The 53,206-nt window shown below is 51.8% G+C and carries 45 protein-coding genes, 12 tRNA genes and 1 other annotated feature (1 of these 58 only partly in view); of the genes, 11 read left to right on the top strand and 46 right to left on the bottom strand.

Going from position 1 to position 53,206, the window contains the following annotated elements:
* Window positions 1-317: 317 nt before the first annotated feature.
* The 3 genes from clpB to rluD all read right to left on the bottom strand — a co-directional run bounded on the left by clpB (window position 318) and on the right by rluD (window position 4,731).
* Window positions 318-2,891, bottom strand: a complete 2,574-nt coding sequence (gene clpB, locus L6J37_RS07845; protein ID WP_192015692.1) for an ATP-dependent chaperone ClpB — start codon at window positions 2,889-2,891, stop codon at window positions 318-320.
* Between the two features lie 135 nt (window positions 2,892-3,026).
* Entirely contained in the window at window positions 3,027-3,755 is a 729-nt protein-coding gene (gene pgeF / locus L6J37_RS07840; RefSeq protein WP_192015693.1) for a peptidoglycan editing factor PgeF, read from the bottom strand.
* Between the two features lies 1 nt (window position 3,756).
* On the bottom strand, window positions 3,757-4,731 hold the full coding sequence (rluD, locus tag L6J37_RS07835) for a 23S rRNA pseudouridine(1911/1915/1917) synthase RluD (protein WP_161443993.1): 975 nt from the start codon (window positions 4,729-4,731) through the stop codon (window positions 3,757-3,759).
* 140 nt (window positions 4,732-4,871) lie between these two features.
* Between rluD and bamD the strand changes: the two genes are divergently transcribed.
* The 3 genes from bamD (at window position 4,872) to pheA (ending at window position 7,780) form a co-directional block, all read left to right on the top strand.
* Window positions 4,872-5,597, top strand: a complete 726-nt coding sequence (gene bamD / locus L6J37_RS07830) for an outer membrane protein assembly factor BamD (protein WP_027253524.1) — start codon at window positions 4,872-4,874, stop codon at window positions 5,595-5,597.
* Window positions 5,598-5,960: 363 nt separating this feature from the next.
* Window positions 5,961-6,320 carry a ribosome hibernation-promoting factor, HPF/YfiA family gene (gene hpf / locus L6J37_RS07825; protein ID WP_192015694.1) on the top strand — a complete coding sequence of 120 codons (360 nt, stop codon included), beginning with the start codon at window positions 5,961-5,963 and terminating at the stop codon, window positions 6,318-6,320.
* Window positions 6,321-6,442: 122 nt separating this feature from the next.
* Window positions 6,443-6,563, top strand: a sequence feature (Phe leader region).
* 38 nt (window positions 6,564-6,601) lie between these two features.
* On the top strand, window positions 6,602-7,780 hold the full coding sequence (gene pheA, locus L6J37_RS07820) for a prephenate dehydratase (protein WP_192015695.1): 1,179 nt from the start codon (window positions 6,602-6,604) through the stop codon (window positions 7,778-7,780).
* A 75-nt stretch (window positions 7,781-7,855) separates the two neighbouring features.
* Here pheA and tyrA read toward each other — a convergent pair whose 3' ends face one another.
* Both tyrA and L6J37_RS07810 read right to left on the bottom strand, forming a co-directional pair.
* Window positions 7,856-8,983, bottom strand: a complete 1,128-nt coding sequence (gene tyrA, locus L6J37_RS07815) for a bifunctional chorismate mutase/prephenate dehydrogenase (RefSeq protein ID WP_192015696.1) — start codon at window positions 8,981-8,983, stop codon at window positions 7,856-7,858.
* 15 nt (window positions 8,984-8,998) lie between these two features.
* Entirely contained in the window at window positions 8,999-10,069 is a 1,071-nt protein-coding gene (locus tag L6J37_RS07810; protein ID WP_218384204.1) for a 3-deoxy-7-phosphoheptulonate synthase, read from the bottom strand.
* 217 nt (window positions 10,070-10,286) lie between these two features.
* Here L6J37_RS07810 and L6J37_RS07805 point away from each other — a divergent pair, with 217 nt between their 5' ends.
* The 4 genes from L6J37_RS07805 to L6J37_RS07790 all read left to right on the top strand — a co-directional run bounded on the left by L6J37_RS07805 (window position 10,287) and on the right by L6J37_RS07790 (window position 14,987).
* A complete protein-coding gene (locus L6J37_RS07805; RefSeq protein ID WP_161456091.1) occupies window positions 10,287-11,966 on the top strand; it encodes a sensor histidine kinase in 1,680 nt (559 codons plus the stop codon).
* Window positions 11,963-12,676 carry a two-component system response regulator BtsR gene (btsR, locus tag L6J37_RS07800; RefSeq protein WP_218384206.1) on the top strand — a complete coding sequence of 238 codons (714 nt, stop codon included), beginning with the start codon at window positions 11,963-11,965 and terminating at the stop codon, window positions 12,674-12,676. The genes L6J37_RS07805 and btsR overlap by 4 nt, the downstream gene beginning before the upstream one ends.
* Before the next feature lie 268 nt (window positions 12,677-12,944).
* Complete coding sequence (locus tag L6J37_RS07795) at window positions 12,945-14,432, top strand: carbon starvation CstA family protein (protein ID WP_237794707.1); 1,488 nt, start codon at window positions 12,945-12,947, stop codon at window positions 14,430-14,432.
* Between the two features lie 132 nt (window positions 14,433-14,564).
* The gene (locus L6J37_RS07790) at window positions 14,565-14,987 is read left to right on the top strand and encodes a DUF1801 domain-containing protein (RefSeq protein WP_237794705.1); all 423 of its coding nucleotides are present in this window, start codon (window positions 14,565-14,567) and stop codon (window positions 14,985-14,987) included.
* 108 nt (window positions 14,988-15,095) lie between these two features.
* Here the strand turns inward: L6J37_RS07790 and rplS are convergent, their stop codons facing one another.
* The 5 genes from rplS to ffh all read right to left on the bottom strand — a co-directional run bounded on the left by rplS (window position 15,096) and on the right by ffh (window position 18,607).
* Complete coding sequence (gene rplS, locus L6J37_RS07785) at window positions 15,096-15,449, bottom strand: 50S ribosomal protein L19 (protein WP_120513257.1); 354 nt, start codon at window positions 15,447-15,449, stop codon at window positions 15,096-15,098.
* A gap of 32 nt (window positions 15,450-15,481) precedes the next feature.
* A complete protein-coding gene (gene trmD / locus L6J37_RS07780) occupies window positions 15,482-16,231 on the bottom strand; it encodes a tRNA (guanosine(37)-N1)-methyltransferase TrmD (RefSeq protein WP_192015701.1) in 750 nt (249 codons plus the stop codon).
* A 25-nt stretch (window positions 16,232-16,256) separates the two neighbouring features.
* The gene (gene rimM / locus L6J37_RS07775; protein WP_027253535.1) at window positions 16,257-16,790 is read right to left on the bottom strand and encodes a ribosome maturation factor RimM; all 534 of its coding nucleotides are present in this window, start codon (window positions 16,788-16,790) and stop codon (window positions 16,257-16,259) included.
* Between the two features lie 27 nt (window positions 16,791-16,817).
* Window positions 16,818-17,069 (bottom strand): 30S ribosomal protein S16, encoded by a 252-nt coding sequence (gene rpsP, locus L6J37_RS07770; RefSeq protein ID WP_027253536.1) that lies wholly within the window; start codon window positions 17,067-17,069, stop codon window positions 16,818-16,820.
* Window positions 17,070-17,239: 170 nt separating this feature from the next.
* Window positions 17,240-18,607, bottom strand: a complete 1,368-nt coding sequence (gene ffh, locus L6J37_RS07765) for a signal recognition particle protein (RefSeq protein ID WP_027253537.1) — start codon at window positions 18,605-18,607, stop codon at window positions 17,240-17,242.
* 256 nt (window positions 18,608-18,863) lie between these two features.
* On the opposite strand from ffh, the gene L6J37_RS07760 reads away from it, so the two are divergent.
* A complete protein-coding gene (locus L6J37_RS07760) occupies window positions 18,864-19,658 on the top strand; it encodes a cytochrome C assembly family protein (protein WP_237794703.1) in 795 nt (264 codons plus the stop codon).
* Between the two features lie 140 nt (window positions 19,659-19,798).
* Window positions 19,799-21,076, top strand: coding sequence for an HlyC/CorC family transporter (locus L6J37_RS07755; RefSeq protein WP_218384215.1), 1,278 nt, complete (start codon window positions 19,799-19,801; stop codon window positions 21,074-21,076).
* Between the two features lie 108 nt (window positions 21,077-21,184).
* Here L6J37_RS07755 and luxS read toward each other — a convergent pair whose 3' ends face one another.
* The 23 genes from luxS to pncC form a co-directional block, all read right to left on the bottom strand.
* Complete coding sequence (luxS, locus tag L6J37_RS07750) at window positions 21,185-21,703, bottom strand: S-ribosylhomocysteine lyase (protein WP_237794702.1); 519 nt, start codon at window positions 21,701-21,703, stop codon at window positions 21,185-21,187.
* Between the two features lie 50 nt (window positions 21,704-21,753).
* Complete coding sequence (locus L6J37_RS07745; RefSeq protein WP_218384218.1) at window positions 21,754-22,368, bottom strand: transglycosylase SLT domain-containing protein; 615 nt, start codon at window positions 22,366-22,368, stop codon at window positions 21,754-21,756.
* 137 nt (window positions 22,369-22,505) lie between these two features.
* Window positions 22,506-24,095 (bottom strand): glutamate--cysteine ligase, encoded by a 1,590-nt coding sequence (gene gshA, locus L6J37_RS07740; RefSeq protein WP_237794714.1) that lies wholly within the window; start codon window positions 24,093-24,095, stop codon window positions 22,506-22,508.
* A 192-nt stretch (window positions 24,096-24,287) separates the two neighbouring features.
* Window positions 24,288-27,140 (bottom strand): M16 family metallopeptidase, encoded by a 2,853-nt coding sequence (locus tag L6J37_RS07735; protein ID WP_237794700.1) that lies wholly within the window; start codon window positions 27,138-27,140, stop codon window positions 24,288-24,290.
* A gap of 35 nt (window positions 27,141-27,175) precedes the next feature.
* Window positions 27,176-27,598: a YqaA family protein gene (locus tag L6J37_RS07730; protein WP_237794698.1), complete on the bottom strand. Its 423-nt coding sequence runs from the start codon at window positions 27,596-27,598 to the stop codon at window positions 27,176-27,178.
* A gap of 3 nt (window positions 27,599-27,601) precedes the next feature.
* On the bottom strand, window positions 27,602-28,552 hold the full coding sequence (locus L6J37_RS07725) for an NADP-dependent oxidoreductase (protein ID WP_237794696.1): 951 nt from the start codon (window positions 28,550-28,552) through the stop codon (window positions 27,602-27,604).
* A 165-nt stretch (window positions 28,553-28,717) separates the two neighbouring features.
* Window positions 28,718-28,794 (bottom strand) — tRNA-Arg (locus L6J37_RS07720).
* A 37-nt stretch (window positions 28,795-28,831) separates the two neighbouring features.
* Window positions 28,832-28,908 (bottom strand) — tRNA-Arg (locus L6J37_RS07715).
* Between the two features lie 46 nt (window positions 28,909-28,954).
* Window positions 28,955-29,031: transfer RNA gene (locus L6J37_RS07710), tRNA-Arg, on the bottom strand.
* 38 nt (window positions 29,032-29,069) lie between these two features.
* Window positions 29,070-29,146: transfer RNA gene (locus L6J37_RS07705), tRNA-Arg, on the bottom strand.
* Between the two features lie 47 nt (window positions 29,147-29,193).
* Window positions 29,194-29,270 (bottom strand) — tRNA-Arg (locus tag L6J37_RS07700).
* Window positions 29,271-29,317: 47 nt separating this feature from the next.
* Window positions 29,318-29,409: transfer RNA gene (locus L6J37_RS07695), tRNA-Ser, on the bottom strand.
* 10 nt (window positions 29,410-29,419) lie between these two features.
* Window positions 29,420-29,496 (bottom strand) — tRNA-Arg (locus tag L6J37_RS07690).
* Between the two features lie 46 nt (window positions 29,497-29,542).
* A tRNA-Arg gene (locus tag L6J37_RS07685) sits at window positions 29,543-29,619 on the bottom strand.
* Window positions 29,620-29,663: 44 nt separating this feature from the next.
* A tRNA-Ser gene (locus tag L6J37_RS07680) sits at window positions 29,664-29,755 on the bottom strand.
* An 11-nt stretch (window positions 29,756-29,766) separates the two neighbouring features.
* Window positions 29,767-29,843, bottom strand: a tRNA-Arg gene (locus L6J37_RS07675).
* 47 nt (window positions 29,844-29,890) lie between these two features.
* Window positions 29,891-29,967: transfer RNA gene (locus tag L6J37_RS07670), tRNA-Arg, on the bottom strand.
* 41 nt (window positions 29,968-30,008) lie between these two features.
* A tRNA-Ser gene (locus L6J37_RS07665) sits at window positions 30,009-30,100 on the bottom strand.
* A gap of 218 nt (window positions 30,101-30,318) precedes the next feature.
* Window positions 30,319-30,516: a carbon storage regulator CsrA gene (gene csrA, locus L6J37_RS07660; RefSeq protein ID WP_237794694.1), complete on the bottom strand. Its 198-nt coding sequence runs from the start codon at window positions 30,514-30,516 to the stop codon at window positions 30,319-30,321.
* Window positions 30,517-30,845: 329 nt separating this feature from the next.
* Window positions 30,846-33,470, bottom strand: coding sequence for an alanine--tRNA ligase (alaS, locus tag L6J37_RS07655; protein ID WP_237794692.1), 2,625 nt, complete (start codon window positions 33,468-33,470; stop codon window positions 30,846-30,848).
* Window positions 33,471-33,657: 187 nt separating this feature from the next.
* Window positions 33,658-34,119 (bottom strand): recombination regulator RecX, encoded by a 462-nt coding sequence (gene recX, locus L6J37_RS07650; protein ID WP_192015710.1) that lies wholly within the window; start codon window positions 34,117-34,119, stop codon window positions 33,658-33,660.
* A gap of 186 nt (window positions 34,120-34,305) precedes the next feature.
* Complete coding sequence (gene recA, locus L6J37_RS07645; protein ID WP_192015711.1) at window positions 34,306-35,370, bottom strand: recombinase RecA; 1,065 nt, start codon at window positions 35,368-35,370, stop codon at window positions 34,306-34,308.
* A gap of 128 nt (window positions 35,371-35,498) precedes the next feature.
* Window positions 35,499-35,987 carry a nicotinamide-nucleotide amidase gene (gene pncC, locus L6J37_RS07640; protein ID WP_192015712.1) on the bottom strand — a complete coding sequence of 163 codons (489 nt, stop codon included), beginning with the start codon at window positions 35,985-35,987 and terminating at the stop codon, window positions 35,499-35,501.
* A 162-nt stretch (window positions 35,988-36,149) separates the two neighbouring features.
* Between pncC and mutS the strand changes: the two genes are divergently transcribed.
* A complete protein-coding gene (gene mutS / locus L6J37_RS07635) occupies window positions 36,150-38,720 on the top strand; it encodes a DNA mismatch repair protein MutS (RefSeq protein WP_192015713.1) in 2,571 nt (856 codons plus the stop codon).
* A 144-nt stretch (window positions 38,721-38,864) separates the two neighbouring features.
* On the opposite strand, the gene rpoS is transcribed toward mutS, so the two are convergent.
* The 13 genes from rpoS to rlmD all read right to left on the bottom strand — a co-directional run bounded on the left by rpoS (window position 38,865) and on the right by rlmD (window position 52,847).
* Complete coding sequence (gene rpoS / locus L6J37_RS07630; protein ID WP_192015714.1) at window positions 38,865-39,872, bottom strand: RNA polymerase sigma factor RpoS; 1,008 nt, start codon at window positions 39,870-39,872, stop codon at window positions 38,865-38,867.
* Window positions 39,873-39,926: 54 nt separating this feature from the next.
* A complete protein-coding gene (locus L6J37_RS07625) occupies window positions 39,927-40,844 on the bottom strand; it encodes a peptidoglycan DD-metalloendopeptidase family protein (RefSeq protein ID WP_442957003.1) in 918 nt (305 codons plus the stop codon).
* A 147-nt stretch (window positions 40,845-40,991) separates the two neighbouring features.
* Window positions 40,992-41,621, bottom strand: a complete 630-nt coding sequence (locus L6J37_RS07620) for a protein-L-isoaspartate(D-aspartate) O-methyltransferase (RefSeq protein WP_192015716.1) — start codon at window positions 41,619-41,621, stop codon at window positions 40,992-40,994.
* A gap of 2 nt (window positions 41,622-41,623) precedes the next feature.
* Complete coding sequence (surE, locus tag L6J37_RS07615; RefSeq protein ID WP_192015717.1) at window positions 41,624-42,373, bottom strand: 5'/3'-nucleotidase SurE; 750 nt, start codon at window positions 42,371-42,373, stop codon at window positions 41,624-41,626.
* A complete protein-coding gene (gene truD, locus L6J37_RS07610; protein ID WP_237794688.1) occupies window positions 42,354-43,418 on the bottom strand; it encodes a tRNA pseudouridine(13) synthase TruD in 1,065 nt (354 codons plus the stop codon). The genes surE and truD overlap by 20 nt, the downstream gene beginning before the upstream one ends.
* A 30-nt stretch (window positions 43,419-43,448) precedes the next feature.
* Window positions 43,449-43,922, bottom strand: a complete 474-nt coding sequence (gene ispF / locus L6J37_RS07605; RefSeq protein WP_192015719.1) for a 2-C-methyl-D-erythritol 2,4-cyclodiphosphate synthase — start codon at window positions 43,920-43,922, stop codon at window positions 43,449-43,451.
* On the bottom strand, window positions 43,922-44,617 hold the full coding sequence (gene ispD, locus L6J37_RS07600) for a 2-C-methyl-D-erythritol 4-phosphate cytidylyltransferase (RefSeq protein ID WP_237794686.1): 696 nt from the start codon (window positions 44,615-44,617) through the stop codon (window positions 43,922-43,924). Before ispD ends, ispF begins: the two co-directional genes overlap by 1 nt.
* A 37-nt stretch (window positions 44,618-44,654) precedes the next feature.
* On the bottom strand, window positions 44,655-44,936 hold the full coding sequence (ftsB, locus tag L6J37_RS07595; protein WP_192015721.1) for a cell division protein FtsB: 282 nt from the start codon (window positions 44,934-44,936) through the stop codon (window positions 44,655-44,657).
* Window positions 44,937-45,123: 187 nt separating this feature from the next.
* Window positions 45,124-46,425, bottom strand: coding sequence for a phosphopyruvate hydratase (eno, locus tag L6J37_RS07590; protein ID WP_192015722.1), 1,302 nt, complete (start codon window positions 46,423-46,425; stop codon window positions 45,124-45,126).
* Between the two features lie 83 nt (window positions 46,426-46,508).
* The gene (locus L6J37_RS07585) at window positions 46,509-48,149 is read right to left on the bottom strand and encodes a CTP synthase (protein WP_192015723.1); all 1,641 of its coding nucleotides are present in this window, start codon (window positions 48,147-48,149) and stop codon (window positions 46,509-46,511) included.
* Between the two features lie 169 nt (window positions 48,150-48,318).
* Window positions 48,319-49,131 (bottom strand): nucleoside triphosphate pyrophosphohydrolase, encoded by an 813-nt coding sequence (gene mazG, locus L6J37_RS07580; RefSeq protein ID WP_237794684.1) that lies wholly within the window; start codon window positions 49,129-49,131, stop codon window positions 48,319-48,321.
* 78 nt (window positions 49,132-49,209) lie between these two features.
* Window positions 49,210-51,435: a GTP diphosphokinase gene (gene relA, locus L6J37_RS07575; RefSeq protein WP_192015725.1), complete on the bottom strand. Its 2,226-nt coding sequence runs from the start codon at window positions 51,433-51,435 to the stop codon at window positions 49,210-49,212.
* A 74-nt stretch (window positions 51,436-51,509) separates the two neighbouring features.
* Window positions 51,510-52,847 (bottom strand): 23S rRNA (uracil(1939)-C(5))-methyltransferase RlmD, encoded by a 1,338-nt coding sequence (gene rlmD / locus L6J37_RS07570; protein ID WP_237794713.1) that lies wholly within the window; start codon window positions 52,845-52,847, stop codon window positions 51,510-51,512.
* A gap of 156 nt (window positions 52,848-53,003) precedes the next feature.
* Between rlmD and barA the strand changes: the two genes are divergently transcribed.
* Window positions 53,004-53,206, top strand: partial view of a two-component sensor histidine kinase BarA gene (gene barA, locus L6J37_RS07565; RefSeq protein WP_218384241.1) — the 5' portion only. It continues 2,566 nt past the right edge of the window; only the first 203 of its 2,769 coding nucleotides appear in the window; its start codon is at window positions 53,004-53,006; its stop codon lies beyond the right edge, outside the window.

Raw genomic sequence — 53,206 nt, 5'->3', positions numbered from 1 at the left:
GGGTGTTACCAATTGGTCACTCAGTTCACTGATAAATCTTTTATGACTGTATCATTGTCGAGTGCCCACACAGATTGCATGGTCAAATTGTTAAAGAGCGTCTGACATGGTCTTGGCTGTAAGCGCCGTTCTCCGTGTCAGTGAGGCGGCATTATAGAGAGTTCGCGCACCTTGGCAAGCATAAAATCACAAATAAATTTCAACAGGTCATATTTCGAACAAACCCTGCACTTAAGAGCAAAAAACAGCCAACACAAGCCAAAAAATACAGAAAAGCCTGCAATCGAGCAGGCTTTTCTTACTTTAGTCTCACGATTTTATTGGCTGGCAGAGATATGCTCATCCTTGGCGGCCAGCACAATTGGCTTATCAACCGTTAATTGCCCGGAAAGGATATCCTGCGCCAATGGGTTTTCAATGTATTGCTGGATTGCTCGTTTCAGCGGGCGAGCACCATATACAGGATCGAAACCTGCGCTTGCAATCAAATCCAACGCAGAATCTTCTACTTTCAGTTCAAAGCCTTTTTCTTCCAGTCGATCACTCAGGCGACCAATCTGAATTCGGGCGATATCTTTGATGTGCTTATCACCCAGAGGATGGAACACAACGGTTTCATCGACACGGTTAATGAACTCAGGGCGGAAGTGATGGCCCACGACGTCCATAACCAGATGTTTGATACCGGCATAATCAAGCTCACCAAAATGCTCCTGAATACGATCAGAACCCAGATTCGATGTCATGATGATGACGCTGTTACGGAAGTCGACCGTTCTGCCCTGCCCATCAGTTAGGCGACCATCATCGAGCACTTGCAGCAGAATGTTAAACACGTCCGGATGCGCCTTTTCTACTTCATCCAGCAGAATGACGGAATAAGGACGCCGGCGAACCGCTTCAGTCAGGTATCCGCCCTCTTCATAGCCAACATAACCCGGAGGTGCTCCAACAAGCCGGGCGACGGAGTGTTTCTCCATGAACTCTGACATATCAATACGCACCATGGCGTCATCACTGTCAAACATGAAGTTGGCCAGCGCTTTGCACAGTTCTGTTTTACCGACCCCTGTCGGGCCCAGGAACAGGAATGAACCGATAGGCCGGTTGGGATCAGATAAACCTGCCCGGCTGCGACGAATAGCATTCGCCACTGAATTAACAGCTTCGTCCTGGCCTATGACCCGCTGATGCAGCGCTTCTTCCATCCGCAGCAGCTTATCGCGTTCGCCTTCCAGCATCCGGGATACCGGAATACCGGTCTGACGTGACAGCACTTCGGCAATCTCAGCATCTGTGACGCGGTTTTTCAGCAGACTCATTTCCTGCATTTCTGCCTGGGCAGCCAGATCCAGTTGTTTCTCCAGTTCAGGTATCTTGCCGTATTGCAGCTCAGACATACGATTCAGATCCCCCGCACGCCGGGCAATCTCCATGTCGGTTCTCGCCTGTTCCAGCTCCGCTTTAATATGCTGAGTGCCAGACAACGCTGCTTTTTCTGCTTTCCAGACTTCTTCCAGTTCAGCGTACTCGTTCTCTTTGCCTTCCAGCTCTTCACTTAACACGGCCAGACGTTTCTGGCTGGCGTCGTCACTTTCTTTCGACAGCGCCTGTTGCTCAATTTTCAGCTGAATGATTCGGCGCTCAAGGCGATCCAGAGATTCCGGCTTCGAATCAATTTGCATACGGATACTGGAAGCAGCCTCATCGATAAGGTCAATCGCCTTATCTGGCAACTGGCGATCAGAGATATACCGGTGCGACAAGCTAGCCGCCGCGACAATCGCCGGATCCGTAATTTCTACATGATGATGCAGCGCATAACGCTCTTTCAGGCCACGTAAAATCGCGATGGTATCTTCAACGTTCGGCTCTTCCACCAGCACTTTCTGGAAACGGCGCTCCAGCGCAGCATCCTTTTCTATAAACTGACGGTACTCGTCCAGTGTTGTTGCCCCGACACAATGAAGTTCACCGCGGGCCAACGCAGGTTTAAGCATGTTACCCGCATCCATGGCACCTTCACCTTTACCGGCACCAACCATGGTATGCAGCTCATCAATAAAGAGGATGACACTGCCCTCTTCCTGAGCCAGTTCGTTCAATACTGCTTTGAGGCGCTCTTCAAACTCGCCACGGTATTTAGCACCAGCAATCAATGCGCCCATATCCAAGGACAGCACACGCTTATTGCGCAGCCCTTCAGGCACTTCACCATTGACAATACGCTGGGCAAGACCTTCGACAATCGCCGTTTTACCCACCCCCGGCTCACCGATAAGGACCGGATTGTTCTTTGTGCGGCGCTGCAAGACCTGAATAGTACGGCGGATTTCTTCATCGCGACCGATCACGGGATCCAGCTTGCCTTGCTCAGCGCGCTCGGTCAGATCTATGGTGAACTTTTCCAGCGCCTGACGATTTTCTTCGGCATTGGGATCATCGACTTTCTGACCACCGCGGATTTTCTCAATCGCCTGTTCAACTTTTTCAGCACTCAAACCAAACTTACGCAATAGCTCGCCCAGCGGGCCTTTGTCGTCCACCGCAGCCAGAATAAACAGCTCGGAAGAGATGTATTTATCTTTGCGTTTCTGAGCCAGCTTATCGCACATGTTAAACAGCACGCCCATACCATGGGACAACTGCACATCGCCGCCGATACCGCTGACTTTGGGTAAACGGTCGAGCTGTTCAGACAAACTGGAACGCAATTGGGTAATATCTACATTCAGTAGAGTCAGCAGCGGCCGCGTGGTACTGCTGTCCTGATTCATCAGTGCCATCATCAAATGCACAGGTTCGATATACTGATGGTCTCGTCCTAAAGCCAGCGACTGAGCATCAGAAATCGCTAATTGAAATTTGCTTGTAAACCGGTCAAGACGCATAAGTCCTCCACTCTAGATATGACCTTGTCATTATCTTGGTATATGGTTGCGCGCCTTGTGCTTTTCAAGCATAAATTGTGGGGATATCAGCAAGCGGCTCAAGGCCGCTGCATTGAAAGAGAGTAAGACAGAGGTTTATTTTTCCAGCCAGATTAAACTGGCCTGACGTCCGGTTACACCATCCCGGCGATAAGAAAAGAAACGGGAAGCGTCGCTGACAGTACACTCACTGCCACCGAAAACCTGAGTCACGCCCTGACGATGTAAACGCAATCGGGCCAACTGATAGATATCCGCCAGCCATTTTTCACCTTTTGGCTGGAATGCAGATTCCGCCGCCGGATCATCGGCCAGAAATTGCTCCCTGACTTCCCCGCCGACCTCAAAGGCTTGCGGCCCAATGGCCGGTCCCAGCCAGGCCAGTAATTGATCCGGTGCTTGAGCAAAACAAGTCACCGTTTGTTCAATAATACCGTCAGCCAAACCTCGCCATCCGGCATGCACGGCTCCCACTTGAGTGCCCTGACGATCGCACAGCAATACAGGTAAGCAATCTGCTGTCATCACAGTACAGGCTAATCCCAGCTGCCGGGTAATACTGGCATCCGCATGGGGAATACCCACTAGCGGCTCATGCAGTGCCTGTACTATTGTGCTGTGGGTCTGCGACAACCAGGCAGGCGCATGCACCAAACCCAGTTGTTGCTGCAGCCACTGACGATTATGTGACACAGCCGCCGGCGTATCGCCCACATGGCCCCCCAGATTGAGGCCAGCATAGACCCCCTGACTGATACCCCCGAACCGGGTGGTACTGATGGCTTTGACATTCGCAGGCGCTGGCCAGTCTGGGGTAATCCACATATCAGTAATCATCCTCTGGATGGTCAAGCTTGTCCTGACGCAGAGTCTCGACTAAAGCCACCATATCTTTCGGTGTCTCAGCATGCCATTCCATCAACTCACCGGTAATCGGGTGATCAAGCCGCAGCATACGAGCATGCAGAGCCTGACGATCAAAGGCACGAAGCGCGAGAATCACCTCCTGAGAGGCATTGCGTGGCGGGCGTGGGCGACCACCGTACAGAGTATCCCCCACCAAAGGGTGCGAAAGATACGCCATGTGAACACGAATCTGGTGGGTACGCCCTGTTTCCAGACGCAGCACCAGACTGGTGTGCTCACGAAAGTGCTCAGCGACACGATAATGTGTGATAGCCGGTTTGCCCAACTCATGTACCGCCATTGAAGTGCGCTTGGTAGAGTGACGGCCAATCGGCTTTTCAACCACACCACCACCGGTCATTTTGCCCATAGCAACCGCTTCATATTCACGAGTGATTTTGCGTTTTTGCAGCGCGCGAACCAGTCGGGTCTGAGCCTGAATCGTTTTCGCCACTACCATCAGACCCGTCGTGTCTTTATCAAGACGGTGCACAATACCGGCTCGCGGCACTTCGGCAAGAGACGGGCAGTGATGTAACAGTGCATTGAGCACAGTACCGTCCGGCGTGCCTGCACCCGGGTGAACCACAAAATCACGTGGCTTGTTAATCACCAGCAGATGCTCGTCTTCATAAACAATGTTGAGCGGAATGTCTTGCGCAATCCAGCGCTCCTCATCTTCAATCTCAGCCACAACTGTGAGCTTTTCACCGCCCATCATTTTAAGACGGGGTTTAGTCACCACTGCGCCATTGACGCAGACGCTGCCATTGAGAATCCAGTCTTTAATCCGCGAACGGGAATAATCGGAAAACAGTTCAGCCAGAGCCTGATCAAGACGTTGACCAAGCTGGCTATCGTTTACTATGTTGCTTAACTCTATTTGCTGTGCCATAAAGAACTTTTTCAAAAAGCGTGAGACTAAAGCCTAAACGCTGCGTAAAATGACAGATATTAGTTGTCATTGTATCTGTTAACGGCGCTGACCGTAATGGATCACAGAAATAAATTATGACCAAGGAAACTGACGCCGCAATGAAACGCCTGATAATCACGACATTTCTTGCCGCCGCTATTGTGTCTGGTTGCTCCAGTACAGAGGAAGTGGTACCGGATATTCCGCCTTCTGAGCTGTACGGCAGTGCTCAGCAAGCCTTACAAAGTGGTAGCTGGGTAACAGCCATTGAACGATTAGAAGCACTGGATTCACGTTATCCGTTCGGCGCTTATTCGGAGCAGGTGCAGCTTGATCTGATTTACGCTTATTACAAGAACGATGATTTGGCCCTCGGCGAAGCAACCATAGACCGCTTTACCCGATTGAACCCGACCCATGAAAAAGCAGACTGGGTGCTCTATATGCGTGGCCTGACGCACATGGCCCAGGATCGTTCTTTCATGCACGATGTGTTTGATATTGATCGCCACGACAGGGATCCGGAACCGGCTCGCCAGGCCTTTCGTGACTTTAAGCGCCTGCTGGATCGCTACCCGGCCAGCCAGTATGCCGCAGATGCCAAAGCAAGACTGGTTTACCTGAAAAACCGTCTGGCCAATTATGAGTTAGCCGCTGCCGACTTTTATATCCGCCGTGAAGCCTGGGTGGCCGCTGTGAACCGCTGCCAGCAAATTCAGCGTCTGTATCCGGATACTGAAGCAGCCCGTCAATCGCTGCCGCTGATGCAAACCGCGTATGAAAAACTTGGCCTGGAAACGCCAGCCGAACATGCTCAGCGACTGATTGATCTCAATCCGGTTTGATCCTAAGACAGATAAAACGACAAACGGCAGCCATCTGGCTGCCGTTTTTTATTCTCGCAGATGACTGCACTCAATCTAATTTCAGTGGGTCCTGATCATTCATGGCGAAACGCTCAGCTTCAGGCCGAAAAACACCCCTGAGCAGCACTGGCCGCCAGTCATCAACTCACTCCATACTGCCGCATTCATAATGCCCTCGACAAGGGGTTTTTAGTCATTTTCTTGTCACAAAGCAGAACAAGTCACAGAAATAAATTGGTGAATTATTTTACTTATCAAAGTTGATCCAGATCACTTTATTCACGCTTGAGAAGAGTAATCTGAAGTTAACCCACCAAGGGGTAGCAAAACAGGAGAGAGACTATGCAAGTAGAAGTCACAGGCAAAAACATTGATGTCACCCCTGCTATCCGTGAGCGCATTGAAGAGAAATTCAGTAAGTTAGAGCGCTTTCAAGTCCCGCTGATCGGCAAACATGCTGTTATCAGCCAAGAACCTAACCGGCACTTCAAGGTGGAAGCAACAGCCGGCATTCCAGGGGGGAACATTGTGGCATCCTCTGAACAGGAAAACATGTACGCCGCCATTAAAGACATGTATCAGAAACTGGAGCGACAGCTGAGCAAGCAATCACACAAATCGGAAGCCCGTCGAGCCAGTCACAGCCAGAAGCCTGTATTGACTGAAGCCGAAATCGCAGAAGAAGAAGACTTCGAAGCCTGAACCCTTCCTATCAAGCCCTGCCGCATGGCGGGGCTTTTTATTCTTGACAAGATCACCGACTCGCCATAGGGTGATTCCTAGACAATATTTAGCCAGCATATTCACGAGACTGACTGACACATGATTCAATACGCACTGTTTTTCTTTCACTTCTTTTTTCGCTCACCTTAAGTGGGGGCTATCGTTACGCAAGAAAGCAGCGAAAGACGAACAGCAAGCCTCCCAATCGGGGGGCTTTTTTGTAAGCATAACTATAAAATACGCACAGACAGGAAACCAGAATGACCAAAAGCTATCACTCACTGGACGAGATCCGAACCCATGTCACTCGGATAGACAATGAAATTCTGGCACTACTGGCAGAACGGCGTCAGCTGAGCCTGGAAGTCGCCAAAAGCAAAATCAAAACCACCAAACCTGTCAGGGATCAGGAAAGAGAGCAAGCATTGTTACTGAGACTGATTGATCAAGGCAACCAACACCAACTGGATGCCAACTATGTCACTCAGATCTTTCATACCATTATTGAAGACTCAGTGCTTTTCCAGCAGGCTTATCTGCAAAAACTAACCAATCCTGACAGCCTTCAGCCTGTGGTTCGCGTGTCTTTTCTGGGTGCCAAAGGATCGTATTCCAACCTGGCCAGCCGTCAGTACTTCAGCCGAAAGCAAACCAAACTGGTTGAGATGAGCTGTTCCAATTTCCGTGATGTGGTCAATGTGGTAGAAACCGGTCAGGCTGACTACGGCGTCCTGCCGATTGAAAACACCAGCTCAGGTTCGATTAACGAAGTTTACGATTTGCTGCAGCACACCAGTCTGTCGATTGTGGGCGAAATTACCCAGCCGATTGAACACTGTCTGCTGACAGCCGTTCCGACCTCGCTGGATAAAATTGATACCCTGTATTCCCATCCGCAACCCCACCAGCAATGCAGTGAGTACCTTCGCACTATGGGTGACATCAGGCAGGAATATACATCCAGCACTGCCGATGCCATGCAGCAGGTCGCCGAACTCAAACAGCCGAATGTCGCCGCCATTGGCAATGCGTCCAGCGGTGAGCTGTATGGCTTAACCCCGCTGAAAACCGGTATTGCCAACCAGCAGGAAAACTTTACCCGTTTTATTGTCGTTGCCCGGAAAGCTGTCGATGTCACGCCGCTGATCCCGGCCAAGACCACACTCATCATGTCGACCGGCCAGAAACCCGGCTCACTGGTTGAATGCCTGCTGGTTCTGCGCAACCTCAACATCAATATGGCGAAACTGGAGTCACGACCCGTGATCGGCAATCCATGGGAAGAAATGTTCTATGTCGATGTTGAAACGAATTTGAAGTCCGAGGCCATGCAGCAAGCTCTCGAAGAACTGACACGACTGACAAAATTTATCAAGGTGTTAGGCTGTTATCCCAGCGAAAACGTCAAACCGACCGAAGTCGATTACCTGGAAGAATAAACACAGCAAGGCCAGCAAAAGCTGGCCTTCTTTTTATATTAACAGCAACGATTATGCAGACAAAAACGAAGCGAATTAACCTCTGTGAGTCGCATCGTTCGCCTGCCGTAACAACGACTGGCTTTCTTTCAAAAAGCGTCCGGCGTAGTCACCAAACCAGCTTTCCACCTGATCAAATGCCTGCTTGAACGCGGCTTTATCTTTGTTTTCCAGAATAGCGATAGCATCACCAAAGCGCTGGTGAAAACGCTTAATCATGGCCAGATTTTGTGGCGAAGACATGATGATATCCGCATAGAGCTGCCCGTCCTGTGCAAACAGCCGCCCGACCATCGCCAATTCCAGGCGGTAAATCGGTGAGCTGAGCGACAACAGCTGATCAAGACGCGGATCTTCTTCAGCCAGGTGAACACCATACACAAACGACGTGAAATGCCGCAGTGCCTGAATCAGGGTCATCCCCTGATCATGTTCGATGGCACTGATCCGGTTCAGGCTTGCTCCCCAGATCTGGATCTGCTCCAGCAGCCACTGGTAGCTTTCCGGGTTACGGCCGTCACAGTAAACCACCACTTGTTTAGCCAGGCTGCTGATATCCGGTCCGAACATGGGATGCAGCCCCACTACAGGTCCCTGATGCGCTTCCAGCATTGTCTGAACAGGTCCGCTCTTAATCGAAGTCAGATCAGCCAGAATGCAATCATCCGGCAGCTTAGGCAGACGGCGGATCACCTGTTCGGTCAGATGAATCGGTACGGTCACCACAACCATGCCGGCATCTTTTAGCAATTCATCCGCTTTGTCCCAATCCTGACTACCCAGGGTACGTACCTGATAACCCGACAGCTCAAACAGACGACAGAACAGACGGCCCAACTGACCATGACCACCAACGACAACGATCGGACGCAATTCAGGCTTCAGACATTTAAAACCTGAATCATTTTCACTGGCATAAGATTCACGCATGGTGCGGCGCAGAATATCTTCAATCAGATCGGGCGGTACGCCCTGATCTGCCGCTTCCTGTCGCCGTGATGCCAGCATGGCAGCTTCACGATCCGGGGCATAAATCGGCAGACCGTGCTGGCTTTTTACATGGCCGACTTCTTCGACCAAAGCCAGACGGCGCGCCAACAGCGCAACCATCTGCTTATCGACTTCATCAATTTGATCTCGTAGTGTGCTCAGTTCCGCAACCATTCGACTCTTATTCCATTATTTAATACGTTGTTGTAGGAAAGGGGTTAATTCCTGACGAGCGCGGCGCAGCAGGCTTTCGGTATCTTCCCAGTTAATACAGGCGTCTGTGATAGAGACGCCGTACGCCATTTCGCTGCGATCCAGATCAGCACTCTGATTGCCGCCGTTGAGATGGCTTTCCAGCATCAGGCCAATGACGGAATGATTCCCTTCCCGGATCTGATGGATCACATCTTCGGCAACCAGTGGCTGACGGCGGTAATCCTTGCGAGAGTTGGCATGGGAACAGTCTACCATTAAGGCCGGGTTGAGACCCGCCGACTCCATCTCAGTTTCGCATTCGGAAACCGACACTGAATCGTAGTTGGTCTGCTTACCACCACGAAGAATAACATGGCCATCCGGGTTGCCCTGAGTGTTCAGCAAAGCCACCTGACCTTCCCGGTTAATCCCCATGAAACGGTGGCCGGAAGCGGCCGCCTGCATGGCATTGATGGCTGTTCCCAGGCTGCCATCGGTGCCATTTTTGAAACCAACCGGCATAGAAAGACCGCTGGCCATTTCACGGTGGGTCTGTGACTCAGTGGTGCGCGCGCCAATGGCTGCCCAGCTGAACAAATCGCCTATGTATTGCGGGCTGATAGGATCCAGCGCTTCTGTTGCCAGAGGAATACCCATTTCCACCAGATCGATCAGTAACTGGCGTGCTATATGTAACCCTTCTTCAATCTCGAAAGTGCCATCCAGATGCGGGTCGTTAATCAAGCCCTTCCAACCGACAGTCGTCCGCGGTTTTTCAAAGTACACTCGCATGACAAGGTACAGCTGATCGTCAACTTCAGCAGCCAGTTCTTTAAATCGGCGGGCATAATCTTTTGCCGCTTCGACGTCATGAATAGAACAAGGGCCGCAGACAACCAGTAAACGGTGATCCCGCTTATGGATAATGTCGGCTACGGTTTTACGCGATTGTTCGATGAAAGACAGCGCTGATTCACTGACAGGCAATTTATCTTTTAACTGTTGCGGCGTAATAAGGACTTGTTCATCCTGAATATGGACATTATTCAACACATCTTTCTGCATAGGGCCATCCTGATCTTGCCACACCTGGGCGTAAAGTTTTAGTTACAACAGGATTTCCCCTGTCAATACACAGACAATAACAACTGGATTTTTATGGGGCAATAGCCTGTAAAGAAAAAATACCACTCGTAAATAATTATTTACATTCACGTATATTATTGCCTTTCATGCAAAGACAGCTACCATAAACATCCATTTAGCTTATTCCGATACCGCCATGGAACTCATCCTGTCTCTGCTGCAACAGCTTAGTGTTTACCTGGTTTTGGCTTACCTGTTAAGCAAGACACCGCTGTTTATGCCTATTACTACGGTATCTGGCCGTTTATCACAACGTTTTGCCTGCTATGTGCTGTTTTCTCTTTTCTGTATTTTAGGCACTTATTTTGGACTCCACATAGAAGATGCCATTGCCAATACCCGGGCAATCGGTGCTGTCATGGGAGGGCTGCTGGGCGGCCCGGTGGTCGGCTTTGCCGTAGGTTTGACCGGCGGTATGCACCGCTACAGCATGGGCGGATTTACTGATGTCGCCTGTGCCATCTCCACCACGGTTGAAGGGCTGATCGGCGGCATCATGCACAGCTATTTTGTCCGCCGCAGTAACTTTGATGCGATTTTCCGGCCGCTGACAGTGTTCGCCATTACCCTGGTTGCGGAGATCCTGCAGATGCTGATCATCCTGGCGGTGGCCGAGCCTTTTGATAAAGCCTACAGCCTGGTCAGTGCCATTGCCCTGCCTATGGTCATCGCCAACTCAGTGGGCGCCGCCCTGTTCATGAGCATTATCCGCGATAAAAAAACCATTTATGAAAAATACTCCGCCGCGTTTTCCAGCCGGGCACTGAAAATAGCCCAGCGATCTGTGGGAATACTCAGCCAGGGGTTTAATCAGGAAAACTCCAAACAGATCGCCCGTATCGTTTACGAAGAAACCGGGGTCGGTGCGGTTTCGATTACAGACAGAGACAAGATTCTTGCCTTCATTGGTATCGGAGATGATCACCATCTGCCTGGCACTCCGATTTCATCCAAGCATACTAAGCAGGCCATAGATAACTGCGAGCTGGTCTATGCCGACGGTTATGAAGTGCCCTACTGCTGCTCACTCTACGACAAGTGCAAATTAGGCTCTGCGCTGGTGATCCCCTTAATTGGCGGCAACCATGAGGTGATAGGTACCATTAAACTCTATGAGCCCAAGCATAAGCTGTTTTCCACCATCAATCTGACGCTGGGAGAAGGCATTGCCAAGCTCTTGTCGAACCAGATCCTGACAGGGCGCTATAACCGCCAGCAAACCCTGCTGACTCAGGCAGAGCTGCGCCTGTTGCAGGCACAGGTGAATCCGCACTTTCTGTTCAATGCGCTGAACACTATCAATGCGGTTATCCGCCGTGATCCTGATAAAGCCAGACAGCTGATTCAGCATTTGTCACAGTTTTTCCGGCGCAATCTGAAACAGAATATAGAAACTGTCACCCTGGAAGAAGAATTGCAGCACGTGCATGCCTATCTGGAAATTGAACGTGCCCGGTTTGCCGACCGGCTGCAGGTTGAAGTCAACATTGATGATGCATTATTGAATATCACTATTCCGACGTTTACGCTGCAGCCATTGGTGGAAAATGCCATCAAGCATGGTACGTCTAATTTGCTGGCAAGCGGTAAACTGACGATCAACGCGTGTCAGAATGATGAGCGTATTGTGTTAGAAGTCCGCGATAATGCAGGCTTGTATCAGCCCGTTGGCGAAGAGAGCGGTCTGGGCATGAAAATTGTCGATAAACGATTGAAAAACCGCTATGGCAAAGAATACGGCCTGCAGATGAGCTGGGAAGCCAATCAATGGACACTGGCCACCATTACGCTGCCAAAGGAGAACGGACAACCATGATCAAGGCGCTTGTCATAGACGATGAACCCTATGCCCGTGAGGAGCTGATTGAGCTGCTGCATGACAGCGGCGACATCGAAATCATAGGCAGCGGTGCCAACGCTATCGAAGGGTTGAAGATGATTAATCTGCTCAAGCCCGAAGTGGTGTTTCTGGATATCCAGATGCCGCAAATCACAGGAATCGAACTGCTGAGCATGCTGGATCCGGACACTATGCCCAAAATTGTTTTTGTGACGGCATATGACGACTACGCCATCAAAGCGTTTGAAGATAATGCCTTTGATTACCTGTTAAAACCGGTTGAACCCGCAAGGCTCGACAAAACCCTGGCCAAGCTGAAGCGTGAGCTGCGCCAGCCTGATTACACCCCTTTGATCAGCGAAATGCTCGAACTTATTCCGTGCAGTGGTCATAACCGCATCTTGCTGCTCAGCCCGGCAGATATCGAACTGGCGCATTCTGATTTATCGGGTGTGCACATAGTCACCAAAGACACTAAGGCAACCACACAACTGACCCTTAAAGTGCTGGAAGAAAAAACCCCGCTCATCCGCTGCCATCGCCAGTATCTGGTCCACCCGCAGGCGATTCGTGAGATCAAACTGCTGGATAACGGACTGGCAGAAATCACAACCCAGCATGGTCAGCAGGTTCCGGTCAGCCGGCGTTACCTGAAAGAAATCAAAGATCGCTACGGGCTGAGCTGACCAATAATCAGGGGCAGTTGCATTTCGCTCTGCCTGCTCCTCGCTTTATCCGCTCAACAATGACCACTTTAGCGCCTGACCACTCAGGTTCACAGACAACCGCTCAGTCCCAGTTGCCGCCACTCAACCTCTTTATCGACCACTCAATAACGTCATACCGCCACTCAGCCTTTTAGGCCGTGTGTCTTTGCCGCAACCGGTTAAGATGCAAGCCTTGATAAAAGATTTAATAACCCTACAACCTACCTACACTGAGAGAGGCACAGATATGGCCTGGTTTCTGATTTGCGTGGCTGCTTTGATTGGCGGTTACTTTATTTACGGTACCTTTATTGAAAAACTTTTCGGCATTAACGAAAAGCGCCAGACACCCGCCTACACCATGCAGGACGGCGTTGACTATGTGCCGATGTCCAAGAAAAAAGTGTACCTGGTACAACTGCTGAACATTGCCGGTGTTGGCCCTATTTTTGGTCCTATCATGGGCGCACTTTACGGTCCGGCGGCCATGCTGTGGATTGTCCTGGGCTGTATCTTTGCCGGTGCCGTGCACGACTATTTCTCAGGCATGCTATCGGTGCGTAATGGCGGCGCCTCAGTACCGACGCTGTCCGGTCGTTATCTGGGCAATGGCGCCAAACACTTTATGAATATCTTTGCCATTGTGCTGCTGCTGCTGGTCGGCGTGGTCTTTGTTTCTGCCCCGGCAGGTATGATCACCAACCTGGTCAACGAGCAAACCGACATGACGGTCTCTATGGGATCCATGGTCGCTATCATCTTTGCTTACTACATCATCGCCACCATAGTACCGGTTGATAAGATCATCGGCCGCTTCTATCCGCTGTTCGGCTTCCTGCTGATCTTCATGTCGGTTGGCCTGATCACTGCTATTGCTGTTTCCAGCGAATACACCCTGCTGGGCGACTATGAAGTCAGCCAGATGTTCACCAACATGAACCCGAATGACCTGCCATTGTGGCCAGCCCTGTTCATCACCATTGCCTGTGGCGCTATCTCTGGCTTCCACGCGACTCAGTCGCCACTGATGGCGCGTTGCATGGAAAATGAGAAAAACGGCCGCTTCATTTTCTACGGCGCCATGATAGGTGAAGGCGTGATTGCTTTGATCTGGTGTGCGCTGGCACTGTCTTTCTTCGGCTCGGTGGAAAACCTGTCTGATGCAGTGGCCAACGGTGGCCCGGGTAACGTGGTTTACAGCGCATCCTTTGGCTTGCTGGGCGTTGTCGGCGGTGTGGTCGCCTTCCTGGGTGTCGTGATTCTGCCAATTACCTCCGGTGATACAGCGTTCCGTTCAAGCCGTCTGATTCTGGCTGAATACTTCAATATGGAGCAAAAGAGTCTGCGTAACCGCCTGATGATGGCTGTTCCTCTGTTTGTTATCGGTGGCATTTTGACTCAGGTCGACTTCGGGATTATCTGGCGTTACTTCGGATTTGCTAACCAGACCACAGCTGTCATGATGCTGTGGACAGCTTCCGCTTACCTGCTGCGCCACAACAAGCTGCATTGGGTAACCACAGTACCGGCTATTTTCATGACCACAGTCGTGATCACCTTTATTCTGAACAACAGTACACTGGGCTTCGGTCTGCCAATGATGATCTCGACTGTCATCGGCCTGATTGCGACACTTGGCATCACTGTGTATGTCATTGTGAAGTCAAAAGGTAAAGGCGATATCGATCTGGATGAAAAAGAGAACGAAGGCAAAGGCAAGCTGGAAACGGCTTAATCTTGTGCTTCGGTGAAAACCAGCCTCCGGGCTGGTTTTTTTTTATCCCCCTCTCCCGTTCACGCTTTTTTCTTCAGTTCCCTTCCTCTGCCTGTATATACTCGACACACAACCCGGTTCAGGAGTCATACAGTGAGTATCCTCAAAACCCGTCCTACCCAAGCCAGTGTCACCGACTTTATAGAAGGGCTCAGTGACAGCCAGCAACAGGAAGACAGCCGTCAGCTCCTGACACTCTTGAGCGGGCTGAGCGGTAAAGACGCGGTGCTGTGGGGAGACAGCCTGGTTGGCTTTGGTACCTACTTTTACAGCAACACCGCCGGCAAGCACTTCAGCTGGCCGATGGTCGCCTTCTCACCCCGTAAAGGTAAACTAACGCTGTATTTCATGCTGGGCTTTGCCGCTCATCAGGATCAGCTCAGGCAACTAGGCCAACATAAGCTGGGAAAATCCTGTCTGTATATCAAACGCCTGGACGATATCGACCTGTCAGTGCTGAGAGCGATGCTGAGCCAGCATATTGAGATGATGAAGCAAAAGTACCAGTGTGAGTAAGACGGCATGACGGTACACTGCCGATCTGTGGTTACAGGTTTGTGCACAACAAAAAAAAGGCCCGCCAAATTGGCGGGCCTCTCAATACGCGTCTTTCGTGTCGCGTTCTTATTTTCTGGTCAGCTTCTCTTTGATACGAGCCGCTTTACCTGAACGCTCACGCAGGTAGTACAACTTGGCACGACGTACTGCACCGCGACGCTTAACAGTAATGCTGTCTACGATTGGAGAGTGAGCCTGGAATGCACGCTCAACACCTTCACCGTTAGAAATCTTACGAACAGTGAAAGCAGAGTGCAGACCACGGTTACGCTTGGCGATAACAACACCTTCGAACGCCTGCAGACGCTCACGGTCACCCTCTTTTACCTTAACCTGAACAACAACAGTGTCACCTGGTGCGAATTCAGGCAGGTCATTTTTCATTTGCTCTTGCTCAAGAGCTTTGATGATATTACTCATTGGTATATACCCTAGAATAAACTGATACTAAATTAACTCATGGCTTGCCGATGTTCGCGAATAAACTCCGCTAGCAAGCTCTCCTGATCGTCAGTCAGAGCTAGGTTTTCCAGGAGCTCTGGTCTTCTCAGCCAGGTACGGCCCAGCGATTGTTTCAATCGCCAGCGGCTAATGTCCTTGTGGTTACCAGACAAGAGTACCGGAGGTACGGCTTGTCCATCTAACACTTCAGGACGCGTGTAATGCGGGCAGTCCAGCAAGCCATTGGCAAAAGAATCTTCTTCTGCTGACGCAAAGTCGCCCAGAACGCCCGGTACAAACCGCACGACTGCATCGACTAAGGTCATGGCTGGCAGCTCACCACCCGTCAGCACAAAATCCCCGATAGACCATTCTTCGTCTACCTCTTGTTGGATAATGCGCTCATCTACCCCTTCATACCGACCACAGATCAGAATCAGATTCTCGTTCTGTGCCAGTTCCTCAACACCCGTCTGATCGAGCTTACGGCCCTGAGGAGAGAGGTAAATCACTTTCGCCTGGCCTTTAGCAGACGTTTTGGCAGCATGAATGGCATCGCGCAAAGGCTGCACCATCATCAGCATACCAGGTCCGCCACCATAAGGTCGGTCATCGACCGTACGGTGCTTATCGTGAGTAAAGTCGCGGGGATTCCACGTCTCTACAGTCACTAGGCCTTTTTTTACCGCCTGACCTGTTACCCCAAACTCAGTAATAGCCCGGAACATTTCAGGGAATAGGCTAATTATTCCTACCCGCATGGTTCTTTACGCTCTTACTGAAGGGTTAAAATCCAGGATCCCAGTCAACTTCGATCCGTTGAGCAGTGCGATCAATCGACTTGATGACCTGCTCATCGAGGAACGGAATTAAGCGTTCCTTCTGTCCAAAAGCATCTTTAAGGTTGGCTTTAACCACTAAGACGTCATTAGAACCGGTTTCCAGGATGTCCGTTACTTTACCCAGGTCGTAACCTTGGGTTGTCACAACAGCCATGCCCATCAGTTCGCGCCAGTAGAATTCTTCATCTGACAGCGCCGGTAATTGTTCAGCAGGTACGTTGATCTCCGCGTTGGTCATGACCTGAGCATCCTCTCGGATATCCAGACCCTGCAACTTGGCAACTAACCCCTGACCATGACGTTTCCATGCTTCCACATGGAAGGTCTGCCATTCACCTTTCATCTTTATCAGCCATGGCTGATAAGCGAAAATGCTCTCGGCTTGTTCTGTGTAGGAAAAAACTTTGAGCCACCCTTTGATACCGTAAGTGGCACCGATTTTACCGACAACAACTTGGTCTTGGTTGTGTGAACTCATTGCTTCTCTGCTACCCATTAACCAATCTTAAGCAGCTGCTTTAGCAGCGTCTTTGATCAGTTTAGCTGCGCGGTCAGATACAGTTGCACCTTGACCAACCCAGTGATTTACACGGTCCAGGTCCAGACGCAGACGCTCTTCCTGACCAGTAGCTAGCGGGTTAAAGAAACCTACACGCTCGATGTTACGACCGTCGCGCGCAGCGCGGCTGTCAGCAACAACGATGTGATAAAATGGACGCTTTTTCGCGCCGTGACGTGCCAAACGAATGGTTACCATATCGTCCTCTTTGCATTACTGTAAATAAAAGTGGCCCCGCCATAAAAACGGGGCCCGTGCCAAATAAAGCCTCGGAATTTTACTCTTTCAACCCGCGAATGCAACTGCTTTAGCTACTTTTTCACCAGTAAAATCACCAGCAGAGACCAAAAAACAAGCAATTGAAGCAATTAGCGCCCAGGGAACATGCCGCCACCCGGCATCATGCCTTTCATATTGCGCATCATGTTCTTCATACCGCCCTTCTGCATTTTCTTCATCATCTTCTGCATTTGGGTAAATTGCTTCAGCAAACGGTTGACGTCCTGTACCTGAGTACCGGAACCGGCAGCAATACGTTTCTTGCGCGAACCTTTAATCAACTCCGGGCGCTCACGCTCTTTTGAGGTCATGGAGTTAATGATAGCTTCCATCTGGACAAAGATTTTATCATCGACCTGGTCTTTGATATTGCCGGGCAACTGGGACATGCCGGGCAGCTTATCCATCATGCCCATCATACCGCCCATGTTCTTCATCTGCTGAAGCTGTCCACGGAAGTCTTCTAAATCAAAGCCTTTCTTCTCTTTGAATTTCTTCGCGAGCTGCTCGGCTTTTTCCTTATCAACGTTACGTTCCAGATCTTCAATCAGCGACAGGACATCACCCATCCCCAGAATACGGGACGCCACACGATCAGGGTGGAAAGGCTCCAGCGCATCAGTCTTCTCACCGACACCCAGGAACTTGATAGGCTTACCGGTAATATGACGCACCGACAGCGCAGCACCACCACGGGCATCACCGTCGACCTTGGTCAGAATCACACCGGTCAGCGGTAACGCCTCGTTAAAGGCTTTGGCGGTATTGGCCGCATCCTGGCCCGTCATGGCATCGACCACAAACAGGGTTTCTACCGGATTCGCTATTTTATGAACGGCCTTGATTTCGTCCATCATGGCTTCATCGACATGCAGACGGCCTGCGGTATCGACAATCACCACATCATAGAATTTGCGCTTACCGTGCTCGATAGCCGCCTGGGCAATCGCCACCGGTTTTTGATCCGGGCTGGACGGAAAGAAATCAATACCGATATCAGAAGCCAGTGTTTCCAGCTGCTTGATAGCGGCAGGACGGTATACGTCGGCGGAAACAACCAGTACCTTCTTTTTATTACGTTCTTTGAGCAGTTTACCCAGCTTACCCACACTGGTGGTTTTACCGGCACCCTGCAAACCCGCCATCAGGATGACCGCAGGTGGCTGGCTGGCTAAATCCAGTGCTTCGTTGGTGTCGCCCATGACGGCTTCTAATTCCGCCTGAACGATTTTGATAAATTCCTGGCCTGGCGTCAGGCTCTTAGAGACTTCAGTTCCGACAGCGCGTTCTTTCACCCGCTTGACGAAATCACGGACAACCGGCAGCGCGACATCCGCCTCAAGCAATGCCATGCGCACTTCACGCAGGGTATCTTTAATGTTGTCTTCAGTCAGACGGCCACGGCCGCTGATATTTTTCAGCGTTGACGACAAACGCTCGGTTAAATTGTCAAACATGTGTGACTCGCTCGTTACGCACTCATTTCGTGCCAGTATACCGCATTCAGTGACCCGGTTTCATGCCATACGTGCAGCCTGTGACAGAATTCTTGTCATTTCTGCCGCGCAGCACCAACAGATATTCCTGCTGAAATTGCTGAAACAGACCGCAAAGTGCGCTCTGTCCCACACGATTGTTCCCTTTGTATCATTGTCGTGCTATCCGTTCACAAGGTATACTCACCAGTTCGAATTCACGATCCTTACAGGTGTTATGGACATATTGATTGCCTTTACTGCTGCTGGTTTTTATCTGCTTGCGCTGGCATTTATTGTGCCTGGGCTCAGCCATAATAATGGCATAAAAGCCCGGCCAGTGCTGATCAGTGCCACAGTGGCGATCATCCTGCATGTGGTGTTCCTGAAAGATCTGATTCTGGGGGGCGTCGGCCAGAATCTGAGTATATTAAATGTCGCCTCGCTCATCAGTCTGATTATCGCCGTCATCACCACTCTGGCCATGGTCAAAATGCGAATATGGTTTCTGCTGCCTGTGATTTACAGCTTTGCCGCCATTAACCTTGCCGCGGCGGCTGTGTTACCAGGTGGTTTCATTACGCATCTGGAGGCGCATCCTCAAATCCTGTTACATATTTCTCTGGCGCTATTTGCCTACTCAACCCTGATGATCGCTACACTGTACGCGATTCAGCTGGCGTGGCTGGATTATAAGCTCAAACACAAAAAACTGGCTTTTAACCCTAATCTGCCGCCCTTGATGCTGGTTGAGCGGCAGTTGTTTAAAATCATTCTGGTCGGTCACATACTGCTGACTATCACGCTGATCACTGGCTTTATTTTTCTGCAGGATATGTTTGCCCAGGGCAAAACACACAAAGCGGTACTCTCCATTCTGGCCTGGGGGGTCTACAGCGTTCTGCTCTGGGGCCATTACCGGATGGGCTGGCGGGGTAAAAAAGTCGTCTGGTTCAGCCTGATTGGCGCTTTTCTGCTGACTCTGGCCTACTTCGGCAGCCGTTTTGTCAAAGAAATCATCATTGGCAGCTAATGACAATTTAATAAACACTATCCATGCTTAAGCATGATTAATCCTGGCTGGGTCTTTAGCGTCTTAACAACCCACCCTTGACACCTTTACTCATATTCAGTACAGAGTACACATCCACAGCGATACAAGGAACTGACTTTTTGGACGATATATCCACGGGAGCTTTATTCTCCCTTCTGGTATTACTACTCCTGATTTCCGGATATTTCTCCGGCTCTGAAACCGGCATGATGTCGATAAACCGCTACAAACTGCGCCACTTGGCAAGCCAGGGCCATCGCGGAGCTAAGCGGGTTGAAAAACTGCTCAACCGACCTGACCGTCTGATCGGTCTGATTCTGATCGGCAACAACCTGGTAAACATCCTTGCATCTGCCATCGCGACGATTTTAGGTATGCGCCTGTACGGCGATCTGGGTGTGGCTATCGCCACCGGCGCGCTGACTATGGCTGTACTGGTGTTTGCCGAAGTTACACCGAAAACCCTGGCCGCGCTGTACCCTGAAAAAGTGGCTTATTCCAGCAGTATCCTGTTACGGATACTCATGAAACTGCTGTATCCGCTGGTCTGGTTTGTCAACGGCATCACCAACAGTTTCCTGCGGCTGCTCGGCATGCGTGTCGACAATATGAACGATGCCACCCTGAGTTCGGAAGAATTGCGCACTGTGGTCAATGAAGCGGGCAGCCTGATCCCCCGCCGCCACCAGGACATGTTGTTATCGATTCTGGATCTGGAAAACGTCACAGTGGAAGATTTGATGGTCCCGCGTAATGAAATTGTCGGTATCAATATCAATGACGACTGGAAATCCATTGTCCGCCAGCTCAGCCATGCCGCTCACGGCCGAATCGTCCTGTATCGGGACAACATCGATGAAGTCGTTGGTATGCTGCGAGTCAGAGAAGCTTACCGCCTGATGATGGATAAAAACGATTTCAGCAAAGAAAATCTGCTGCGTGCTGCTGACAAAGTGTATTTCATTCCGGAAGGCACGCCGCTCAATATCCAGCTGTTGAAGTTCCAGCGCCGCAAAGAGCGCATCGGCCTGATTGTTGATGAATACGGCGATATTCAGGGTCTGATCACCCTGGAAGACATTCTGGAAGAGATAGTGGGGGAATTCACCACCTCCATCTCTCCGACCTTAGCCGAAGAGATCACCCCGCAAAGTGACGGCAGTTTGCTGATTGAAGGCACAGCCAATATCCGTGAGCTGAACAAGAGCCTGAACTGGGATTTGCCGACTGACGGCCCCAGAACCCTGAACGGCCTGATTCTGGAGCATCTGGAAGATATCCCGGACAGTATCCTTAGCGTGTCAGTGGCCGGTTATCAGATGGAGATAGTGGAAATCTCCGATAACATGATCAAACTGGTCAAAATCCTGCCGGCCCAGTTGCAAAAAACCGGTTAACCCAGCGTCCTAAATCAGCGCCGTCACAGGCGGTGGTTTGGGGGTGACAATAAAAAACCACCGGCATTACCGGTGGTTTTTTTGTGTCGATGCAAAGTCAGTAAACGCTTACTTTACTTTCAATTCCTGCAACATGCTGTCTGGCAGAGCTAACTCGTGGTTTTTATTCACGTCAATGCCGCGATCCAGAATATCCTGTGCGATCTGTTTGGCTTCGTCCAGTGAGTGCATGCTGTAAGTACCACACTGATATTCATTCAGTTCAGGAATCTGCTCCTGTGAAGCCACTTTCAGCACATCTTCCATCGCTGCACGCCAGCTGTCTGCCACTTGCTGTTCATCAGGCTCACCGATCAAGCTCATATAAAAACCGGTACGGCAACCCATTGGTGACAGGTCAATGATTTCCACTGCCCCGGAGTTCAGGTGAGCCCGCATGAAACCGGCAAACAAATGCTCCAGGGTGTGAATACCGCGCTCGGAGAGGATTTCCTGATTGGGGCGACAGAAACGCAGGTCAAACACAGTAATAGTGTCGCCCTTTGGTGTCTGCATTGTTTTAGCAACACGCACAGCCGGTGCATGCATCTTGGTATGGTCGACGGTAAAACTATCTAATAATGGCATGGTGTCCTTCTCCTTTGCCTGTCGTGTCGTAGCCTGGCAGTCCCTTCCGCTCAGAACGGCCACCAGCTGCGGTTATCTTCCAATTCCTGCCGGCATTGCTTCAATTGCCAGCCATACGATTTCGCCTGCTGATCCACTTTACGGGACACTTGCAGCAGAGTCGGCTTATGGCGATAAGTTCCGCGGCTATAGCCACCTCGCCCTTCATGATAGGCCAAATACTGGTTATAAGCATCCCACTTGGATATCCCCAGTTGCCGCTGTGTTTCATCGGTATACCAGCCGATAAACATCAGTGCATCATCAAAACTGGTACGTGAACTCCAGCTACCGGTCGCGCGCTGGTAATCTTCCCAGGCAGGATCTTGTGCCTGCGCATAGCCATAGGCGCTGCTGCTGCGGAACCAGGGTATCACGCCCCACACATAGGGACGGGGAGGACGGGCATCATGACGGAAAGCGCTTTCCTGACGCACAAAGGCCATAGCAACCTGAATGGGCGTCCCCCAGCGCTTTTCCATGTCGAGCGCGTCCTGATACCAGTCGGGGTTCTCACGGAAAATGTCACATAAGTTTGATTGATTTTGGGGCGGAGGTGTTGCGCAACCGGTTGTTATTAAAACCAACAATATCAGCGCCACCCCTTTTGTTGTTGCCAAAAGCATTTTTCACTCCCTGAATTGGAACCAAAGTGAAAACGGCAGGTCTGATATTATGACTGGCAGTGCAAACTGTCGTCATCCCTGCGAAATTGTAATTTTATTGGGCAGCAAGGTCGCTGCCCGTTTTTTTATCTCTGCTGTTACGCTTTCTTAAACGGATTTTGTTGCAGATCCGCAAAATAATCAGCCAGAAACGTTTCAAAAGACACCTCATCAGCCTGCTCGATTTGCTGCTGTTTCATCACAGAGGCTGCCGCTTCCGACTCAAAATCAGACTGAGAATACCGGCTGTAACTCTGCTTATCCAGCCACTCGGCATGCTTTGCAGCTAATTCCAGGCCAAACTTACCGATGCCTTCATTGGCTTCAATGTGACGCAAGACTTGCGCAGACAATGTCAGTTCAGGATTATTGACCCACCCGGTCAGGGTTGCCAGTGTTTGCTGGTAGCTGTTGCCACCGTTAGCCTGATCCATGGCCACAGCAACCTGCTCCAGCTCAGAGAAGACGCGCAAGGCCCAGTCACGCAGCGGCAAACGTTCGCCACGGCAACCGATTTGCAGCTGCAGCTCAGGATCCCGCCCCTGCAGTACCACTTTCTTCCAGTTGTCACGCCAGCAGGCCAGTTCGGCATCATCCATATCATCAGACGGCGACAAGACCGCCCAGGTCAGGAAGAGATCCAAAAAGCGGACCTGTTCAGAGGTGATACCTATCGGGCTGAATGGGTTGACATCCAGTGAACGCACTTCAATGTACTCCACACCACCCCGCTCAAGGGCTTCAGACGGTTTCTCGCCGCTGTTGGTCACTCGCTTGGGACGGATCGGCGCATAAAGCTCGTTTTCAATCTGCAGCACATTGGTATTCAGCTGGCGCAATTGACCGTCGACGTTAACGCCGATATCGGCAAATTCTTCAGACGGGGTATGGATCGCTTTCTGTAAACCGTCCAGATACTGAGCCAGATGATTAAAGCCAATCTTCAGTGCACTCTGGGCATGATTGGTATACCCCAGATCGCTCAGACGCAGTGCGGTAGACTTCGGCAGGAAATAGGTGCCTTTACCTGTCTTTTGAAAATCGAGCTTAGCGCCGTCTTTTTTCAGGAATGAGCCACACAACGCCGGAGAAGCACCGAACAGATAAGGGATCAGCCAGCCAAACCGGTAGTAGTTTCGGATCAAGGCAAAATACGACTCAGACACTGAAGCCTGACGCTCGTCTTCGCTCTGATCACCAAACAACTGTTGCCAGAAACTGTCCGGAAAGGAAAAGTTGAAATGTACACCAGAGATAATCTGCATGATGCTGCCGTAGCGGCGTTTCAACCCTTCACGATAGAGGGTTTTCATCCGGCCAATGTTGGAGCTGCCATATTGTGCCAGTTCGATATCCGACTCATCACCGACATAACAAGGCATGGACATAGGCCAGAGCATTTCGCTGCCCAGCTGGCTGTAGCTGAATTTATGGATATCGGACAATTGAGATAACAGCTCATCGACATCTCGAGACACCGGGGTAATAAACTCCAGCAGAGACTCAGCAAAGTCCGTTGTTACCCACTTATTGGTCAGGGCCGAACCCAGGCCGACAGGGTGCGGTTGAGTGGATAACTTCCCTTGCGGGGTTATTCGTAACGCTTCCCTTTCCAGGCCACGACCGAATTGTGTCAGCGCTTGCGGATTGGCCGACACCCTCTCTAACCTTTGTGAAAAATCCATCAGGCTGTTCTCAATCATCACTATCACAGGGGAGCTAGGGTAATCATAATTCTTGCTGATTACCATGATTATTGTTGATTTAGCAAAGGGTTTCCTGCCTGTGGTAACGGCAACAATAAAAAAAGCCGATACATAGAGTATCGGCTGATATCTTAAGCTGAATACTGGCTTAATACGCCGGTAATTATGCTGATCTTACTGCATGGGTTTTAAAGGATGAACCGGCATATTCAGTGTTTTCAACTGCGGCAACAATGACTGCGCATCCCCCACCACAATAATTTGGTAATCCTTGGGATCAAACCATTTTGCCGCCAGCTCATTGAGCCTGTTTTTACTGATAGAAGCCGTGATCGCATTGCGCTGCGACACAAAGTCATCCTCAAGCTGATAGGTCATGATCTGCCGCAGCAAATCCGCTTTATCACTCGGGGTTTCATAGCTCAGTGCCTCTTGCTGACCTACCGCCAGACGCATAAAGGCCAGCTCATCATCCGTCAGGCCGCTGCTGCTGTAGTTCGCCAGCTCTTTCATCATTTCCTTGATCGCCGGTAAGGTCACATCGGCACGCACTTCGGCATAAAACACAGAGAGCCCGGCTTCTTTATTGCCGCTCTGATAACCACCGGCACCATAGGTGTATGCCTTATCCTCGCGCAGATTAAGATTAATCCGGCTGTTAAAATTGCCAGCCAGATTAAAGTTAGCCAGCTGGAGTTCGAACTGTTCACCCGTGGCATCGTACGGCAGGCCATTACGCACTAAGCGTACCGTACTTTGCGGCGCTCCCGGCTTATCAACCAGCCAGATTGCCGGTTTCGACCGGACAGGCAGCGCAGGGGTAACATAACTGGGTGCCGGCGCCCCCTGCCAGCTTGACAGAAATGACAGATGTGATGTCAGCTCTGCGGGCTGGACATCGCCAACGACGGCCAATTGTGCCCCATTGGGGGTGTAGAAGCGCTGATAAAACGCTTTGACATCGTCCAGTGTCATTGACTGAACCGACGCCAGCGTGCCATCCGAAGGACGACCAAACACAGTCTTGCCGTACAACACCTCGCGGGTGGCCTGACTGACCAGCCAGCTCGGTCGCTGATGATCATACACCAGGCCTTCCAGCGCCTGCTGTTTGACCCGGGTAAAATCCTCTTCATTGAAGGCTGGTTCGAACAAACGCTCCTGCATAATAGCCAGCGTTTCATTGAGGTGCTTCTTCAGGGAAGTAACAGAAACAACAGACCCGTACATACCTGATGAGAAGGTCACAGTACTGCCCAGCGTATCAAGGCGGGACACCAAATCTTCCGATGAATGGCGCTTGCTGTCTTCTGCCAGCATCGCAGCAGTGAGCTCGGCCAGCCCCTCTTTGCCAACAGGTTCATAGCGGCGGCCAGCCGGTAAAACCAATTGCAATTCCACGGTCGGGGTTTCATCGTACTGGGTGCCCAGCACTGCAATACCGTTAGCCAGCGTGAAGCGGTATAACTCTGGCACCTGAGCCGTAACCGGCTCTGAAGGCTGTGGCATCACTGAGCGGTCAAACCCTTCGCGCTGTGGCTCGCGCAGGTTCAGCTCATTGTCCTGAACGGATTTGTGCTCAGGAATAAGGCGAGCTGCCGGACGGTAGTTGGCTTTGGCAGCGGCCATCTCTGTACGCCCGTTTGGCACAGTACTGAGCACCACTTTGGGCTGGTTCTCCACATAACGCCGGTATACCGCCTCCACGTCAGCGGGTTTAACATTACGCAAATTGGTCAGCTCGGTACCCAAACGGTTTGGATCACTGTAAAAGGTCTGGTAAGCCGCCAGCTGCGCCACTTTGCCATGCACACTTTGCAGGCCAAAAATGGCAGAGGCTTCAGCCATGCCTTTCATTTCATCAAGTTCTTGTTGGTTGACACCGCGCTGAGCCAGACTGCTGAGCACTGTGCTGACGTCGTCATAAATGCGGTCCAGCTGTCCTTGCTCACCACTCTGGCCGATGGCATAGACATACATAGTACAGGCCAGCTCACCACAGTCGTGATAGGCTCCGGCATCCACCACTTTTCCGGTTTTCACCAAGGCCTGGTACAAGATACTGTTCTTACCGCCCCCTATGACTTTCGCCAGCATATCCAGCGATGCATCATCCGGCGCCCCTTTGTGCGAGGTCGGCCATGCCATCATCAGCATAGGCTGCTGAATATTGTCTTCCAGGGTCAGGTATCGGTCAGCATCCAGCTTAACGGGCGCTTTCGGCGGATTATCAACTTTCGGTCCACGCGGAATATCACCAAAATACTTCTGTACCCATGCCAGTGTTTCGGCTTTATCAATATCACCACCAATGGTCAGTGTGGCGTTATTCGGCCCGTACCAGCGCAGAAAGAAGGCTTTCAAATCGTTAACATCAACCCGGTCCAGATCGTCAACATAGCCGATAGGCTGCCACGAGTAAGGGTGTGTCCGCGGGAAAAGTGCCTCGCCAATCCGCTCACTCACCATGCCGTAAGGACGGTTCTCATAGCGTTGTGCACGCTCGTTTTTTACCGTGGCGCGCTGAATCTCAAATTTGTGCTGGGATACGGCACTCAGCAAAAAGCCCATGCGGTCTGATTCCAGCCAGAGCACTTTCTCCAGCTGATTCGACGGCACAGTTTCAAAGTAATTGGTACGGTCACGGTTGGTTGTGCCATTCATCGTACCGCCGGCTTCGGTGATCAGGCGAAAGTGCTCCTGATCGCCGACATGTTTGGAGCCCTGGAACATCATGTGTTCGAAGAAATGGGCAAAACCTGACTTGCCTAATTGCTCGCGGGCTGATCCCACATGATAAGTCACATCCACATGCACGATAGGATCTGAGTTATCCTCATGCAGGATCACCGTCAGGCCATTATCCAGCACATATTTGCTGTAAGGGATCACGACTTCAGCGCTGGTGTCCGATACACTTTCGACAAAATGCACACCATCAGGCAATGACTGTGCCTGTTCGGGGGGCGTCTGACTGCTGCATCCGCTAAGGACCAGCAACACAAGGCTCAGAATCCGCTTTTGCACGTTCGCCTTCCTTCTATTAGTTTCAGAGTGAAAAATCAAAACAGCAGCACCAGTATGACGTACCGCACGGCTTTGCCGATGAGAATAAACAAGGCACAGAGTCCTGCCCGCATCCGCAGCCAGCCTGCAGCCAGGCAAAGCGGATCACCCACAACAGGCACCCAACTGAGCAGCAGGCTCCAGTAACCGAATTTTTTTATCCAGGCAACAGCTTTAGTATGACTCTGATTTTCTTCAGAAGTTTTATCGGGTAAACAACGTCCCAGATAATAACTCACCATTCCACCGACAGTATTGCCCGCAGTGACAACGGTAACCAGCAGCCATGCCGGCTGTGACTGAGCACTGAGAGCGGCCAGAAGGCCGGCTTCCGAGCCTCCCGGCAGCAAAGTCGCGCTGAGTAAGCCAGTGAAAAACAGCCCCCACAACAGAGCTTCGCCAGACCAACTCCAATCCATTCGTCAGTCTTTCATTACCAGAACTATTTTGCCGCGGGTACGACCCGTTTCTATCTGACGGTGTGCCTCCGCGCCCTGCACAAGCGGGAACTGCTCTGTTATCAACACTGTCAGATCACCTTCTGCCATCATAGCCAGCATCTGATCGTTCTGCGCCACCGAAGGGGATACCAGCATACCTTGTGCATGCAAGCCGATGACTTTTGCCGCTGCGGTCACACTCTCTGCCGTGATGGTCGGCACAGTCACCACACGACCGCCCGGTTTAACACAAGACAAAGCTGCCACGCCTATTTCGCCTCCAACCAGATCGATCAACACATCCACCGCCTGTAGCTGAGCTGCCAGCTCACCTTTTTGGTAATCCACCGCTTGTGCGCCCAGAGAGGAGACGAAATCCTGATTATCCGCCGAACAACTGGCCACGACCTCAGCACCTTTGTGGCATGCCAACTGTATCGCCAGATGACCCACTCCACCAGCACCGGCTAAGATCAAGACCCGCTCACCGGCCTGCACTGATGCTTTTTCCAGTGCCTGCCAGGCCGTTTGCCCCGCCAAAGGTAACGCCGCCGCTTCTGCTAAGGGTACACCATCCGGCACCGGACTCAGGCTGTCCGCCTCAGCCAGTACCTGCGTACTGTATCCACCGCCTTGCAAAGGAAACCCGATAAAGCCGCACACTCTCTGCCCTGCGCTCCATTCAGTGACCTCCTCGCCAACGGCGGCGATGACGCCGGCAACATCATAGCCCGGCACCCAAGGCAGCTTGTCCCGGTTTTGCTGCGCAGCCCAACCTAAGCCTGCCCGGGTTTTGGCATCAATAGGATTGACGCCTGAATAAGCCACATCGATCAGCACCTGCCGCCCTTCCGGCGCAGGGATCTCGATCGATTGCAGCTGAAGACAGTGGACATCGCCAAAGGCAGTAATAGCAAGCTGTTGAGTTGTCATGGTTATTTTCCTTCTAAATCCGGTGGAATCCTTAGCCTTATCATCGCAAGGCAAGCCAAAACTACCCCTTTCCACACAGAAATACCAGTGGTTGCAGGCAAGGCTCAGAAGAGAAACGGGAAATACAGACAATAAAAAACCCAGCCGGGGCTGGGTTTATAAGGATGGCGCGTCCGGGAGGATTCGAACCTCCGACCGCCTGGTTCGTAGCCAGGTACTCTATCCAGCTGAGCTACGGACGCGCAGAGCAGATGCGTGAAAAATCACGACTTGAAATGATGGCGCGCTCGGGAGGATTCGAACCTCCGACCGCCTGGTTCGTAGCCAGGTACTCTATCCAGCTGAGCTACGAGCGCGCAGAATTGGTTGTAGTCGTTACAATCCATTGAAACTTGAAAATAATGGCGCGTCCGGGAGGATTCGAACCTCCGACCGCCTGGTTCGTAGCCAGGTACTCTATCCAGCTGAGCTACGGACGCGCAGAATTTTCTGCGTGAAAAATCACGACTTGAGATGATGGCGCGCTCGGGAGGATTCGAACCTCCGACCGCCTGGTTCGTAGCCAGGTACTCTATCCAGCTGAGCTACGAGCGCGCAGAATCAGTTTTTGAAGTAGCAGTCCATTGATACTTGATCAAATATGGCGCGTCCGGGAGGATTCGAACCTCCGACCGCCTGGTTCGTAGCCAGGTACTCTATCCAGCTGAGCTACGGACGCGCAGGGTCTCACACAATATCTAAAGGGACTCTAGCTATTGGGAAGAATGGCGGTGAAGGAGGGATTCGAACCCTCGATACGGGATAAACCGTATACTCCCTTAGCAGGGGAGCGCCTTCAGCCTCTCGGCCACCTCACCACACAAATAATGGCGCGCTCGGGAGGATTCGAACCTCCGACCGCCTGGTTCGTAGCCAGGTACTCTATCCAGCTGAGCTACGAGCGCGCAGAAACTTGTGTTTTCACAATGTCTGACATTGCGATTTAAATAATGGCGCGTCCGGGAGGATTCGAACCTCCGACCGCCTGGTTCGTAGCCAGGTACTCTATCCAGCTGAGCTACGGACGCGCAGGTTTTACTTCTTGCTTTCAGTCATCACACTGAAGAAAGAATGGCGGTGAAGGAGGGATTCGAACCCTCGATACGGGATAAACCGTATACTCCCTTAGCAGGGGAGCGCCTTCAGCCTCTCGGCCACCTCACCACACTGTATAATGGCGCGCTCGGGAGGATTCGAACCTCCGACCGCCTGGTTCGTAGCCAGGTACTCTATCCAGCTGAGCTACGAGCGCGCAGAAACAGTTATTCAGCAGAGCCCTTGAGCCCTGCTTCTGAAATATGGCGCGTCCGGGAGGATTCGAACCTCCGACCGCCTGGTTCGTAGCCAGGTACTCTATCCAGCTGAGCTACGGACGCGCAATTTGCAAATACCACTTCTTTCAAACTGTTGAAAGGAATGGCGGTGAAGGAGGGATTCGAACCCTCGATACGGGATAAACCGTATACTCCCTTAGCAGGGGAGCGCCTTCAGCCTCTCGGCCACCTCACCGTCTTGCGGTCGCTCATATTACTGTCAGGCAAAAATAAGTCAAACACTTTATTGAGAAAAAGCGCCTTTCCATCGCTGGCTGAACACTTAATCACCAAACCGCTATCAAAATCTTCCCGGGTAGTGACTTCGTCATAATTTTCACTGACCTGGCGCGTTGTCTGCGGCCAAAAACAAAAAAGGCCAGCTAATTAGCCGACCTCTTTATAAAACAGGAATTAGTAGTTACCTGAACCCTGTGTTCCGGTATCTTTTTCTGCCTGTATACGCATGTAGATCTCTTCACGGTGAACAGACACTTCTTTCGGCGCATTAACACCGATGAGAACCTGATTTCCCTTTACGCCAAGTACGGTCACGGTTACTTCGTCACCGATCATTAGCGTCTCACCTACGCGACGAGTCAAAATTAGCATTCGATTGCTCCTTGAGTAATCTTACTTGTAATTAGTGTTTATAAAGCTTTTTTATACAAAAAAGCCCATAGAGTTCATGGTCACTGCTCAAGAAACAGCGAGAAGTGGGCGATTATCCAGACTTTAACAATCAACCACAAACATTTTCTGCATCTGGCGTACCACTCAGATCAGGCCCAAAAACTGTACTCGACCACTCGCCATTACATATTCTGTCAGGTTCAACGACTCAATTGTCTGTAATTATAGCACTTTTTGAATGATTGATGTCGACTGTACCACAGTCAACACCAACACTTAAGTCGCCGTTCTGCAATCAAGGCGCTTCGTTACAGACGCTCGGTCAGCCAAGGCGACACACTTTCCAGCGCGGCGGGTAACGCCCCAGCATCTGTACCGCCTGCCTGAGCCATATCAGGACGACCACCGCCTTTGCCGCCAACCTGCTGAGCCACCATATTCACCAGATCGCCAGCTTTCACTTTCGCGATCACATCTTTGGTGACTCCAGCGATCAGGCCAACCTTGCCGTCACTGACGTTACCTAAGACAACAACGCCGCTTCCCAGCTTGTTTTTCAGCTCGTCTACCATACCACGCAGTGCTTTGTTATCTGCACCGTCCAGCTTAGCAATCAAGACCTTAGTACCATTAATTTCTTGCACCTGATTAATCAGATCAGCACTTTCCTGGGCAGCCAGCTTGTCTTTCAGTTGCTGGATTTCTTTCTCCAGTTGCTTACTGTGGGTAACCAAAGCATTCACTTTGATGGCAACAGACGCTGAATCCGATTTCACCAGACTGGCCGTTTCGGCCAACAGACTGTCTTGCTCATGCAGCACCTCAATGGCGCCTTCACCTGTCACAGCTTCGATACGACGGACACCCGCGGCAATTCCCCCTTCCGACACTATCTTGAACAGGCCAATATCACCGGTCTGGCGGGCATGAATACCACCGCACAGCTCAGTCGAGAAGTCACCCATGCTCAGTACGCGCACTTGGTCATCGTACTTCTCTCCAAACAGCGCCATCGCCCCTTTGGATTTTGCGGATTCAATGTCCATGACATTGGTTTCAATCACATGGTTCAGGCGGATTTGTTCGTTAACAACGCGTTCAATCTTGCGCAATTGCTCAGGTTTGACTGATTCCAGGTGCGAGAAGTCAAAACGCAGGCTATCAGGTTTCACCAGTGAGCCTTTTTGAGCCACGTGCTCACCCAGCTCCTGACGCAGTGCCGCATGCAGCAGGTGCGTGGCAGAGTGGTTCAGACTGATAGCCGCACGGCGCTTAGCATCAACCTGGGCATTCACACGATCACCCACAGACAAAGATCCTTCGCTCAGGGTGCCCTGATGGCCAATAGCGTCGCCAAACTTCTGCGTGTCTTCAACGGTGAAAACCACACCCTTGGCGGAAAGCAGTCCTGTGTCGCCACACTGACCACCAGATTCAGCATAAAACGGTGTGTGATCCAGAATGATCAGCGCTTTGTCGCCGGCAGCCACAGTGTCCACCGCTTCACCGTCACGGAAAAGCGCCACAATCTGACCTTCACCCTGAGTGCCGTCGTAGCCGCAAAACTCAGTTTCCGCATCCACTTTCACGCTGTCGTTATAATCAACGCCGAACTGACCGGCTTCACGGGCACGCTGACGCTGAGCTTCCATGGCATTGTTGAAGCCTTCTTCATCAATGCTGAAACCACGCTCACGAGCGACATCGTTGGTCAGATCAGCAGGGAAACCATAGGTATCGTACAGTTTAAAGACAGTTTCACCGTCCAGCACTTTGCCATCCAATGCGTCAATCGCTTCATTCAGGATCGACATACCGCGATCCAGCGTACGACCAAAGTTTTCTTCTTCGATCTTCAACACTTTCTCAACCATAGCCTGTTGCTGTTTCAGCGTCTCACCCGCGCTGCCCATGACCTCAGCCAGAGGACCGACAAGCTTGTGGAAGAAAGCACCGGTTGCACCCAGTTTGTTGCCGTGGCGTACCGCGCGACGAATGATACGGCGCAGAACATAACCGCGGCCTTCGTTAGACGGCATCACACCATCCACAATCAGGAAAGCACAGGAACGAATATGGTCAGCAACAACCCGCAGAGACTGGTTAGTCAGATCGTCATAGCCAATCACAGAAGCCGCTTCTTTGATCAGCGCCTGAAAGATATCTATTTCATAGTTTGAGTGAACGCTTTGCATGATGGCCGCCAAACGCTCGATCCCCATCCCCGTGTCCACAGAAGGCTTAGGCAGCGAATCCATCTGGCCGTCAGCCTGGCGGTTAAACTGCATGAAAACGATATTCCAGATCTCAATAAAGCGATCGCCGTCTTCTTCCGGCGAACCCGGAGGACCACCCCAGATATGATCACCGTGATCGTAGAAAATTTCAGTGCAAGGTCCGCACGGGCCGGTGTCGCCCATCTGCCAGAAGTTATCAGACTCGTATGCCTTACCGCCGGTTTTGTCGCCAATGCGGATAATACGATCTTCCGGTAAGCCAATAACCTTGTGCCAGATATTAAAGGCCTCATCATCGGTCTGATACACAGTGACCAGCAAACGCTCTTTCGGCAGTTTCAGCACACCGGTCAGAAATTCCCAGCCATACTGAATTGCTTCTTCTTTGAAATAATCACCAAAGCTGAAATTACCCAGCATTTCAAAGAAGGTATGGTGACGGGCAGTAAAGCCGACATTCTCCAGGTCATTGTGTTTACCACCAGCACGTACACAGCGCTGCGCCGTGGTCGCTCGGGAGTAATTACGCTTTTCCAGACCCAGGAAAGTATCTTTAAACTGGTTCATACCTGCATTTGTAAACAGCAGGGTCGGGTCGTTGGCGGGAACCAGCGACGAACTTTCGACTATCTGGTGGCCTTTGCTTTCAAAAAACGTAAGAAACGCACGGCGAATCTCATCAGTGCTCATGTACATTTGACAATCCTGAATAATGCTGTGTTAATCCCCCTGCCTGCAACTGCGCCCCAGTTGCCTGCTGCCAAACAACAAAGTTCAGCTAACATGCAGGTTTAATCAATCTAAGATAAAAGGTTTACTGGCTATTGTAAAACAACGCGGGTTTGACGGGAAATGTTCTGTTAACACAATGGCAGAATCAGCCTCAGTATTCATCTTCAACCGCTAAGGCATACCGAATCTGGTCGAAATTAAAACCTCTTGATTGCATAAAACGTAACCGGCGTGCTTTTTCTTTCGGTGTGTCCATTTGAGTGTCACCAAACTTGCGCTGTGCCACCGCTCTGGCCTGTTCGAACCAATCCACTTCGGCATCTTCCAGTGCTTGCTTGATACACAAGTCATGCACCCCTTTCATTTTCATTTCCTGTTTGATACGCAACATGCCCCAGCCTTTTGATACCCCGTTACGCACTGCCATGGCCGCGTAACGGGCATCATCCAGCCAGTTGTAATCCTGGCAATAGGCAACAGCATCACTGACCTCCTGCTCGCTGTAGCCGCGCTGCTTGAGCTTCTGTTGCAACTCACGCTGGGCATGGTCACGCCGTGACAGATACCCCACAGCTGCTTCTTTGGCCGAGATTTTGGGCGCTTGCCTTCTCACCTTTACACCTCCCCGATTTACATTACCAAGCAAGATAGATTGCTGATTGATACCGATCTCTCTGAATACTTCGGTAGCTCAACCGTCAATACAAAACGGGCACTGGCATGGGTGGTTTCACCTCTGCACAGCGCCCGTTAAAGAATAACTGCTTCGGCTATCCAGCCGTGACATCATTCGTCGTGATTAAAAAGCTTCATCCTGAGCATCGACTTTATCTGTCTCTGCACTGGCCAGCTCAGCATCGGCTTCTGAAACAGTGGCAGGGTTCAGCAGCAACTCACGCAGCTTCTTATCAAGCTCTTCAGCAATTTCTGGATGCTCACCAAGGTACTTACAAACATTCGCCTTACCCTGACCAATCTTGTCGCCTTTATAGCTATACCAGGCGCCTGCTTTGTCTACTAGTTTATTCTTCACACCAAGGTCAACCAGCTCGCCTAAACGGTTGAAGCCCTGACCATAAAGTATTTGGGTTTCCGCTTGCTTAAACGGTGCTGCAATCTTGTTCTTGACCACTTTAATGCGGGTTTCGTTACCCACCACTTCATCGCCTTCTTTGATAGCGCCGGTACGGCGGATATCCAGACGAACAGAAGCATAAAATTTCAGTGCGTTACCGCCGGTGGTTGTTTCCGGGTTACCGAACATCACACCGATCTTCATACGGATCTGGTTGATGAAGATACACATACAGTTAGACTGTTTCAGGTTACCCGTCAGCTTACGCATGGCCTGAGACAGCATACGTGCCTGCAAGCCCATGTGCGAATCACCCATTTCGCCTTCAATTTCGGCTTTTGGTGTCAGGGCAGCAACTGAGTCGACCACTATCATGTCTACTGCACCGGAACGGGCCAGTGCATCACAAATTTCCAGCGCCTGCTCGCCGGTATCCGGCTGTGACACCAACAGCTGATCAATATCCACACCCAGCTTCTTGGCATAAATAGGATCCAGCGCGTGCTCAGCATCAATAAATGCACAGGTTTTACCCTTGCGCTGTGCGGCGGCAATAGTTTCCAGTGTCAGAGTCGTTTTACCTGATGACTCCGGACCATAAATTTCTACGATACGACCCATTGGCAGACCGCCGGCACCCAGTGCAATATCCAGAGACAGTGAACCGGTTGAGATGGTCTCAATGTCCATCGTACGGTTATCACCCAGCTTCATAATGGAGCCTTTACCGAACTGCTTTTCGATCTGACCCAGGGCAGCGGCAAGAGCCTTCTGTTTGTTGTCGTCCATTCGACTCTCCAACGGATGCTAATTCAATATTCAAATTACTGGTTAGTATACTGTCTATTCATACAGTGTCTAGCACTGTATGGCATTTTTTTCCTGACCAGCTACCGGGCCGGGCAAGAGTGTGATCTTCACTGCAGAGTATTCAGGCGCTCCAGTAAGCCTTGCAATGCGCGCTCGACCGCCTGCGCACGTACCGCCTGCCGGTCTCCGCTAAAATGACAGGTTTCGGCAACAAGCCAGCCTGTGGTATCCGCCCAGGCAAAACAGACAGTGCCGACCGGTTTATCCGGCGTGCCGCCATCAGGCCCGGCAATACCGCTGATAGCCACGCTGATAGAGGCCAGAGAATGTGCCAGCGCACCTTTCGCCATCTCCTGCACCACAGGCTCACTCACCGCGCCGTACTGAGTCAGAGTTTCAGGTTTAACGCCCAGCATCTCCTGCTTAGCTTCATTACTATAGGTAATAAATGCTCGGTCGAACCAGGCAGAACTGCCCGCAATATCCGTGATAGCAGCAGAGACACCGCCACCGGTACAGGATTCTGCTGTAGTGGCGAGCCATTGTTGGATTTTCAGTGCCTGACCAAGCTGCGCTGACATAGATGTCGTCACCATCGGCTTTCCTCCGTACACAGTCAATGCCGACACCTTACTAGGATGGTATGGGCGCTTCAAGCATTAGTCGCGACATGAAATTGCGCTTCCCCCCTTTGCCACTATTACGCTTTCACGTATCCTAGACAGCCTGATTTTTCTCGGTTTGATGCGGGCAACAGCGTGACAATAAAAGGTTTAGAAACACACACCCCCATGATGCAGCAATATTTGAGGCTTAAAGCTGAAAACCCTGATGTGCTGATGTTTTACCGCATGGGGGATTTCTATGAACTCTTCTTTGATGATGCCAAGCAAGCTTCTCAACTGCTGGATATTTCGCTCACCAAGCGAGGTTCAAGCAACGGTCAGCCCATTCCTATGGCTGGCGTGCCTTATCATGCCGTTGAAGGTTATCTCGCCAAGCTGGTTCAGTTAGGTGTTTCCGTCGCGATATGCGAGCAGATTGGCGATCCTGCCACCAGCAAGGGACCGGTTGAACGCCAGGTTGTGCGTATTGTCACACCCGGTACCGTCAGCGATGAAGCGCTGCTTCAGGAGAGACGCGATAACCTGATTGCGGCGATTTTCTGTCAGAATGGCCGCTTCGGCTATGCAACATTGGATATCACCTCCGGCCGTTTCATGCTGATTGAGCCCGATACCGAAGAAGCCATGCAAGCCGAGTTGCAGCGTACCAGTCCGGTCGAGCTGCTGTATCCGGAAGATTTTCCTTTACCTGGCCTTTTCAGCCATATGAAAGGGGCACGCCGACGCCCGGTGTGGGAGTTTGATCTGGACACCGCTCGTCAGCAGCTGACGCTGCAATTCGGCACCCGGGATCTGGTGGGGTTTGGCGTTGAAAACGATGAGTTCGGCCTGTGTGCGGCCGGCTGCCTGCTGCAATATGTGAAAGATACTCAACGCACCGCGCTACCTCACATTCGTGCCATCACCCGGGATACCCAGGAGCAATCGGTGATTCTGGACGCCGCTACCCGCCGTAATCTGGAACTGACCCAGAACCTGGCCGGCGGGACAGAGAATACGCTGGCTTCCGTGCTGGATCATACTGCCACTCCCATGGGCAGCCGTCTGCTCAAACGCTGGCTGCATCAGCCCGTCAGAAACCGTCAGCAGCTGAATCTGCGCCTGGATGCCATCGGCAACCTGAAAGACAGCGGCATGTTCGCCGAGCTGGCCGGTGTGCTGCGTCACATGGGCGATCTGGAAAGGATTCTGGCCCGACTGGCATTGCGCTCGGCCCGGCCACGGGATCTTGCCCGCATGCGTACGGCACTGCAGCACCTGCCCGCACTGGCTGAGCTGCTGGCCGAGTTAAACAGCGAATCACTGCGCCAGCTGGCTGAACAAAGCCAGCCAATGGACGAGATTTGCAGCCTGCTGGAACACGCTATCATTGAAAACCCGCCTGTCATTATCCGTGACGGGGGCGTGCTGGCACCTGGCTACAATGCCGAACTGGACGAATGGCGTGATCTGGCCGATGGTGCCACCAAATTTCTGGCTGAACTGGAAGAGCGCGAGCGTGAGCGCCATGACATCGACAGCCTGAAAGTCGGTTTTAATCAGGTGCATGGCTTTTATATTCAGATCAGTCGCGGTCAGAGCCACAAAGTACCGAGCCATTATGTTCGCCGTCAGACGCTGAAAAATGCAGAACGATACATTATCCCTGAGCTGAAAGAGCACGAAGATAAAGTGCTTAACTCCAAGTCCAAAGCGCTGGCACTGGAAAAACAACTCTGGGAAGCTCTTTTTGACAGCCTGTTGCCGCATCTGGCTCAGTTGCAGCAGACTGCAGCCGCGCTGTCGGAACTGGATGTACTGGCCAATCTGGCTGAGCGTGCAGATACCCTGAATTACTGCCGCCCGGCACTGAGCGATAAACCCGGCCTGGATATCAATGCCGGCCGGCACCCGGTGGTCGAGCAGGTGCTGGATGCGCCTTTCATTGCTAACCCGATCTCGTTACACCAAGATCGCCGCATGCTGATCATCACAGGTCCGAACATGGGCGGTAAATCCACCTATATGCGTCAGACCGCGCTGATCGCGCTGATGGCACATGTTGGTTCTTACGTACCGGCAGATTCCGCCACTATTGGGCCTTTGGATCGCATTTTCACCCGGATCGGTGCCTCTGATGATCTGGCCTCAGGCCGATCCACCTTCATGGTGGAAATGACGGAAACCGCCAATATTCTTCATAACGCCACGGAAAACAGCCTGGTACTGATGGATGAAATCGGCCGTGGTACCAGCACCTATGACGGACTTTCTCTCGCTTGGGCCAGTGCCGAATGGCTGGCTGAAAAAATCGCAGCCATGACGCTGTTTGCCACCCACTATTTCGAACTGACAGAATTACCGTCACTGATACCCGGGCTGGCCAATGTTCATCTGGATGCCATTGAGCACGGTGATGAAATTGCCTTTATGCACGCCGTGCAGGAAGGAGCTGCCAGCAAGTCTTTCGGTCTGGCGGTTGCCAGCCTGGCGGGTGTCCCTAAATCAGTGATTAAGCGAGCCAAGCAGAAGCTGCAGCAACTGGAGACCACGGGCCACCAGCACGCCATGGACCAGCCACAGGCGCAGCGCGCAGACAACCAGCAACTCTCGCTGATCCCTGAGCCCAGCGAAGTAGAAGAAGCGCTGGCGCGCCTGAATCCGGATGAGCTGACACCACGGCAAGCCCTGGATGAGCTGTACCGTTTAAAAGCGTTGCTGTAACGGGTTACAGGTAACGGATCAGGCACGATCAAGAAAGGACGCCGAAGCGTCCTTTCTTTTACCTTTTTATCTTGTTTCTTATTTCTTGTTTGTTCTTGTTGCTTCTTTCGTTGTGTCAGCATGCACTTAAGAAGTGCACTTGCCTCAAATTTCCTGGTTGAACAGGGATTCAATATTCAGGCCCTGATGTGTCAGCATGTCACGCAGGCGGCGCAGGCCTTCGACCTGGATCTGACGTACACGCTCTCGGGTCAGGCCAATCTCACGGCCGACATCTTCAAGGGTGGAGGCTTCATAGCCCAGCAGACCAAAACGTCGGGCCAGCACTTCACGCTGTTTGGGGTTCAGTTCCTGCAGCCAAGTGACAATAGAGGTTTTCATATCGTCATCTTGCGTGGAGGTTTCCGGGCCGCCACAACGTTCATCCGGGATGATATCCAGCAGGGCTTTTTCGGTATCACCGCCAATTGGGTTATCGACCGAGCCGACACGCTCATTCAGACGCAGCATGCGGTTCACATCATCCACCGACTTATCCAGCTGCAGGGCAATATCTTCCGCTGTGGGTTCATGATCCAGCTTCTGAGCCAGCTCACGAGCCGTACGCAGATAGACATTCAGCTCTTTCACCACATGAATCGGTAAGCGGATGGTCCGGGTCTGGTTCATGATAGCCCGTTCAATGGTCTGACGGATCCACCAGGTTGCATAGGTAGAGAAACGGAAACCGCGCTCAGGGTCGAATTTTTCCACTGCGCGGATCAGGCCCAGGTTGCCCTCTTCAACAAGATCCAGCAGGGCAAGACCACGGTTACTGTAACGACGGGAGATCTTCACCACTAAACGCAGGTTACTTTCGATCATGCGCTTACGGGCGACTTCATCACCCCGCAGCGCGCGGCGGGCATAGAGAACTTCTTCTTCGGCGGTTAAAAGTGGGGAAAAGCCGATTTCACCGAGATAAAGCTGAGTGGCATCCAGTGCTTTCTGAGTGACACTGTAGGACGAGATATCCAAATCTTCGTCGGCGTCATCAACCTCTGAGTCTGCTTTTGCTGAAACATCGGCTTCCTGTTCTTCAACATCGAGCTCCATCTCATCTTCAAACTCTTCATAGTTTTCGATATCAGTAGCTGCATTACTTCTGCTCATAGCGCCTCCCAGATAGCGTTTTGCAAATCCGGTTCACCACGCCCGAGCAGTCTGTCAGTTTGGCAGGTACTTGAGCGGATTCACTGACTTGCCTTTATAACGGATCTCAAAGTGCAGTCGGACATTGTTCGTTCCCGAGCTGCCCATCAAAGCAATTTTTTGCCCTGCGGTTACCGTATCTTGCTCTCTGACGAGTACTCTGTCGTTATGTGCATATGCACTTAAGTAGTCGTCATTGTGCTTTATAATGACAAGGTTGCCATAGCCCCGTAATGCATTGCCGGCATACACCACTTTCCCTGCAGCTGTTGCGTTGACGTCCTGGCCTCTCTGGCCTGCAATATCAATGCCTTTGTTACCATTATCACTGCTGGAAAAGCGGGAAACGACTCTTCCCTTCGCCGGCCATACCCAGGTATCAACCTTGTCAGCGACAGGTGCAGGCGACTTGCCTGCCTTGTCACTTGTGCCAACCTTACTTGTAACAACTTTGTTACTTTTTGAGTCTTGAGAGTACTCTTTTGTGGGAGCGCGATCAACATCTTTATTGACGCTTTTTTGCACGGTTTTTGCAGGTCTTGTAGCCGGATTAGCTTTAGTCTGAGGCGGTGTTTTAGCCGGTTTACTCGGGGGTGTTGATTTTACTGGTGGTTTAGCAACCGCCACAGCAGTTGTAGCTGCCGCCGTACCTGAAGCGGCGGCAGCTGTCGCAACTGGACCGACCACAACTACAGGTTGGTAAGGCACAGCTTCCCGCTTGGGTGACACTGGCGGTTTTTTATTGATAGATGGCGCAGGCTTAGCTGCCACTTTCTGGCCAAACTGAGGGGCTACGTATTTGGACTTCCACAGAAACAATTTCTGGCCGGGATATATCGTATAAGGGGGCGTCAGCTGATTAAGTGCAATCAAGTCGTTGACATCACGACCTGAAAGGTAAGAGATAAAATAAAGGGTGTCACCTTTTTGCACTTCATAGTAACTGCCCCGGTAGCTACCAGGCCGGGTGTTATCATAGTTCGCGCCATCAGGCGGATAAGTGGCACAGGCCGACAGCAACAAACAGGCTGCCAGTACCATCGGGAGTTTGTGCTTTTTTCCGCTAAAACCTTTCATGCGCTACGCCAGCTCCCCTGCCACCAGAGGCACAAATCGGACCGGCGCAATTTCATCTGTCACATAGTGACCATCCAGTAAGCGGATGCGTTTCAGCATCTGGTGCTGCTCACCGACAGGGATCACCAGGCGCCCCCCTTCAGACAGCTGCTCGAGCAACGCCGGCGGGACGACCTCCGCGGCAGCGGTCACTATGATGGCATCGAATGGCCCTTTACTTGACCATCCCTGCCAGCCATCACCATGCTTGGTCGAGATATTATGTAAGTCCAGCTGTTTGAAACGGCGCTTGGCCTGCCACTGCAAAGCCTTAATGCGTTCAACCGAGTAAACATGCTCCACCATACGAGACAGAATCGCGGTCTGATAGCCAGAGCCGGTACCAATCTCCAGCACTCGGGTGCCGGGTTGCAAGGCAAGCAACTCTGTCATTCTGGCCACAATATAAGGCTGTGAAATGGTCTGCCCACGCCCGATGGGCAGGGCATTATTCTCGTAAGCCTTGTGCGACAAGGCTTCATCAATAAAATGCTCACGGGGAACCGTATCCATTACCCGCAATACCCTACGGTCTGCTATCCCCTGCTGAGACAAATATTCCATCAGGCTATGGCGTTGTTCCGCATAGCGCATTATCAGTTGCTCTCCACTTGTTTCATCCACTGTGCCAAGTCGTCCAGCGCATCGTGTGCTGTCAGATCAACCTGAAGCGGTGTAATTGATACTTGCTTGTGTTCTATCGCATAAAAGTCTGTACCTGGCCCGGCATCCTGGCAACTCCCGGGGGGACCAAGCCAGTATATCGTTTTGCCGCGGGGATCAACGTCCCTGACCATTTTTTCCGCGCGGTGACGGGCACCCAGGCGCGTCACCTGCCATTCGCCCAGTTCAGACAAAGGCACATCCGGCACATTGATATTGAGAATTTTATTTCTCGGCAGAGGCTGGGCCATCAAACGCCCCACCACTTCTTTGACAACCTGAGCGGCCGTAGCAAAATGTTCACGACCGACTAAAGACACAGCAATGGCCGGTACGCCGAGAAAATGCCCTTCCGTCGCAGCAGCTACTGTGCCTGAATACAGCACATCATCACCCAGGTTGGCGCCGTGATTAATCCCGGCCACCACAATATCCGGTTTATCGGTCAGCCACTCGTTCAGCGCGAAGTGTACACAGTCTGTTGGTGTCCCTTCCACCGACATACGCCTGATGCCTTCTTCACGAACACGCAAAGGAGTTTCCAGTGTCAGTGAATTAGAGGCGCCGCTGCGATTACGATCCGGCGCCACCACATACACCTCACCCAGCTCTTTGAGGGTATCGGCCAGTGTATTGATTCCTTCAGCAAAGATGCCGTCATCATTACTGATCAAAATTCGCATATCTGCCATCCTTCTGCTCAGGCTCATCAATCAGTTCTCTTAATACTGCCGTGGCGAAACATCCCGCAGGCAAGGAGAACTGCACTTCCAGCTGATCAGCATGCAGTTGCCAGTGCATGTCCGCCGGACGCAGCATCAGGGGACGACGTTCGTGTCGCATCCTGTTATCGCGGATCAGTTTCAGCAGCAATGGCTCCTGCTCAATCACCGCCATTTCAAAAGCCGCCACCTCACCCTGGCTGGGCAGCGCATTGTCGCCGGTCACAGGCGCAGTAATCAGCCATTCGCCCGCCGCCACCTGTGCCTGCCATTCAGGCGTGATTTGCTCAACCAGCTGCCAGTCTTCTCTGCCCTGCTGCTGAACACAGTCGCCCGCTAACAAGGTATCTGCCTTGCCGTCGGCAATACGCTGGGACAACACCAGATTAAACAACCAGGAGCGGGCAGCTGACAGGTAGAAGCTGCGCTTACTCTTGTCGCGGACACGAAATTCATCGTTCCCCCAGGCTCTGGCTTTGACCACGTTATTACCGTCATGGCCAAAACGTTGCGCACCAAAGTAATTCGGCACGCCCTGCTGTTGAATCTTCTTCAGCCGCGCGTCGAGATCCTGAGGGTTATCCAGCTCGCTCAGACGCAACTCAAAATGGTTGCCGGCCAGATCGCCGGGACGCAGTTTTTTGTCGTGACGATCGGTCGCCAGCACTTCGACGCCTGGATGCTCGGCGACAAATGACGTCAAATCCGGGTCTGGTTTACCCGGCAGATGCACACTCAGCCACTGCTCGGTCACCGCGTGCCTGTCTTTCAGGCCAGCCCAGCTGACATCGCGGGATTTCACTCCGCACGCTTTCGCCAGCTCGTTGACAACATATTTGGTGTTCTCGCCGGTTTTACGGATCTTCACCATGAAATGCTCACCACTGCCGGTGAAGTCAAAACCCAGTTGCTCTTTGACGATAAAATCTTCCGGGCGAACTTTGCTTCGTCCCTGGCAGACAGGCTTACCATTCAGCCAGCTCAGGCTGTCCATATCAATTGTCATATTCTTTCCGTTATACAGGAAGGGGCGGCGTCAGAGCGAGCGCAGCAAAACGACCGCTTCGCAGGCTATGCCTTCTTTGCGGCCCGTAAAACCCAAACGTTCAGTCGTTGTGGCCTTTACATTAATATTATCGACCGTGGTGTCGAGATCGTCGGCAATGGTTTGGCACATTTGTTCAATATAAGGCGCCATTTTCGGTGCCTGCGCAATAATTGTGACATCCAGATTGCCCAGGCGGTAGCCTTTCGCTTTAACCTTGGCGTACACATCACGCAGCAACACGCGGCTGTCTGCCCCCGCCCACTCCGCATCAGTATCAGGGAAATGACGGCCGATATCGCCGGCACCTATCGCGCCCAGCAGCGCATCACACACAGCATGCAGAGCGACATCACCATCGGAGTGAGCAATCAGACCCTGTTCATAAGGCACTGCTACCCCGCCGATGATCACCGGGCCATCACCGCCAAACTTGTGTACGTCAAAACCGTGTCCAATTCGCATTATGCCTGCTCCTTTTGTCGTTGCTGCAGGTAAAATTCAGCCAGTGCCAGATCTTCAGGCTGAGTGACTTTCAGGTTATCAGCCCGACCGGGCACCAGCCGCGGCGAAAAGCCGCAATACTCCAGCGCCGATGCTTCGTCTGTGAGCACAGCCCCTTCCGCCAGCGATTTGACCATGGCATCTCTGAGCTGCCTGACCCGAAACATCTGGGGGGTCAATGCATGCCAGAGGTCGGTGCGATCCACTGTTGCCGCAATAGTTTGCCGGCCGTTACCACGTTTCATGGTATCGCGCACCGGCGCGGCCAGAATGGCGCCAAAGGCATGCTGCTGTGCCTGTTCAATCAGACGGGACAAATCATCCTGATGAAGGCAGGGACGGGCAGCATCGTGCACCAGTACCCAATCATTATCCGCCAGTGTGGCCAGGCCGGAAAACACTGAATCGGCACGTTCACTACCGCCTGATACCACGATGACATCCGGACGACAGGCCAGAGACAAATGATTAAAATAAGGATCGCCGTCACTGATCGCAATCACTACCCGGCTAATAGCGGGGTGTTGTAACAAGCTGTCCACCGTATGTTCCAGTATCGTTTTGCCTGCGATAACCAGATACTGCTTCGGCCTGTCGGCCTGCATACGACTGCCGACACCTGCAGCAGGCACTACCGCCGTTAAGGTTTGAGTCATGATGGGTTTACTGCCAAGTTAACGCTGAGTGGCCATCCTAGAGGGAATGGTCACCGACTATGCGGAAAAAAGTTTCTCCGGGCTTGATCATACCCAGCTCATGCCGGGCACGCTCTTCTACCGCTTCCAGGCCCTGATGCAAATCATTGATTTCTGCATACATCTGCTGGTTACGCTGAACCAGTTCGGCATTCGCTTTTTGCTGTAGCGCCACATTGTTTTTAAGCGCCATATAATCAGACATGCCATTCTTGCCGGACCAGAATTCGTACTGCAGCCAGGATAATACCAGCAGTAACACTGCACTGAATACACGCATGCAAGCCTCATTCTTGGGTGATTAACACAAGTCGACAGGCTATCTAATCAGCCTCTAAGCCGGTAATAATCCCATAAAGCGCCGTATGTGACCAGTTCCGGACCCGCCATTCGGACAGAAAAAAGCCGCTCTGTTGAGCGGCTTATCATCCGGGGTCACTCAAAGTGACAAAAGTGAAGCTTCAGACTTATGCCTGACCTTTCACTTCTTTCAGACCGTTATACGGTGCTTTCTCGCCCAGCGCTTCCTCGATACGGATCAGCTGGTTGTACTTAGCAACACGGTCAGAACGGCTCATAGAACCTGTCTTGATTTGACCTGCGGCAGTACCAACGGCCAGATCAGCAATCGTTGCATCTTCAGTTTCACCAGAACGGTGAGAGATAACGGCGGTGTAACCGGCATCTTTAGCCATCTTGATAGCAGCCAGCGTTTCAGTCAGAGAACCGATCTGGTTGAACTTGATCAGGATAGAGTTAGCGATACCTTTGTCGATACCTTCTTTCAGGATCTTGGTGTTAGTCACGAACAGGTCGTCGCCCACCAGTTGCAGTTTATCACCCAGCAGTTCTGTCTGGTGCTTGAAGCCATCCCAGTCAGACTCGTCCAGACCGTCTTCGATAGACACGATTGGGTACTGGTTCGCCAGATCCTGCAGGTAGAAGTTAAACTCTTCAGACGTGAAGATTTTGCCTTCGCCTTTCATGTTGTAGTTGCCTGCTTCTTTGTCGTAAAACTCAGAAGCCGCACAGTCCATCGCCAGCGTGACGTCTTTACCCAGTACATAGCCAGCCGCTTCAACAGCTTCTTTGATAGCAGCCAGTGCCGCAGCGTTAGATTCCAGGTTTGGTGCGAAACCACCTTCATCACCAACGGCTGTGCTCAGACCTTTGGCTTTCAGTACTTTTGCCAGGTTATGGAACACTTCAGCACCGATACGCAGACCTTCTTTCAGTGTTTTAGCACCTACTGGCTGGATCATGAATTCCTGGATGTCTACGTTGTTGTCAGCGTGCTCACCACCGTTGATGATGTTCATCATTGGCAGAGGCATAGAGAACTTGCCCGGAGTGCCGTTCAGTTCAGCAATGTGCTCGTACAGAGGCATGCCTTTTGCTGCCGCGGCTGCTTTTGCGTTCGCCAGAGAGACAGCCAGGATAGCGTTAGCACCAAACTTAGATTTGTTTTCAGTACCGTCCAGGTCGATCATGATTTGGTCGATGTCCGCTTGGCTTTTCGCGTCTTTACCAACCAGCGCCTGAGCAATAGGACCGTTAACCGCTTCAACGGCTTTCAGTACACCTTTGCCAAGGAAACGAGATTTGTCGCCGTCACGCAGCTCCAGAGCTTCGCGGGAACCCGTTGATGCACCAGATGGTGCCGCAGCCATACCAACAAAACCACCTTCCAGGTGGACTTCAGCTTCCACTGTCGGGTTACCGCGTGAGTCGATGATTTCACGACCCAAAACTTTAACGATCTTAGACATAGTGTTTCCTCTTGCTTTATTTTGATTTAAAAAAGCGAAAAAAAAGCTGCCGCACTCCATGTGCAACAGCTGTTTGTAACTGATTACTCTTCGAACTCACCACGCTGGTGCTGACCAGCCGCTTTGACGAACCCTTCAAACAAAGGATGGCCATCGCGAGGTGTTGAGGTGAACTCAGGGTGGAACTGAGCCGCCACAAACCAAGGGTGATTCGGCACTTCGATAATCTCTACCAACTTCTTGTCAGCAGACAGGCCGGAGATTTTCAGGCCCGCTTCTTTCAGCTGAGGCAGCAGGTTGTTGTTCACTTCGTAACGGTGACGGTGGCGCTCGTGAATTGTTGCACTGCCGTACATTTCACGGGCTTTGCTGCTCTCTTCCAGATGGCACAGCTGAGAGCCCAGGCGCATAGTGCCGCCCAGATCCGACTCTTCTGTGCGCTCTTCAACGTTACCTTCGCTGTCGACCCATTCAGTGATCAGGCCCACCACAGGATACGGTGATTTGGCATCAAATTCCGTTGAGTGTGCACCGCTCAGACCTGCCACGTTCCGCGCAAATTCGATCAGTGCGACTTGCATGCCCAGACAGATGCCCAGATATGGAATTTTGTTTTCACGCGCATATTGCGCTGTCATGATCTTGCCTTCAACACCACGACCACCGAAACCGCCCGGTACCAGAATCGCATCCAGACCTGCCAGCATTTCTACGCCTTTGGATTCAACATCCTGTGAATCTACGTACTTGATGGTCACAGACAAGCGGTTTTTCAGGCCAGCGTGCTTCAGTGCTTCGTTGACTGACTTATATGCATCCGGCAGTTCGGTGTATTTACCGACCATACCGATAGTGACTTCACCTGTAGGATTGGCATCTTCATAGATAACGCGCTCCCACTCGCTCAGATCGGCTTCCGGGGCGGTAATACCAAAGCGCTGACAAACCAGTTCATCCAGACCCTGCGACTTGATCAGCTGAGGGATCTTGTAGATGGAGTCAACGTCTTTCATTGAGATAACAGCTTTTTCCGGCACGTTACAGAACAAGGCAATCTTGGCTCGCTCATTGGCCGGAATCATACGGTCAGAACGGCAGATCAGCACATCCGGCTGAATACCGATAGACAGCAGTTCTTTGACTGAGTGCTGAGTAGGCTTGGTTTTCACTTCGCCGGCCGCGGCCAGGTAAGGCACCAGAGTCAGGTGCATAAACATTGCACGCTCACGGCCCAGCTGCACGCCCAGTTGGCGAATTGCTTCCATAAATGGCAGGGACTCGATATCACCAACAGTACCGCCCACTTCGACGATAGCAACGTCGTGGCCTTCTGCACCGGCAATCACACGCTCTTTGATAGCGTTAGTAATATGAGGGATGACCTGAATGGTCGCACCCAGATAGTCACCGCGACGCTCTTTACGCAGCACGTCTTCATAGACACGGCCAGCGGTAAAGTTGTTGCGCTTGGTCATCTTGGTACGGATAAAACGCTCATAGTGACCAAGGTCAAGGTCGGTCTCTGCACCGTCTTCCGTAACGAATACTTCACCGTGTTGAATCGGGCTCATGGTGCCGGGATCAACGTTAATGTAAGGGTCTAGCTTCATCATGGTCACTTTCAGACCACGGGCCTCTAAGATGGCCGCCAGTGAGGCTGCAGCAATACCTTTACCTAGGGAGGATACAACACCGCCCGTCACAAAAATGTAATTCGTTGTCATGTTTAACCTGGAAGATTGGTGTAGAGGATAAAAAGTATCTGGACGGGAAATTAGTATACCAGACACATTTTATTGCCACAACGTGAAAACTATCACAGTAAACCCAGACGCTTTTTGTTCCAAATCAAGCCCGGTATCCTTGATGGAAAGTCTGCTTACGGGTTAGTGCTCACTTTGATGCTGAATCAGACTTTTCCTTGCGCTTAACGTTTTCCCACTCGGCATCCAGCTCATCCAGTGAACATGCGTCAATCGACTTGCCCTGTTCCAGCACACAACGTTCCACTTCGCGAAACCGGCGCTCGAACTTACGGTTCGCTTTGTGCAAGGCCATTTCCGGTTTCACTTTCAGGTGCCGGCTCAGGTTAACAACAGCAAACAGCAGATCCCCGATCTCCTCTTCGATGCGTTCCTGACTGGGTACCGCCTGATGGGCTTCTTCCATCACTTCATCGATTTCTTCCTGCACTTTGTCAACGACCGGCCCCAGCGTTGGCCAGTCGAAACCCAGCTGGGCGCAGCGTTTCTGGATTTTATCGGCCCGGTTCAAAGCAGGCATTGCCTTAGGGATATTAGCCAGAATACTGTCATCCTGCCCTTTTTCTGCACGCTCTTTGGCCTTTTCCGCTTCCCAGTTCGCATGTATTGCTGCTTCATCGGCGAAATCTTTATCTGCAAAAACATGAGGATGGCGACGAATCAGTTTGTGATTGATCGCGCCGACCACATCATCAAAATCAAACAAGCTTTTTTCTTTCGCCAACTGGCTGTAGAAGATTACCTGAAATAACAAATCGCCCAATTCTTCCTTCACATCATCCCAGCTCTCTTCAGCGATGGCATCTGCCACTTCATAGGCTTCCTCCAGCGTGTGGGGCACGATAGAGGCAAAATCCTGTTTGAGATCCCAGGGGCAACCCCGCTGCGGGTCGCGCAGCTGCGTCATGATGGAAAGTAAGGTGTTGATGGGCTTATCGCTCATGATGGTTATCCTGTGCTCTGTGTCAGGTTGTTATTGGGCACAAAACGGGCCGGAGCCCGTTTTGTCGATAGGATGAGATCAGTGCAGTCGTCTGGCTTCAAAGACATCTTTCACCTGCTCCAGGCGGAGGATCAGTCTGCCCAGACTGTCGAGATCAGTCAGCTCAATATCGAAATCCATGATCGCCATCTGCTTTTTGAAATCGATCCGGCTTTTCACGCCGGCCACTTTGACCTTTTCATTGTGCATGGTGTTGGTCAGATCTTTAATCAGGCCGTTACGCTCAGAAGCGGTTACCCTGACGGTCAGCGTGTAGCGCCCGGCAAAGCTTCCGCCCCAGACAGTATGAATGATCCGCTGCGGCGCCACATGACGCAGTTCTTCCAGCTGTTCACAGTCGCTGCGGTGAACCGAAATCCCCCGCCCCTGTGTCACAAAGCCGACTATGTCATCACCGGGAATGGGCTGGCAGCAACGCGCCAGGTGGGTCATCAGGTTATCCACCCCTTCCACCACCACAGCATCGCGCTGCGGTTTTTTCTGGCTGGCTTTGCTGCCCGCCTCGGTTAAACGCTCCAACAACTGCTGATCTTCTTCTTCAGCCGTGGGCTTGTTCACCAGCGCATTGATGTGGTTAATCACCTGATTGATACGCAGATCACCGCTACCGATACCGGCGAACAGCTCATCGGTCGAGTTCACGTTAAAGCGCTTCAGGGCATAGGACTCAGCATCTTTCATGGTGGCGCCGATTTTATGCAGCTCCTGCTCCAGAATTTCCCGGCCAGCCGTGATGTTTTTATCTCTGTCTTGCTTACGGAACCAGGCATGCACCTTGGCTCGTGCCCGGCTTGAATTGACAAAGCCCAGGTTCGGATTCAGCCAGTCACGCGACGGATTCGGCTCTTTCTGGGTGATGATTTCAACCTGATCGCCCATTTGCAGGTGATAGGTGAAAGGCACAATTCGCCCTTCCACTTTGGCCCCGATACAGCGGTGACCAACTTCAGAGTGAATGTGATAGGCAAAATCGAGCGGAGTAGCATTCAAGGGCAGATCGACCACATCCCCTTTCGGGGTGAAGGCATAGACTCTGTCATCGAAGACCTGACTGCGCAGCTCTTCGAGCATTTCGCCAGAGTCGGACATTTCTTCCTGCCAGGCCAGCAGCTTACGCAGCCAGTTGATTTTCTCATCATAGGCAGAGTGAGCGCCGGCAGAGGTGCCGGATTCTTTGTATTTCCAGTGCGCGGCCACCCCCAGCTCGGATTCTTCGTGCATCTGCTTGGTGCGGATCTGGATCTCAATAGCTTTGCCTTCCGGGCCGATCACCACAGTGTGGATCGACTGATAACCGTTGGGTTTGGGGTTGGCCACATAATCATCGAACTCTTTGGGCAGATGGCGGTATTTGGTATGCACCACCCCCAGTGCCGCATAGCAGTCCTGAAGCTGATCCGCGATAATACGCACCGCTCGCACATCAAACAGCTCATCAAAGGCGAGATTCTTTTTCTGCATTTTGCGCCAGATGCTGTAGATATGCTTAGGCCGCCCATGCACCTCCGCCTTGATATTCGACGCTTTCATCGACTCATCCAGATCCTTAACGAAATGGTCGATGTAGTGCTCCCGGTCGATACGGCGCTCAGACAGCTGTCTGGCGATCTGCTTATAGGTATCCGGGTGTTTGTAGCGAAACGCGTAATCTTCGATTTCCCACTTAAGCTGACCGATACCCAAACGGTTTGCCAGCGGGGCATAGATATTGGAACACTCCCGCGCCGCGGCACGACGAACATTATCCGGCTCGTCCTTCACCTCGCGCAGATTACAGATGCGCTCGGCCAGTTTGATCACCACGCAGCGGAAGTCATCCACCATAGAAAGCAGCATGCGGCGAATATTATCGACCTGTGCCGATTGTGCCGCGCCTTCTTTGATGGCATTCAACTGGCTGATTGCCGCCATCTGCTTAACGCCCTTGACCATTTGCAGAATGGTCTGGCCGTATTCCTCTTTGATGTCATCACTCTTGTAGAAGCCACCTTCAACAAGCGGGAACAGCAGGGCCGCCACCAGGGTGTCGGTATCCATACTGAGCATCACCAGGATTTCAACCATTTCCCGGCCACGCCACAGTAACTGACCGGCCGCTTCCTTGTTGTCCAGATGCGCTTCACAGCGCTGATAGGTTTGGAGCAGACGGTCCGAGGTTTTAGCATCCTGCAGCAGACTCTCTACCCAGGGTACCAACTCAAATTTTGCGTTTTCCTTCAAATGCGCACCGCGAACTGCGACCATGATTCTGTCCTGTATAGCGTTATTACGGATGGCTTTCTGTTACTCCCTGCGGCCTTTGCCGGCTCAGCCTGGCATCAGGTTCGGATAAACAGTGCCATAGATTCTAAGTGCCCCGTATGGGGAAACATATCCAGCATTCCCAGCCGTTGCAACTGATAGCCCTGTTGCAACAATACCTGACTGTCCCGCGCCAGTGTGGACGGATTGCAGGAGACATATAAAATCCGGCTGGGTGATAGCGCTGCCACTTCTTTCATTACCCCGGCAGCACCCGCGCGTGCCGGATCCAGCAATACTTTGTCGAAACCTTTGCTGGCCCAGCTGAACGTCTCAATACCCTGTTCAAGATTGCCCTGATAAAAAGCCGTATTCGCCAGCTTATTCAGCGCCGCATTGGTACTGGCTCGGCGCACCATCTCATCCACCCCTTCGACACCGACGACTTGCTGTGCTTTCTGAGCCAGCGGTAAACTGAAGTTACCCAGGCCACAGAAAAGATCCAGCACTCTGTCCTGCGGCTGAATATCCAGCCAGTCCAGCGCCTGTTCTATCATTCGGGTATTCACCGTCCGGTTCACCTGAATGAAATCTTTAGGCGAGAACTGCAGTGTCAAACCATTCACGGCATAGCAGGGCGTATCACCGGCCAGCTGGATCACTTCATCAGGTTCCGGCGCCAGGAAAAGCATAACATGATGACTGTCAGCAAATTGCTGAATGCTCGTCATATCCTGGCCAGAAAAAGGCTTGAGATGCCGGATAAGGACTACAGGGCCATTATCGGCTTCGACCAGTTCGACGTGCCCCAGGTTCCGGCGGCCCTGCAATTGCGCCAGTAATTCACGCAAAGGCGGCAGCAGAGCATTCAGCGAAGCCGCCAGTACCGGGCAATGCTCAATATCAACAATCTCTTTGCTCTGCTCTTGGCGAAAACCGAAACACAGCCCTTTGCCGGATTCAAACCTAAGGCTGAAACGCGCGCTTCGCCTGTACTGCCACTCTTCACCTGTAACAGGTTCGTCCTGCACTAATGCCGTTGCAGTCTCATTGTCACCACCCAAGGCAAACTTCGCCATCAACTCCCCCAGAGACTGGCGCTTGGCCGATACCTGGGCAGAATGAGAGAGATGTTGCAAGTTACACCCACCACACTGGTCATAGACAGAACACTGAGGTGTAATGCGCTCAGGGCTGTCAGTCAGTCGTTTGATGACTTTAGCCCGGGCATAGTGTTTTTTATTGTCAGTGAGCTGCACCAGCGCACGTTCGCCAGGCAGCAATCCCGGAATAAAAACCGGTTTGCGATCGAGATGGGCGATACCTGATCCCAGATGGTCCAGACGTGAAACCGTCACTTCTTTGTGTTTGGTGTCGCTGACAATTCGTTTAGTCGGCTTAAAAAAGCGTGCCATAATGTTGTAACTCACGGTGTTCTGTCGCCTTTTCAAGGCAACGCCGGATCGACTTCAATTGTCGCTACGGTAAAGATTCATTAAGCTAAGGGCTGGAACATGCTTGCGTGACCAGCATAGACAGCAATTCTCCCACAGAATCGAATTCTTGTAACCATGACCAAATACGGACTTCGCGCCCGGGTTTTCACCCTGACATTAGCACCAACCCTGATCATTGGCCTGCTATTGAGCGCATTTTTCACATTGAGCCGCTACCGTGATCTGGAGCATCAGCTGATTGCAACCGGCACCAGCATCATAGAGCCGCTGGCGATTGCCACCGAATACGGCATGGCAGATCATAACCGTGAAGCGGT

This window comes from Photobacterium sp. WH77, assembly GCF_022014395.1.
In the GTDB taxonomy this organism is placed as follows: Bacteria; Pseudomonadota; Gammaproteobacteria; order Enterobacterales; family Vibrionaceae; genus Photobacterium; species Photobacterium arenosum.
The sequence above is the reverse complement of the archived record's forward strand: the minus strand, read 5'-3'. Positions and strand labels throughout refer to the sequence as shown.

What these genes read in the sequence shown, in the direction of transcription:
- pncC (WP_192015712.1), bottom strand. Translation starts at nt 35,987, where the DNA reads ATGGTGACGACATCTATGTCAGCGCAGCTTGGTCAGGCACTGAAAATC.
- relA (WP_192015725.1), bottom strand. Translation starts at nt 51,435, where the DNA reads ATGGTCGCAGTTCGCGGTGCGCATTTGAAGGAAAACGCAAAATTTGAG.
- L6J37_RS07725 (WP_237794696.1), bottom strand. Translation starts at nt 28,552, where the DNA reads ATGACAACTCAACAGCTTGCTATTACTGCCTTTGGCGATGTCCACTGT.
- rplS (WP_120513257.1), bottom strand. Translation starts at nt 15,449, where the DNA reads ATGAGTAATATCATCAAAGCTCTTGAGCAAGAGCAAATGAAAAATGAC.
- ispF (WP_192015719.1), bottom strand. Translation starts at nt 43,922, where the DNA reads ATGCGAATTGGACACGGTTTTGACGTACACAAGTTTGGCGGTGATGGC.
- btsR (WP_218384206.1), top strand. Translation starts at nt 11,963, where the DNA reads ATGATCAAGGCGCTTGTCATAGACGATGAACCCTATGCCCGTGAGGAG.
- luxS (WP_237794702.1), bottom strand. Translation starts at nt 21,703, where the DNA reads ATGCCATTATTAGATAGTTTTACCGTCGACCATACCAAGATGCATGCA.
- csrA (WP_237794694.1), bottom strand. Translation starts at nt 30,516, where the DNA reads ATGCTAATTTTGACTCGTCGCGTAGGTGAGACGCTAATGATCGGTGAC.
- rluD (WP_161443993.1), bottom strand. Translation starts at nt 4,731, where the DNA reads ATGGCACAGCAAATAGAGTTAAGCAACATAGTAAACGATAGCCAGCTT.
- rimM (WP_027253535.1), bottom strand. Translation starts at nt 16,790, where the DNA reads ATGAGTTCACACAACCAAGACCAAGTTGTTGTCGGTAAAATCGGTGCC.
- L6J37_RS07620 (WP_192015716.1), bottom strand. Translation starts at nt 41,621, where the DNA reads ATGCGCTATGCGGAACAACGCCATAGCCTGATGGAATATTTGTCTCAG.
- L6J37_RS07745 (WP_218384218.1), bottom strand. Translation starts at nt 22,368, where the DNA reads ATGCTTTTGGCAACAACAAAAGGGGTGGCGCTGATATTGTTGGTTTTA.
- truD (WP_237794688.1), bottom strand. Translation starts at nt 43,418, where the DNA reads ATGACAATTGATATGGACAGCCTGAGCTGGCTGAATGGTAAGCCTGTC.
- L6J37_RS07760 (WP_237794703.1), top strand. Translation starts at nt 18,864, where the DNA reads ATGGACATATTGATTGCCTTTACTGCTGCTGGTTTTTATCTGCTTGCG.
- ispD (WP_237794686.1), bottom strand. Translation starts at nt 44,617, where the DNA reads ATGACTCAAACCTTAACGGCGGTAGTGCCTGCTGCAGGTGTCGGCAGT.
- bamD (WP_027253524.1), top strand. Translation starts at nt 4,872, where the DNA reads ATGAAACGCCTGATAATCACGACATTTCTTGCCGCCGCTATTGTGTCT.
- L6J37_RS07810 (WP_218384204.1), bottom strand. Translation starts at nt 10,069, where the DNA reads ATGCAGAAAGATGTGTTGAATAATGTCCATATTCAGGATGAACAAGTC.
- ffh (WP_027253537.1), bottom strand. Translation starts at nt 18,607, where the DNA reads ATGTTTGACAATTTAACCGAGCGTTTGTCGTCAACGCTGAAAAATATC.
- trmD (WP_192015701.1), bottom strand. Translation starts at nt 16,231, where the DNA reads ATGCGGGTAGGAATAATTAGCCTATTCCCTGAAATGTTCCGGGCTATT.
- clpB (WP_192015692.1), bottom strand. Translation starts at nt 2,891, where the DNA reads ATGCGTCTTGACCGGTTTACAAGCAAATTTCAATTAGCGATTTCTGAT.
- pheA (WP_192015695.1), top strand. Translation starts at nt 6,602, where the DNA reads ATGACCAAAAGCTATCACTCACTGGACGAGATCCGAACCCATGTCACT.
- rlmD (WP_237794713.1), bottom strand. Translation starts at nt 52,847, where the DNA reads ATGGCACGCTTTTTTAAGCCGACTAAACGAATTGTCAGCGACACCAAA.
- ftsB (WP_192015721.1), bottom strand. Translation starts at nt 44,936, where the DNA reads ATGCGTGTATTCAGTGCAGTGTTACTGCTGGTATTATCCTGGCTGCAG.
- hpf (WP_192015694.1), top strand. Translation starts at nt 5,961, where the DNA reads ATGCAAGTAGAAGTCACAGGCAAAAACATTGATGTCACCCCTGCTATC.
- surE (WP_192015717.1), bottom strand. Translation starts at nt 42,373, where the DNA reads ATGCGAATTTTGATCAGTAATGATGACGGCATCTTTGCTGAAGGAATC.
- rpsP (WP_027253536.1), bottom strand. Translation starts at nt 17,069, where the DNA reads ATGGTAACCATTCGTTTGGCACGTCACGGCGCGAAAAAGCGTCCATTT.
- tyrA (WP_192015696.1), bottom strand. Translation starts at nt 8,983, where the DNA reads ATGGTTGCGGAACTGAGCACACTACGAGATCAAATTGATGAAGTCGAT.
- L6J37_RS07805 (WP_161456091.1), top strand. Translation starts at nt 10,287, where the DNA reads ATGGAACTCATCCTGTCTCTGCTGCAACAGCTTAGTGTTTACCTGGTT.
- eno (WP_192015722.1), bottom strand. Translation starts at nt 46,425, where the DNA reads ATGTCTAAGATCGTTAAAGTTTTGGGTCGTGAAATCATCGACTCACGC.
- L6J37_RS07795 (WP_237794707.1), top strand. Translation starts at nt 12,945, where the DNA reads ATGGCCTGGTTTCTGATTTGCGTGGCTGCTTTGATTGGCGGTTACTTT.
- recA (WP_192015711.1), bottom strand. Translation starts at nt 35,370, where the DNA reads ATGGACGACAACAAACAGAAGGCTCTTGCCGCTGCCCTGGGTCAGATC.
- pgeF (WP_192015693.1), bottom strand. Translation starts at nt 3,755, where the DNA reads ATGTGGATTACCCCAGACTGGCCAGCGCCTGCGAATGTCAAAGCCATC.
- L6J37_RS07585 (WP_192015723.1), bottom strand. Translation starts at nt 48,149, where the DNA reads ATGACAACGAATTACATTTTTGTGACGGGCGGTGTTGTATCCTCCCTA.
- rpoS (WP_192015714.1), bottom strand. Translation starts at nt 39,872, where the DNA reads ATGAGCAGAAGTAATGCAGCTACTGATATCGAAAACTATGAAGAGTTT.
- L6J37_RS07730 (WP_237794698.1), bottom strand. Translation starts at nt 27,598, where the DNA reads ATGGATTGGAGTTGGTCTGGCGAAGCTCTGTTGTGGGGGCTGTTTTTC.
- mazG (WP_237794684.1), bottom strand. Translation starts at nt 49,131, where the DNA reads ATGAGCGATAAGCCCATCAACACCTTACTTTCCATCATGACGCAGCTG.
- alaS (WP_237794692.1), bottom strand. Translation starts at nt 33,470, where the DNA reads ATGTACATGAGCACTGATGAGATTCGCCGTGCGTTTCTTACGTTTTTT.